The sequence below is a fragment of the Holdemania sp. genome (assembly GCF_986127675.1).
Map to the genome: position 1 here is coordinate 1 of NZ_CFQZWI010000001.1, position 56967 is coordinate 56967.

General features: G+C 51.4%; 55 protein-coding genes (1 of these 55 only partly in view). 20 read left to right on the forward strand and 35 right to left on the reverse strand.

Translation table 11 applies throughout. The features are described 5' to 3' along the window. A partial coding sequence (locus tag AC5OW4_RS00005) for a PTS sugar transporter subunit IIB (protein ID WP_493676486.1) occupies window positions 1-316 on the reverse strand: 316 nt, incomplete at its 3' end. Window positions 317-525: 209 nt separating this feature from the next. Here AC5OW4_RS00005 and AC5OW4_RS00010 point away from each other — a divergent pair. Next, window positions 526-2034, forward strand: a complete 1509-nt coding sequence (locus AC5OW4_RS00010) for a helix-turn-helix domain-containing protein (protein ID WP_072683159.1) — start codon at window positions 526-528, stop codon at window positions 2032-2034. A gap of 90 nt (window positions 2035-2124) precedes the next feature. Here the strand turns inward: AC5OW4_RS00010 and AC5OW4_RS00015 are convergent, their stop codons facing one another. From AC5OW4_RS00015 to AC5OW4_RS00025, 3 genes are all read right to left on the reverse strand, one after another. Further along, window positions 2125-3339: a hypothetical protein gene (locus AC5OW4_RS00015; RefSeq protein WP_195548020.1), complete on the reverse strand. Its 1215-nt coding sequence runs from the start codon at window positions 3337-3339 to the stop codon at window positions 2125-2127. 178 nt (window positions 3340-3517) lie between these two features. Beyond that, the gene (gene murA / locus AC5OW4_RS00020; RefSeq protein WP_072683157.1) at window positions 3518-4780 is read right to left on the reverse strand and encodes a UDP-N-acetylglucosamine 1-carboxyvinyltransferase; all 1263 of its coding nucleotides are present in this window, start codon (window positions 4778-4780) and stop codon (window positions 3518-3520) included. 85 nt (window positions 4781-4865) lie between these two features. Then, the gene (locus AC5OW4_RS00025; RefSeq protein ID WP_195395686.1) at window positions 4866-5312 is read right to left on the reverse strand and encodes a DUF3284 domain-containing protein; all 447 of its coding nucleotides are present in this window, start codon (window positions 5310-5312) and stop codon (window positions 4866-4868) included. A 384-nt stretch (window positions 5313-5696) separates the two neighbouring features. Between AC5OW4_RS00025 and AC5OW4_RS00030 the strand changes: the two genes are divergently transcribed. Beyond that, entirely contained in the window at window positions 5697-7094 is a 1398-nt protein-coding gene (locus AC5OW4_RS00030; RefSeq protein ID WP_493676487.1) for a sensor histidine kinase, read from the forward strand. 98 nt (window positions 7095-7192) lie between these two features. Here AC5OW4_RS00030 and AC5OW4_RS00035 read toward each other — a convergent pair whose 3' ends face one another. Together AC5OW4_RS00035 and fba are read right to left on the reverse strand one after the other, a co-directional pair. Beyond that, complete coding sequence (locus AC5OW4_RS00035) at window positions 7193-8047, reverse strand: YitT family protein (RefSeq protein ID WP_493676488.1); 855 nt, start codon at window positions 8045-8047, stop codon at window positions 7193-7195. A gap of 115 nt (window positions 8048-8162) precedes the next feature. Beyond that, window positions 8163-9029, reverse strand: a complete 867-nt coding sequence (fba, locus tag AC5OW4_RS00040) for a class II fructose-1,6-bisphosphate aldolase (protein WP_072683152.1) — start codon at window positions 9027-9029, stop codon at window positions 8163-8165. A 437-nt stretch (window positions 9030-9466) separates the two neighbouring features. Between fba and AC5OW4_RS00045 the strand changes: the two genes are divergently transcribed. The 5 genes from AC5OW4_RS00045 (at window position 9467) to AC5OW4_RS00065 (ending at window position 15044) form a co-directional block, all read left to right on the forward strand. After that, window positions 9467-9751 carry a hypothetical protein gene (locus AC5OW4_RS00045; protein WP_493676489.1) on the forward strand — a complete coding sequence of 95 codons (285 nt, stop codon included), beginning with the start codon at window positions 9467-9469 and terminating at the stop codon, window positions 9749-9751. Window positions 9752-10088: 337 nt separating this feature from the next. After that, on the forward strand, window positions 10089-11708 hold the full coding sequence (locus AC5OW4_RS00050; protein WP_072683150.1) for a DUF885 family protein: 1620 nt from the start codon (window positions 10089-10091) through the stop codon (window positions 11706-11708). A gap of 29 nt (window positions 11709-11737) precedes the next feature. Then, window positions 11738-12556, forward strand: a complete 819-nt coding sequence (locus tag AC5OW4_RS00055; RefSeq protein ID WP_072683149.1) for an HAD hydrolase family protein — start codon at window positions 11738-11740, stop codon at window positions 12554-12556. 600 nt (window positions 12557-13156) lie between these two features. Continuing rightward, complete coding sequence (locus tag AC5OW4_RS00060) at window positions 13157-13366, forward strand: cold-shock protein (RefSeq protein ID WP_072683148.1); 210 nt, start codon at window positions 13157-13159, stop codon at window positions 13364-13366. Between the two features lie 193 nt (window positions 13367-13559). Beyond that, entirely contained in the window at window positions 13560-15044 is a 1485-nt protein-coding gene (locus AC5OW4_RS00065; RefSeq protein WP_072683147.1) for a DUF1846 domain-containing protein, read from the forward strand. Between the two features lie 143 nt (window positions 15045-15187). On the opposite strand, the gene AC5OW4_RS00070 is transcribed toward AC5OW4_RS00065, so the two are convergent. From AC5OW4_RS00070 to AC5OW4_RS00085, 4 genes are all read right to left on the reverse strand, one after another. Beyond that, the gene (locus AC5OW4_RS00070) at window positions 15188-15841 is read right to left on the reverse strand and encodes an HAD family hydrolase (protein ID WP_072683146.1); all 654 of its coding nucleotides are present in this window, start codon (window positions 15839-15841) and stop codon (window positions 15188-15190) included. A 132-nt stretch (window positions 15842-15973) separates the two neighbouring features. After that, a complete protein-coding gene (rpoE, locus tag AC5OW4_RS00075; protein WP_072683145.1) occupies window positions 15974-16318 on the reverse strand; it encodes a DNA-directed RNA polymerase subunit delta in 345 nt (114 codons plus the stop codon). Window positions 16319-16350: 32 nt separating this feature from the next. Then, on the reverse strand, window positions 16351-17997 hold the full coding sequence (gene argS / locus AC5OW4_RS00080) for an arginine--tRNA ligase (RefSeq protein ID WP_072683144.1): 1647 nt from the start codon (window positions 17995-17997) through the stop codon (window positions 16351-16353). Beyond that, complete coding sequence (locus AC5OW4_RS00085; protein WP_072683143.1) at window positions 17994-18386, reverse strand: YwiB family protein; 393 nt, start codon at window positions 18384-18386, stop codon at window positions 17994-17996. The genes argS and AC5OW4_RS00085 overlap by 4 nt, the downstream gene beginning before the upstream one ends. 118 nt (window positions 18387-18504) lie before the next feature. Here AC5OW4_RS00085 and AC5OW4_RS00090 point away from each other — a divergent pair, with 118 nt between their 5' ends. Next, the gene (locus tag AC5OW4_RS00090) at window positions 18505-20391 is read left to right on the forward strand and encodes a transglycosylase domain-containing protein (protein ID WP_072683142.1); all 1887 of its coding nucleotides are present in this window, start codon (window positions 18505-18507) and stop codon (window positions 20389-20391) included. Window positions 20392-20510: 119 nt separating this feature from the next. After that, window positions 20511-20675 (forward strand): hypothetical protein, encoded by a 165-nt coding sequence (locus tag AC5OW4_RS00095; protein WP_159432745.1) that lies wholly within the window; start codon window positions 20511-20513, stop codon window positions 20673-20675. Here the strand turns inward: AC5OW4_RS00095 and AC5OW4_RS00100 are convergent. Beyond that, window positions 20658-21440, reverse strand: a complete 783-nt coding sequence (locus tag AC5OW4_RS00100) for a hypothetical protein (protein ID WP_072683141.1) — start codon at window positions 21438-21440, stop codon at window positions 20658-20660. The two genes, AC5OW4_RS00095 and AC5OW4_RS00100, sit on opposite strands and share 18 nt — an antisense overlap. A gap of 228 nt (window positions 21441-21668) precedes the next feature. Continuing rightward, complete coding sequence (locus tag AC5OW4_RS00105; RefSeq protein WP_072683140.1) at window positions 21669-22907, reverse strand: HD domain-containing protein; 1239 nt, start codon at window positions 22905-22907, stop codon at window positions 21669-21671. Window positions 22908-23053: 146 nt separating this feature from the next. Between AC5OW4_RS00105 and proC the strand changes: the two genes are divergently transcribed. After that, the gene (gene proC / locus AC5OW4_RS00110; RefSeq protein ID WP_072683139.1) at window positions 23054-23839 is read left to right on the forward strand and encodes a pyrroline-5-carboxylate reductase; all 786 of its coding nucleotides are present in this window, start codon (window positions 23054-23056) and stop codon (window positions 23837-23839) included. 87 nt (window positions 23840-23926) lie between these two features. Further along, on the forward strand, window positions 23927-24409 hold the full coding sequence (locus AC5OW4_RS00115; RefSeq protein ID WP_072683138.1) for a type II secretion system protein: 483 nt from the start codon (window positions 23927-23929) through the stop codon (window positions 24407-24409). Between the two features lie 44 nt (window positions 24410-24453). Here the strand turns inward: AC5OW4_RS00115 and AC5OW4_RS00120 are convergent, their stop codons facing one another. The 3 genes from AC5OW4_RS00120 to AC5OW4_RS00130 form a co-directional block, all read right to left on the reverse strand. Further along, window positions 24454-24915 (reverse strand): YbaK/EbsC family protein, encoded by a 462-nt coding sequence (locus tag AC5OW4_RS00120; protein ID WP_072683137.1) that lies wholly within the window; start codon window positions 24913-24915, stop codon window positions 24454-24456. A gap of 318 nt (window positions 24916-25233) precedes the next feature. Continuing rightward, a complete protein-coding gene (locus AC5OW4_RS00125) occupies window positions 25234-26700 on the reverse strand; it encodes a sensor histidine kinase (RefSeq protein WP_493676490.1) in 1467 nt (488 codons plus the stop codon). Then, on the reverse strand, window positions 26681-27385 hold the full coding sequence (locus AC5OW4_RS00130; RefSeq protein ID WP_072683135.1) for a response regulator transcription factor: 705 nt from the start codon (window positions 27383-27385) through the stop codon (window positions 26681-26683). The genes AC5OW4_RS00125 and AC5OW4_RS00130 overlap by 20 nt, the downstream gene beginning before the upstream one ends. A gap of 122 nt (window positions 27386-27507) precedes the next feature. Here AC5OW4_RS00130 and AC5OW4_RS00135 point away from each other — a divergent pair, with 122 nt between their 5' ends. Next, the gene (locus tag AC5OW4_RS00135) at window positions 27508-29343 is read left to right on the forward strand and encodes an FAD-dependent oxidoreductase (protein ID WP_072683134.1); all 1836 of its coding nucleotides are present in this window, start codon (window positions 27508-27510) and stop codon (window positions 29341-29343) included. A gap of 299 nt (window positions 29344-29642) precedes the next feature. On the opposite strand, the gene AC5OW4_RS00140 is transcribed toward AC5OW4_RS00135, so the two are convergent. Beyond that, window positions 29643-30407: a hypothetical protein gene (locus tag AC5OW4_RS00140; protein ID WP_072683133.1), complete on the reverse strand. Its 765-nt coding sequence runs from the start codon at window positions 30405-30407 to the stop codon at window positions 29643-29645. Next, a complete protein-coding gene (locus tag AC5OW4_RS00145) occupies window positions 30404-31138 on the reverse strand; it encodes a hypothetical protein (protein WP_072683132.1) in 735 nt (244 codons plus the stop codon). The genes AC5OW4_RS00140 and AC5OW4_RS00145 overlap by 4 nt, the downstream gene beginning before the upstream one ends. Before the next feature lie 227 nt (window positions 31139-31365). Between AC5OW4_RS00145 and AC5OW4_RS00150 the strand changes: the two genes are divergently transcribed. The 5 genes from AC5OW4_RS00150 (at window position 31366) to pepF (ending at window position 38071) form a co-directional block, all read left to right on the forward strand. Beyond that, window positions 31366-31611: a FeoA family protein gene (locus AC5OW4_RS00150; protein WP_006058412.1), complete on the forward strand. Its 246-nt coding sequence runs from the start codon at window positions 31366-31368 to the stop codon at window positions 31609-31611. A 2-nt stretch (window positions 31612-31613) separates the two neighbouring features. Further along, window positions 31614-33734 carry a ferrous iron transport protein B gene (gene feoB, locus AC5OW4_RS00155; RefSeq protein WP_493676491.1) on the forward strand — a complete coding sequence of 707 codons (2121 nt, stop codon included), beginning with the start codon at window positions 31614-31616 and terminating at the stop codon, window positions 33732-33734. Between the two features lie 254 nt (window positions 33735-33988). Continuing rightward, a complete protein-coding gene (locus AC5OW4_RS00160) occupies window positions 33989-34660 on the forward strand; it encodes a lysoplasmalogenase family protein (RefSeq protein ID WP_308559705.1) in 672 nt (223 codons plus the stop codon). Between the two features lie 649 nt (window positions 34661-35309). Beyond that, on the forward strand, window positions 35310-36068 hold the full coding sequence (locus AC5OW4_RS00165) for an SDR family NAD(P)-dependent oxidoreductase (protein WP_072683129.1): 759 nt from the start codon (window positions 35310-35312) through the stop codon (window positions 36066-36068). A 236-nt stretch (window positions 36069-36304) separates the two neighbouring features. Next, a complete protein-coding gene (pepF, locus tag AC5OW4_RS00170) occupies window positions 36305-38071 on the forward strand; it encodes an oligoendopeptidase F (protein ID WP_308559706.1) in 1767 nt (588 codons plus the stop codon). Window positions 38072-38157: 86 nt separating this feature from the next. Here pepF and AC5OW4_RS00175 read toward each other — a convergent pair whose 3' ends face one another. After that, window positions 38158-39096, reverse strand: coding sequence for a LysR family transcriptional regulator (locus AC5OW4_RS00175; RefSeq protein WP_072683127.1), 939 nt, complete (start codon window positions 39094-39096; stop codon window positions 38158-38160). A 133-nt stretch (window positions 39097-39229) separates the two neighbouring features. Between AC5OW4_RS00175 and AC5OW4_RS00180 the strand changes: the two genes are divergently transcribed. After that, entirely contained in the window at window positions 39230-40099 is an 870-nt protein-coding gene (locus AC5OW4_RS00180; protein WP_308559707.1) for a hypothetical protein, read from the forward strand. A 122-nt stretch (window positions 40100-40221) separates the two neighbouring features. Here the strand turns inward: AC5OW4_RS00180 and AC5OW4_RS00185 are convergent, their stop codons facing one another. The 15 genes from AC5OW4_RS00185 to AC5OW4_RS00255 form a co-directional block, all read right to left on the reverse strand. Next, window positions 40222-40392, reverse strand: a complete 171-nt coding sequence (locus tag AC5OW4_RS00185; protein WP_493676492.1) for a metallophosphoesterase — start codon at window positions 40390-40392, stop codon at window positions 40222-40224. A 163-nt stretch (window positions 40393-40555) separates the two neighbouring features. Then, a complete protein-coding gene (locus tag AC5OW4_RS00190; protein WP_493676493.1) occupies window positions 40556-41419 on the reverse strand; it encodes an aldose epimerase family protein in 864 nt (287 codons plus the stop codon). Then, window positions 41412-41867, reverse strand: coding sequence for a PTS sugar transporter subunit IIA (locus AC5OW4_RS00195; RefSeq protein ID WP_072683123.1), 456 nt, complete (start codon window positions 41865-41867; stop codon window positions 41412-41414). Before AC5OW4_RS00195 ends, AC5OW4_RS00190 begins: the two co-directional genes overlap by 8 nt. A 29-nt stretch (window positions 41868-41896) precedes the next feature. Next, window positions 41897-43855 (reverse strand): BglG family transcription antiterminator, encoded by a 1959-nt coding sequence (locus AC5OW4_RS00200; RefSeq protein WP_072683122.1) that lies wholly within the window; start codon window positions 43853-43855, stop codon window positions 41897-41899. A gap of 86 nt (window positions 43856-43941) precedes the next feature. Beyond that, window positions 43942-44802 carry a ketose-bisphosphate aldolase gene (locus tag AC5OW4_RS00205; protein ID WP_493676494.1) on the reverse strand — a complete coding sequence of 287 codons (861 nt, stop codon included), beginning with the start codon at window positions 44800-44802 and terminating at the stop codon, window positions 43942-43944. Window positions 44803-44807: 5 nt separating this feature from the next. Further along, window positions 44808-45899: a PTS fructose transporter subunit IIC gene (locus AC5OW4_RS00210; RefSeq protein WP_308559710.1), complete on the reverse strand. Its 1092-nt coding sequence runs from the start codon at window positions 45897-45899 to the stop codon at window positions 44808-44810. After that, on the reverse strand, window positions 45883-46224 hold the full coding sequence (locus AC5OW4_RS00215) for a PTS fructose transporter subunit IIB (protein WP_493676495.1): 342 nt from the start codon (window positions 46222-46224) through the stop codon (window positions 45883-45885). The genes AC5OW4_RS00210 and AC5OW4_RS00215 overlap by 17 nt, the downstream gene beginning before the upstream one ends. Further along, the gene (locus AC5OW4_RS00220; RefSeq protein ID WP_308559711.1) at window positions 46221-47318 is read right to left on the reverse strand and encodes a hypothetical protein; all 1098 of its coding nucleotides are present in this window, start codon (window positions 47316-47318) and stop codon (window positions 46221-46223) included. The genes AC5OW4_RS00215 and AC5OW4_RS00220 overlap by 4 nt, the downstream gene beginning before the upstream one ends. A 92-nt stretch (window positions 47319-47410) precedes the next feature. After that, window positions 47411-48859 (reverse strand): lactate racemase domain-containing protein, encoded by a 1449-nt coding sequence (locus AC5OW4_RS00225; RefSeq protein WP_308559712.1) that lies wholly within the window; start codon window positions 48857-48859, stop codon window positions 47411-47413. Then, window positions 48856-49680, reverse strand: a complete 825-nt coding sequence (locus AC5OW4_RS00230) for a triose-phosphate isomerase (RefSeq protein WP_195395715.1) — start codon at window positions 49678-49680, stop codon at window positions 48856-48858. Before AC5OW4_RS00230 ends, AC5OW4_RS00225 begins: the two co-directional genes overlap by 4 nt. Before the next feature lie 3 nt (window positions 49681-49683). Next, on the reverse strand, window positions 49684-50604 hold the full coding sequence (locus AC5OW4_RS00235; RefSeq protein ID WP_072683116.1) for a transketolase family protein: 921 nt from the start codon (window positions 50602-50604) through the stop codon (window positions 49684-49686). Next, window positions 50601-51437, reverse strand: coding sequence for a transketolase (locus AC5OW4_RS00240; RefSeq protein ID WP_072683115.1), 837 nt, complete (start codon window positions 51435-51437; stop codon window positions 50601-50603). Before AC5OW4_RS00240 ends, AC5OW4_RS00235 begins: the two co-directional genes overlap by 4 nt. A gap of 518 nt (window positions 51438-51955) precedes the next feature. Further along, on the reverse strand, window positions 51956-52819 hold the full coding sequence (locus tag AC5OW4_RS00245; RefSeq protein ID WP_072683114.1) for a DUF4438 domain-containing protein: 864 nt from the start codon (window positions 52817-52819) through the stop codon (window positions 51956-51958). 104 nt (window positions 52820-52923) lie between these two features. Further along, complete coding sequence (locus tag AC5OW4_RS00250) at window positions 52924-53397, reverse strand: hypothetical protein (protein ID WP_072683113.1); 474 nt, start codon at window positions 53395-53397, stop codon at window positions 52924-52926. Between the two features lie 3 nt (window positions 53398-53400). Then, window positions 53401-53877 (reverse strand): hypothetical protein, encoded by a 477-nt coding sequence (locus AC5OW4_RS00255; protein WP_072683112.1) that lies wholly within the window; start codon window positions 53875-53877, stop codon window positions 53401-53403. Window positions 53878-54246: 369 nt separating this feature from the next. Between AC5OW4_RS00255 and AC5OW4_RS00260 the strand changes: the two genes are divergently transcribed. Continuing rightward, window positions 54247-55017, forward strand: coding sequence for a ZIP family metal transporter (locus AC5OW4_RS00260; RefSeq protein WP_072683111.1), 771 nt, complete (start codon window positions 54247-54249; stop codon window positions 55015-55017). A 72-nt stretch (window positions 55018-55089) separates the two neighbouring features. On the opposite strand, the gene AC5OW4_RS00265 is transcribed toward AC5OW4_RS00260, so the two are convergent. Then, a complete protein-coding gene (locus AC5OW4_RS00265; protein WP_072683110.1) occupies window positions 55090-55989 on the reverse strand; it encodes a hypothetical protein in 900 nt (299 codons plus the stop codon). Between the two features lie 128 nt (window positions 55990-56117). On the opposite strand from AC5OW4_RS00265, the gene AC5OW4_RS00270 reads away from it, so the two are divergent. Beyond that, the gene (locus tag AC5OW4_RS00270) at window positions 56118-56738 is read left to right on the forward strand and encodes a TetR/AcrR family transcriptional regulator (protein ID WP_072683109.1); all 621 of its coding nucleotides are present in this window, start codon (window positions 56118-56120) and stop codon (window positions 56736-56738) included. Between the two features lie 57 nt (window positions 56739-56795). Here AC5OW4_RS00270 and gluQRS read toward each other — a convergent pair whose 3' ends face one another. Continuing rightward, window positions 56796-56967, reverse strand: partial view of a tRNA glutamyl-Q(34) synthetase GluQRS gene (gene gluQRS / locus AC5OW4_RS00275; protein WP_072683108.1) — the end only. Its footprint extends 755 nt past the window's final position; 172 of the gene's 927 nt are visible here — the last part of the coding sequence; its start codon lies off the right edge, out of view — the gene reads right to left on this strand; its stop codon occupies window positions 56796-56798.

The window sequence follows — 56967 nt, forward strand, 5'->3', positions numbered from 1 at the left end:
ATGCAATATTTAAATCTTTATTCAATTCAGGAATTCTTTGAATTAATTCGACCATGGGTACCGGAGTCTTCATTAAAATTAATGTCTTCACGGCATTGTTCAGCGCTTCTTTTACTTTATCGACGCCTTCGTTTAAAGTATAGACCGCGGCCTTCATGGTTTTCGGGACAGCCATCGTAAAAATTCTTTTTAACAGTGCATTTTCGGCAGTGGCATCGTCGATAACGATAATCTCCTGTATATCGTAGGTCTTGACGATTTGAGTCATACATTGTCCGTGGATCAGCCGTTCATCGCTGCGAATGAGTTGAATCATAGAGAGTCCTCCTGTTTGTTTTCAGCAAATTTTGTAAGCGCTCGCTTTGCTTAATTCCAGTTTATATTTCAATCAGGACCACCGTCAAGATCATTCCGGAAAGGGATTTTTTAAATTGTAATATTTATCAATTTAATTTATACTTCTAATATAATCGTGCATTCAAAATCAAAATTATCCATATTTTATCATCTGAAGGAAGAATAGCTATGATTAACGTTATATTAGCCGGTAAGTTTGCGATTGATTCTCCGGCATTGCCGGCAGGCTCGTTTAATATCATCGCAAGGGTATCAAATTTCATCGACGCAAAAGAAAAGGTTCAGGAATACATTCCGGATTATTTAATCGCGGAACTGGATCTGGTCAACGGCACTGCCTGGGATTTGTTATATCTGATTCAAAAGCAATCGTTGCCGACACGTTTTGTTCTGATTCATAATGATTTAACCTATCCCACTGTTCGTCGGGCTTTCCGCAGCGGGGTGTGGGATTACCTGCCGGATTGGGATCCTGCTCTTTTGAATCTGCCCGCGATTCCCATGATTGGCCGGGAATCCGATCCGCGTTTAGGTTTGCAGCAGTTATTGGGTTTGATCAAAGATGGGCAGCTACGGCCTTCTGCGGCCGCTGACGCACAAATTTCAGCCGCTCTTGCCAGTTATCCCGCTGCCTATCACATGATTTATTTCCGAATTGACAACATTCATCAAGCCTATGCCAAAATCATCAAAAACCGACGGCAATTCCGCAATTCTTTGCAAAATCTAATTGCGCAGACGCTTACGATGAAACATCAGCTTTTATTTATTAAGAATCACTCCGGCCTTTTCCTGGTTTCTGATCAGGATATAGACGGGCTGCCCGAACAACTGACAGCTTTGCAGAAAAAACTTGCAGAAACAACGTCCCTGACGCTTTCTTTCACTATGTCTGAAGTCTGCACCAGCTTAAATGGCTTCGCTCAGAAGATGATTCAACTCATCGACAATCATGAAACATGTTTTTTTAAGCAGCCCGGAATCTTTTTGAAGCCTTCTGAAATTATTGCTTTTCGGTCGCTCCAGCAATTCAATCCTGTCTATCAGAAGGAACGTTTCCAGCAAATTCAGGAAATAACATTGGAAAATCTTACAGATGTCAAAGAATCAGCGATCCGCTATTTTATAAAGCATCATATTTATCCACATGATATTCAGGAATTTTTTATTACTTTATTTACCAAGATTCGTTATCTAGGCTTGCAGAGAGGATTTCGTGATTTCCGTGATTTCTCACAGTTAATCCTGACGATCCAGTTTTGCGAATATCTTGAAGATCTGAAGGTCATTTTAGATGAAGCTGTACGTACAATTTTCCGATGGATTCAGGAAAATGGAAATTATCAATACTCAAAAATTGTAAGAGAAACTTTAATTTTTCTGCAAACTCATTATACGCAGTCTCTGACCTTGACCCAGCTGGCGGACTTTCAAAGTGTAAGCGAAGCTCATTTAGCCCGAACCTTTCAAAAAGAAGTCGGGATATCTGTTATGGCCATGCTAAGAAAAATTCGTTTGGAACATGCCGTTTATCTATTGGAAAACACACAGGAAAAAATAAAAACAATCGCCGTTCAGTGCGGCTATACAGATAGCTTATATTTCAGCCGGATTTTTCATCAAGCAACCGGACTTTCGCCAATTCAGTACCGGAAACAGAATCGAACAGACAAATAAAAAAGATCTGGATATTTTCCAGATCTGATCATTGAAAGGGGTATTTGCATTTTTATTCCATAACAAGTATTCTGAAGCCATTTTATCTATCTAATTTTCTTTCATTCTTGCCGTCAAATGATCGTAAAGGCGGGACGGATAAATCACATTTTCCAATCCTGTCACCCGGTATTCCTTATCGGGTCTTAATGTGATCGTCGAATCGGCGACAATCTCGACAAATTCATCCAGCGTTAAGCTCGGATCCATCTGCAGGGCCAGCGCGTAAAAACCAGCCAGGGTGGATATCGTACCATAGTTTACATCCAAACGGCTCGGATAGTAAACATAGTTTTCTTCTCCCGGAAAAGCCAGGACCCGGTTGGCATAAGGAAGATACAACACATGATCTGGAGTTTCCCCGGCCTTATCGAAATAGTAGGAATTCACATCATCCAGCGGGGCATACGGAATTTTAGCCAGCGTGGTGAAGTAATGACCATTAAAGTAGGGCATTCTGGTCAACACTTCGATCCCCGCTTGTTTCAATTCCTCGACTTTCGTCTGATATGCATCATAAGCGCTGTCCTGATTGTTCATATCCGAGAAAATAAGAATCATCCGGATCGGATCTTTTTTCAGGGTTTTGTTATATTCCAACAAGGAATCCAGATTTTCAAGGATGGAGGAAAGGTCTTGCTTCCCCTTTTCATCATATCCCGAATTGACGATATAAGCGATTGAAGCCTCCGGGGCATACCCCAGCGACTTTCCCGCCAGATTGGACAACATTGCGCCGCTTCCAAGCGTACTGATCAAATTTTGAGATAAGGGATCTTCGTTCCCATAAAAGAGTTTCAAATTATCTTTGTATTCAGGATGATCAACGTAAAGCTGTGGTCCGATGATCGCGATTCCCACGCCTTTTCCAGTGATTCCATTTTCATGGAAAAGCGCTGCGCCTAACGGTTTGCCCCAGGCTTGTTTCCAAAATTGCTCAATGTCCAGGTTCGTCAACGTATCCGGCCATTTTGTACTTGCGGTAAACATCGTTTCATTCGCAAGCTCGGATAACGTCAGCGAAGATAAATCCAGCGTTGAAAGATCTTTCGCTGTAAAATTATAAAAATAAAAATTTTGGGATGTCTTAATCTGATAATCGGATAGACTTGGGTTTGACAGGTTCTTATCCGGCCTGGATTCCAGAAATTTTTCCATTTCCTTTCCCGCTGAGGTCCCATGAATTCCCGGTTTCAGACGACCTTCGCTAAAACAGCCGCTCAAACACACTATCAATAACAGACCCATGATCAAAACTTTCTTCATTTCCGATCCCTCCTTATCCATTTCTATCTCAATCATACTCCAAATTTCAAACAATCGGAAACAAGGATTATCAATTTAATTCAATGACAGTTTTTCAAGCCTCCAAACTTGCGGTCTAAAATAAAAAAGACCTGCGCAGACACGCTGTCCGCTCAGATCTTCTGATTTCATAATGGCGCTATTCGATCGTTTCCCGCCAGATGTTTGCGCCCAAGGCCCGCAGCTTGCCATCCAGATCATCGTAGCCTCGTTCGATGTGATAAATTTCATGAATCTCCGTCACGCCTTCCGCTAGCAAGCCCGCCACTACCAGACTGGCGCCGCAGCGCAGATCCGTTGCAGTAACCCGATCGCCATAGAGCGGCGTGATTCCTTCGATCGTACAGCTGCCCTGACCGACGCTGATATCCGCGCCCATCCGCTGCAGTTCGATACAATGTTTAAACCGTTCCGGATATATCGTTTCCTTGATCGTCGACTTGCCTTCCGCCTGCGTCAGCAACGCCGATAACGGCTGCTGCAAATCTGTCGCAAACCCAGGATATGGCAGCGTTTTGATATCCACGCCCTGCAGCTTCCCGCCGCCGCGGATCGTCACGCTGTCCACGTCGACTTCCATATCCACGCCCATTTCCTGCAGCTTTGACAATAACGATTCCAAATGCTGCGGAATAATGTTGGTAATCTTCATTTCCTTAGCCGCCGCGGCCGCCATGATAATAAACGTGCCCGCTTCAATCCGGTCCGGGATGATCTCATGGAAGCAGCCGGATAAATAATCCACGCCGTCAATCGTGATCACATTCGTCCCCGCGCCGCGGATATGCGCGCCCATCTTGTTTAAAAGCGTCGCAACGTCAATGATTTCCGGCTCCTTCGCCGCGTTTTCAATCGTCGTGCGGCCCTTTGCATACACCGCCGCCATCATGATGTTGATCGTCGCGCCGACCGAAGAAATATCCAGGAAGATCTTTGTTCCGATCAATTCTTCCGCTTCGATCGTATAACACCCTTTCTGGTAGTCGACCTTCGCCCCCAGCGCTTCAAAGCCCTTGAGATGCAGATCAATCGGCCGCGGCCCCAGATAACAGCCGCCCGACATTTTAATTTTCACATGCTTGTATTTGCCTAACAAGGCTCCCATGAAATAATAGGAAGCCCGCAGCTTCGTAACCGCCGGATGTTCCAGCGGGCAGTTGATCATCTCCGTCGGATCGATGATCAGATGCCCCCGATCCTTATGCACCACCGCGACGTTCAATTCCTCTAACAAGGTCGATAACGACTCCACGTCCGCGATATCCGGAACGCCGCAGATCGTCACCGGGCCGTTAGCCAGAATGGAGGCCGGGATTAAAGCCACCGTCGCGTTCTTCGCCCCGCTGATTCTGACCTCTCCGTTCAGCTGATGACCGCCTTCAATCTTAAATACTTCTTCCATCGGTTGGGCTCCTTTCATTGCACTATCATACTATTAAGTTTGGCTGAAAACGTGATTGTTCCCTGATTCAATGAACGCGGAAACCTTACTCGCAATACAGCTGACGAATCTCTGCTTCCCATTGATCCATCAGTTTCTGCAGCTTCTTTTTGTTATTCTTTCTGCCCATCCAGGAAAAGCTGGCGATGGCCAGTTTTTTCTCCATGCTGGACGGCAGGAATTCCTCGCTGTACGTCACCTGACAACGATCCTCGCCCAGCGCGGCGCATCGGGTGTCAATCACCTGCGTACCGTCAAACATATCGACCCGCAGCTGGACATGACCCGGCTTGTCGTATACCGCGACCTGCGCCTTGCCGACCCGCTGCTTCCTTTCTGAAACCAGAACCTTCTTATCATATTTCATGCCCTCATGAATCTGGGCGATTGTCAATTTCTTATCGGTTTCGATCTGAATATCCTGCGCAATCCGCCGTGCCATGAAATTGAAAAACTGCACGGCAGAACAGGGAAACTCGTGCTGTATCTGCATAAACCTCATCCTTACCTTATCCGTACCTATTATACCGTGAACTCCCCGGCATTGCCACAATTTCCAAGTCCTTACCGGCAGTTTTCGCTTTCCTGAACTTTCCTTTCCCGCGCCGTTTATCCCAAAACTTCCGGCAGGCGCTTTGATCAACATAAATAAGGATCGCTTTTTTTTCGATCAAACTGACGTTGGAAAACCGAACGGAATGTTCCGCTCTCCCACTGTGCTTCCACTCTGTTTCATTTCTTCCGGTACTTCATGCTATAATAGAGATAACAATCCACCGCAAGGCAAAGAATAATGTAGGACAGACAAAGCCATCGCCGCTTTTCCAGCCGAAACGAAATCACAATTCTGATTAAGACTTCCGGGAGAAAATGAACCATGGATAAACGCAGACACCGAAAAACTCACACTCTGGCGCAATTTTTACGGCGCTATTTTCTGACGACCGCTTTGGGTGTACTCGCGCTTTTGGGGAGTGCTGTGCTCCTGTTTCTGCTGGGACTTCAGGCTGGATGGTACACGCGGCTCAATCACAATGAGAAACAGGCCCAGGAACTGATCGGTAAAATTCAGCGGCAGGATTTCTTTGATCCGGCTGAGGTTGGCGATGGTCTTGATTATGTGCTGTTCAGTCATGAACAGCTGGCAGATACTTCGTTGTCCCCGGACAGCGCGCTGACTGATTTTTCTCTCTATACCGGCAGCTACACCGGCAAGATCGGCACGCAAACCTGGTTCCGCACCGACCTGCGGGCGGAAGTCGTCATCCTCTTATTCCGCTATGAAATCCGCCCCGCCCTCCCGGCACTCGCCGCGCTGATCCCCAACTTGCAGGGGCCGTTGATCGGCGCACTCGGCTTGTCGCTCTTTCTGTACCTGTTGACGACGGCCAATCACTACGGGCGGAAACTTGTACAGGCTTTGAACACGTTGGAAGAATCCGCAACGCAGATCGCTTCCGGCAATCTTGATTTTGAAATTCAGGATACCGCGTTCACCGAGTTCAATCAGGCGTTGAATTCCGTTGATACGATGCGCTCCGCACTGAAGGATTCCCAGATCCAGCAATGGGATATGCAAAATCAGCGGGAGATCCAGATCACCGTGCTGGCGCACGATTTAAAGACGCCGCTGGCTAAAATCCAAACCGACGCCGAACTTTTGCAAAAGGAAGCCCGGTCAGCAAGGCATCGTCTGGAAGCCATCAATCGCCATGTCGGTCAGCTTCGTCAGGTTGTATTTCAGCTGCAGCAGGCAGCGTGCAGCCAGAATCAGGCGGAACAGCCCCGCGTCACCGCTATCGACGCGCTGGTCCGGCGCTGCATGAAGGAAGTATCCGGATTGTGCCGCAATAAAGCGATCACATTGACGGTATTCTGTCCGCCTTTCCAGGCCCGAATCCATGCGGAAACGCTGCGCCGGGCGCTGATCAATCTGCTTGATAACGCAATCCGCTACTGCCCCTCAGGCAAGACGGTTCAGCTGATGGGCCAGATTACGGAAACCTGCTGGATCCTGAAAGTCAGCGACGAAGGTCCCGGTTTTCACGCGGAAAGCCTGAATCATATCGGCGAGCCATTCTACCGTTATGAATCAGCCCGCAGCAGTCATGGCCATGCGGGTCTGGGCTTATATACCGTTTCGCAGGCAATGCAGATTGAAGGTGGCCGCATGATTCCCGGCAACGTTCCGGATGGCAGCGGCGCTCAGGTAATTCTGCAATTTCCATTATCGACGCTGGCTGATGAAAATGAAGCGGCCGCAAATTCAGATTAAACGTCAAATTGAAACTGGAATTCGCAGAGAAAGACAATATCATTTTAGATGTCCTTTACCAAAGACGAATTGGATTCACCCTGGCTTGCCGGCTGCTATTAAACCTTGAACTCAAAGCTGAAGCCGAAGCCTTTGACCTCATGCGTATCGTTGGCAATCACAAACGCTTCCTTGTCGATCGCCGTCACCATTTCCATCAATGCCGGATACTGATTTTTCGTGATGACGACCAGGATGATCTTCCGCTTTTCACAGGTAAAGCCGCCCTGCGCTTCGATCAGCGTTGTGCCGCGTTCCAGTTCGGAATGAATTCGTTCAATGATCTGTTCATATTGATCGGAGATGATCTGAATCGCTTTGGCCTGCTGGCCGCCGAACATCAGCACCTTATCAATCGCCACGGAAGAAGCCCAGACGGAAACAAAGCCGACCAGCACCGCTTCCAGGCCATAGGTAAATGCGCCCAGCAGCACGGTCAGCGCATCGGTGATCAGCACCAGCTTGGCAATTTCAATGTGCGTCAGCTTATGGACGATCAGCGGCGGAATATCCATGCCGCCGGTACTCGCCCCGGTTCGTAACGCCATCCCCACGCCGGTACCGCCTAAGAGTCCGCCATACAGAGAAGCCAGGATTGGATCAAGATCCAGCACCGGCACCCGGCCGCTGAAAAACGTCAGAAACACCGGATAGATCAACGAACTCAAAATGGTCTTCATCGCGAAGTCTTTTCCCAGAAAACAGGCTCCGACGATAAACAACCCGACGACCAGCAGATTGACCATCAGCGTAACTGGCAGCGGAATCAACGGCTGCAGCGCAACCGCCACGCCGGCGACGCCGCCTGACAAGATATCATAGGGCAGGATGAACATACTGACGGCCAGCGCCAGCACAACATTGCCCGCCACAACCCAGACAATATCCTTCCCCTTTTGTTTTAACGATTTCATAAGCGACCTCCTCGTTGACAATTCATCCTTCTTATTATAAGCTTTCCCCCGGCATAAAAAAAAGAAAACCCGCAGATTTCTCCGCCGGTTTTCGAGGATCTCAGTTTTTAAACGATTACGCCTTGTTTGCGGAACCGAACTGGTTCATCATTTCGATGACCTTCTTGGTGATCGCTTCTGCGCCTGGTTTCAGCAATTTACGCGGATCATAGCCCTTGCCGGCCAGATCTTTGCCTTCTTCAATGTACTTCCGGGTTGCGGCTGCGAAAACCAGCTGCAGTTCGGTGTTGACGTTGATCTTGGAAACGCCCAGGGAGATTGCCTTGGCAACCTGATCCGCCGGGATGCCGCTGCCGCCGTGCAGAACTAACGGTTTTCCATTGGTGGAAGCCTGGATTTCAGCCAGACGGTCAAAGTTCAGACCCTGCCAGTCAGCCGGATATTTGCCATGAATGTTGCCGATGCCCGCAGCCAGGAAATCAACGCCCAGCGCCGCGATGTTCGCGCATTCCTGCGGATCTGCCAATTCGCCCATGCTGGCAACGCCGTCTTCTTCGCCGCCGATGCCGCCGACTTCACATTCAACGGAAATGCCCTTCGAATGAGCCAGTTCCAGAATTTCTTTCGACTTCGCAACATTTTCTTCGAAATCGTAATGCGAACCGTCAAACATGACAGAAGTGAATCCCGCTTCAATGCAGGCCTTGGCTCCTTCAAATGAACCATGATCCAGATGCAGAGCAACTGGAACGGTGATGCCCATGGAGTCATGAATTTCTCTGACCATGGCGACAACATTCTTGAATCCAGCCATATACTTGCCAGCGCCTTCCGAAACGCCTAACATGACTGGTGACTTGGCTTCTTCAGCTGCAGCCAGGATGGATTTAATCCATTCCATGTTATTGATGTTGAATGCGCCTACTGCATAATGACCTTCATGCGCTTTTTCGATCATTTCTTTTGCGGAAACTAATGCCATAAATGTATCCTCCTATTTTCTACGCCCTTATTCTACTCCATTTTTCATAATTTGAGAAGTCTGCAACCGCGCTTTTGCATTAAAAAGAACACATCCCGAACAATCCTCAGATTTCAGTCAAAAATGCTGATCTGCCACTTTGTGAGAAAATTTGAAGAAAGCACAGATTTTAAATCTCCGATGCCAAGATTCGCTCTCAAAACAAAATACTTTGAAAAAAAAGAGGATAATTTTACCCATTTTTGGTTAACTTATGAAGAATTATTAACTTTTTTGTGTATAATACTATTGTCAGGGTGTAATATAAAGAGGGTTTACAAGTAAGGATTACCGATTTCGTTTTATCACCTGCTTTAGTGATTTTTTTACTTAACTTCACTAAAAAAATGATTGTCATAGTAGAAATTGTTGGATATAATTCCAACCGGAGGAATAGTATGAATAAAAGTTCAGAAATTTACGACATCGCTTGGGATCTCGCTTCGATCGTAGACAACCTGGATGATTCCGTCCTTAACGTAATTCGAAAAGGGACGCAAGGGATAGATCCGAATGCTTCCGCATCGCTGGATCTGGCCTGCACAATGCTGAATAAGAACATCGAACAGCTGAAAAGCTTAGTTGCATCCCTGGAAGAAATTACTTTCAGTCTGGAAGAAGAACTGGAAAAAAGAGGACCGAACGAGAAAGAGAACTCCTCAGCACCGGCAAATTTATCGTAAACTAAGAGAACTGTCAGAGCATTCAAGCTTTGCGACGGTTCTTTTTATTTTAGGTAAAAGAGGGAACGTGCAGATCCGCAGATTTTCAATAGGGAAGATAACGATGTTTGAACAGGACTCTTTTTCGATCTTCCGCTGAACCGTTTTTTGTGCAGGGGGGGAGCGGCATTGACTTCACTGTCATCTTCATGAAGAGCACGGTTGTTTTTTCAGTGAAGGAACTGAAAATAGTTTGATCAGCTTCTTTGCCGCTGCGGACTCAGGATTCAGCCTGGGTACTTGCCAATCGGACTGAATTTCATTATAGTTATAGCCAAGTTAACAGGAGGATTTCATCATGCAATCACCGCAGGAGATTATGATCATCCGTCAGTTGGACCGCGATTTGGCGCTGGCCGGCGACCGGCTGCACAGCCGCCAGATTTACCAACGCACCCTTTGGATACCGGATGAAGAACATCGTCAGGCTCTGGCCGAGACCTTAGACCAGCTGCGCTATCGTGTCGATCAGCTGACAGACGACAATGAAGCCTCGCATTTTTTTATCCACCATTTCCATGACGTTCTTGATTTTCTGACTTGGGAAGCGGAAGATTTCTGGACGCATCCGCAGGTTCAGCTGGGTGAAATCCAGCATGCGTTAAAGCAGCTGTGGTCCGTGGATCAGCGGCGACGCAGTCTGCGCATCGCTATTTTAGGCGATCAATGGGCTGCGCTGCCCGCTTGCCTGCAGGCTCTGGAACGCCGGTTCCCCGATTTTGACGAAAAGGATCTGCCGGTCATCTTATCCCGCAGCGCTGCGCTCAAACGCCAGGCCGAACAGATTATCCCTCAGCTGGACGCCCAGGAAGTGGAAGTCAAGCATCGTCTGAGCGAAGGCGTCCAGGCGCTGTCCCGCTGGATTGACCTGCTGCGCGAGGCCGGCGTCAATGAAGGTCAGGAAATCAAAGACGAGGATCAACGCCTGAACACGGATCCGGAAAGTTACCGGCGCACGCTGGCCATGAAGCTGGGTGTCGATCTGGAAGATCTGCTTTCCTGGTATAAAGATGAAATTGAAGCGACGCGGGCCAACGTCTTCGCGATTGCCAACCGGTTAAGCGATACGCCGGTGACGACGATGACTCAGGTTCGAGCACTGCTGGACGAAAAGGCCGGGGCTTGCGAAAGCGCTGAGGAAATGTTCCGCCGCGGTCATGAATATCTGGCCCGCGTCAAAGCGGTCAGCAAGCAGAAACTGTGGCATCCGATTGATGAAATTTGCGATCTGACCGGAGTGCCGGAGGAACTCAGAGAATCCTTCCCGTGGGGTGGTTACATGGACGGCTGTCCGTACGAACGTCCGCTGCACGGCCGGATGTTCTTAAATGAAACCAACTACACCGCCGTCAGCGACGGCTGGATTAAGGTCAATACGATTCATGAAGCCTATTTCGGCCATCACATCCAGTTTTTGCGGGTCAACAGCGATCCGCTGCCGGAAACGATGCGCCGCGGGCCAAAGGCTGACCCGCTGATCGAAGGCACAGCGCACCGCAGCGAGCACGTTTACGAATCAATCTTTGCGGAAGATCCTTACTTTCCGCTGTTCACAGCTTACCGCCGGCACCATACGTCAGTGCGGATTCAGGCTGATCTGATGCTGCGGTGGGAAAACCGCACGATCGGTGAAGTCGTTGAATTATACCGGCGGGAACTGGGCTTTGATGCGAAGACCGCACGCGGTCAGGTTCTGGCTCAGGAAGACATGTTCGGTTATTTCACCTGTTACTGCTATGGTCTGAAAAAGATCGAACAGCTGGAAAAGGAACTGGGGCTGCCGGCGGATGAGATGACCCGGCGGTTATTTGAAGCGGGACAGATCAGTATGGAAAGCTTGCGCCTGTTGTTAACCTGCAGCGAGCAAGCCCGCTGGTCAATTCTGCACGACTATCCAAGCCTTTACCGGTTTGCGTAGGATCATCATTAAGAGGCGAGGAATCCGCAATGATAAAAGCACTGTTTTTTGATCTGGACGGCACGTTGTTAACCTCTGAGAAAACATTGGCGCGTTCCACATGGGAAGCGCTGCAGGCTTGCCGCAAGAAAGGTATTTCCCTGTTCATCGCCACGGCCCGGGCGCCGCTGCTGGAAACAATGCTCGGCTGGACGGAAATCGAACTGAACTTATTTGACGGCGGAATTTATTGCAACGGCGCCTGCGAAAAGCTGCATGGGCAGACACGATACACGTTTCTGCCCGCCGCAATCGTCGCCAGCTGCGTGAAAGCCGTTCAAGCAGTCCCTGAACTGCATCTTGCGCTGCAGCTGAAGGATGAATTCCACGCCTTCAATGAACCGTTAGCCGACTTTGCCTATCCGTTATGGGGCATTGATCCGCGCCTCTGCGTTTTGCTGGGGCCGGAAGTGGTTAGACAAACGGTGAAAATTCTGATTTACTTTGAAAATCTTGTTGATTCCGTCACTGCTCTGTCCTTGTCGCTGACAGATCGCTGCCGCGCGATGAGCGTGAATCAGGCGAACGTCTATCTGACCGATCAGGGCAAGGTGCTGCAAATCACAAATCGCCAGGCAAGCAAATTCAAAAGTATTGATCACCTGCGCTGCCTGCTGAATCTGAAACCGGAAGAAATCGCGGTGTTCGGCGATGATTGGAATGATCTGGAAATGTTGACCCGCTTTCCTAACAGCGTCGGCATGGGGAATGCCGATCCGAAATTGCTCAGTCAGGTCCGTTATCAAACGCAAAGCAACGATAAAGATGGAATTGCCTACGCCATGCATACGCTCCTGGGGTTGATCTGAATCGGTATCCATGAAAGAAAATCAGTTAGTTCTATCCTGTTTTTAAGAGAACGGCACGGAAGCTCCTGCCGAGCAGGTTACAACAACTCAGCGAAGCCGCAAAGACGTCAGGAATCATAAATATTGAAATCAACAATTTGTGGCAATGAATGAAGCTGGGATGTCGCTATTCATTTAGGCGGAAGAAAAAAGAGATCCTGATCCGCTTTGAATGTCCGATAGATTCAGAGTCCGGGATGTTCTCGCAGATTTAGAAAACACCCTGTTCTTATTGATCACTCCCTGAAGCACGCTGAGCATCAACCTGTTCCGCTTTCTCATTTTCAACCCTTCCCTTGGACCCGAGGCCCTTTTGCCTATCTTACGGATTCCTGTCTGTCTTTCTGCTTCCTCCTTAAGAAATGGGAACCCGGGGAAAAAATATTTTTTTATTTGTTTGACATCGGGCTAAAACCTGTTATACTGAAGAAGTAATATTAAGCAATAGCTATGATCGCGTAACGGGATTGTAATTATCACTCAATGTACAAAAATCCCTGAAGTTATGCGATTTTTTATACCTTGAGTAGCTTCTTATTCCCACTAAAGGAGGTACTTAAAATGAGTACAGGAAAAGTAAAATGGTTTAACGGCGACAAGGGCTACGGATTCATCACGGATGATCAGGGCCAGGGCGATATCTTCGTTCATTTCTCAGGCATCAACGGCAGCGGCTACAAGTCACTGGAAGAAGGCCAGAAGGTTTCCTTCGAGATTGAAAACGATGCTCGCAGCAACAAGTCCCGCGCTGTTAACGTCACAGTTCTCTAAAAAACTGAAAAACCCGAAAGGGTTTTTTTCTATGTTCTCACTGACAGTTTCGTCAGTTTTCCAGTCCTGCCTGCCCCTCAGATCGTCCTGTTTTAAACGCTTCGCAGAACCTTCCTATTTTACCATTTCTTCAATGGCATTCTCGATCTCTTTCTGATATAATATGAAATTGAGTTTTTAAGGGGTATAGACTATGAAAAGACTGGCTTTCGATAACGAAAAATATGTGCAGATGCAGTCTGCCAAAATTAAAGAACGCATCAAACAATTTGATAACAAGCTTTATCTGGAGTTCGGCGGCAAGCTCTTTGACGATTACCATGCCTCCCGCGTACTCCCGGGATTTCAGCCGGACAGTAAAATAAAAATGTTGATGGAGCTTCGGGAATCTGTCGAGATCGTCATCGTCATCAATGCGACGGACATTGAGAAAAACAAAGTCCGCAGCGACTTGGGGATTACCTACGATCTGGATGTCTTACGTTTGATCGACGCCTTCCGCAGCATTGACCTGTATGTCGGCAGCGTCGTCATCGCACAGTACGCCGGCCAGATCACCGCAAATCTGTTTAAGAAGAAACTGGAAAATCTCGGTATCAACGTCGTTCTGCATTATCCGATCCCCGGCTATCCAAGCAATGTTTCCTACATTGTTTCCGACGAAGGCTATGGCAAGAATGAATACATCGAAACCACCCGTGAACTGATCGTCGTCACCGCCCCGGGACCCGGCAGCGGCAAAATGGCAACCTGCCTGTCGCAGTTGTATCATGATTACAAGCGAGGCATCAAAGCCGGCTATGCCAAATTTGAAACTTTCCCGATCTGGAATCTGCCGTTAAAGCACCCGGTCAATCTGGCCTATGAAGCGGCGACGGCGGATCTCAACGACGTCAACATGATCGACCCGTTCCACCTTGAAGCGTATGGCGAAACTGCGGTGAACTACAACCGCGATGTGGAGGTATTCCCGGTCTTGAATACTTTATTTGAAAAGATTGCGGGCGTATCCCCGTACAAATCGCCGACCGATATGGGCGTCAATATGGTCGGCAACTGCATCATCGACGATGAAGCGGCGCGCCGGGCCAGCGAAGATGAAATTCTGCGGCGCTACTATCAAGCGCTGTGCGATTACCGCCGCGATCTGGCAACGGAAGAATCCGTTCAGAAAATCGAACTGATCATGAACCAGGCCGGGATTGTAAAGGAAGACCGCAAGGTGGTTACCGCCGCCTTAAATAAAGCCGCGGAAACCGAAGCGCCGGCCGTGGCCATCGAACTGAACGATGGACGGATCATCACTGGAAAAACTTCCAATTTGTTAGGCGCCTCCAGCGCCGCACTGCTGAATGCGTTAAAGGAAATCGGCGGCATCAACGACAATATCCCGCTGATCTCCCCGAATGTCATCGAACCGATTCAGAAGCTGAAAGTCGAGCATCTCGGCAATCATAACCCGCGCCTGCATACCGATGAGATCCTGATCGCCCTGGCGATTGCCGCGACGAATAATCCGGTATCCCATCTGGCGATGCAGCAGCTGAAAAAGCTGAAGGACTGCGAAGTTCATTCCACCGTGCTGCTTTCGGAAGTCGATTCGTCGACATTCAAAAAGCTGGGCATGAATCTGACATGCGAGCCGGTGTATCAGAAGAAAAGATTGTATAATCGTTAACAAAAGCTGCGACACAAAGATTCATCCGAGTCTTCTGTGCCGCAGCTTTTCATTTGCATTTTTATTTTAACTGGAAACTTTATTCATCCTCTGCTCATTCTCCAACAAGCACCCGCCGGGTGCTTTCTTCCACGGCAAAAAGGTTATCCAGCACTTATTGAAGCGGAAATCAACGCGACCGCTTCCAAAATATTGGACACGACCGGCTTGCCGGAAGTGACAAGAAGCCTGCGGCTTTGGTGGCCGCGGTCGATCAGAATGCAATCCCAGCCTAACGCTTCCGCAACCTCCGCGTCATGCAGGGAATCCCCGATCATGATCATTTCCCGATCCGGCTGCGGATTTTTCTTCAGCCACGCCTGGGCGGCGCTCAGCTTCTCCCGGGCATAGATATCGGAAATTCCGATCAGATCGCTGAACCAGTCCGTACATCCGCATTGTTCTGTCTGCATGCGCAGATGATCCTGCCGGGAAGCGGAAAGAATCAGCGACGGTACCCCCTGTTCCCGCAGCTGCCGGATCCCCGGCTCCGCATCCGCAAACAAGCCGCAGCGCACGGCCCGTTCGTGATATCCGCGCATGTATTCCGTTGACAAAGCCTCAAAGCTTTCCCGTTCCAGATCAAAACCAACCTGCCGGTAGTAATTGATCACCGGGAACGTAAACACATTCTGGTATTGATCCACGCTTTCCAGCTGCGGCAGATGCCGCCGGCGAAGCATCGCGTTGACCGTTTCGATGCAGACCTCCACATCGTCCAATAACGTCCCATTCCAATCCCAGACTACCATTTTCATCCTTTTTCACCTCACTCGCTATGATTCTTGCCTGAAACGCCATTGATAAACACGCTTGCGCAAAGCGCAAAACGTTTTCTTTGCGCATCACTTTTTCCAAACGAAAAGGCAGACTGCGCTGCCCTTTCCCCATCAGAAACTTTCGTCGTTTGATTCTTCAAACGGAACTTTTTCGACTTCCGCGTCTTCCTCGAAGCTGTCCAGTTCGTCCAGCTCGTCGATATTGTCGTCCTCCAGGACGATCGCACTGGTATCAAAGTGCGTTTCGTTATACGTATGCCGTGACCGCAGATCCCACTTGTTGTTGCCCAGGGACGTAAAACGGTTGTCCAGCATCATCGACGTGTAGAACGAGGCGATTTTCCGTTCAGCCACATTTTCGGAATAACCCATGATTTGAGAAACCTCATCCCACAGCTTGTTGAAGGTGACGCTGTTTTTCTTTTTGCTTAACAGTTGATAAGCAACATCAGTCATTGAACGATTTGACACTTTGAAACAGTCCTTTCTTACATTTTTTCCGGTGCGCTGACGCCGATCAAGGTCAGTGCGTTGCGCAGAGTTATTTCAGAAGCCTTCACCAACGCCAGACGTTGGGCGCTTAATTCCAGGTTCGTCCGATCCAGAACTTTGCAATCGGCATAGAACGTGTGGAACAGCTGCGCCAAACGGGTGATATAATTGCACATTTTGTGCGGCTGGCGGGTTTTGGCGGCATCCGCGACCGTGGATGCGAACTCGTTGATGTGCTTAAGCAGATCGAGTTCCTTTTCGTGCGTGATCAGTTCGTAATGATCCGCAAGCGCGATGTCCGCTCCCGAACGCAGAATCGAACACATCCGCGCGTGAGCGTATTGAGCATAGTAGACCGGGTTTTCGTTGGTCTGCTTCTTCGCCATGTCGATATCGAAATCCATGTGCGTATCCGCAGCCCGGGAAACGAAGAAGTACCGGACGGCATCGACGCCCGCTTCCTCCACCAGATCTTTTAAAGCAACGGCTTTGCCGGTCCGCTTGGACATCTTAAACTCTTCGCCGTCTTTCACCATCCGGGCCATCTGGATGATGTCCACTTCCAGATCGTCTTTATTTTTGCCCAGCGACTGCACCGCCGCCTTCAGCCGGGCAATGTAGCCATGATGATCGGCACCGAAGAAATCGATCAGCTTATCATAGCCACGGTCAAACTTGTCGACATGGTACGCGATATCCGGCGTCAGATACGTATAGCTGCCGTCGCTCTTGACGAGCACGCGGTCCTTATCGTCGCCGAAATCGGTTGTGCGCAGCCACAGAGCGCCTTCGCTTTCATACGTCATGCCCTGAGCTTTCAGCGTGTTCAGCGCTTTGTCCACCATACCGCGGTCATAAATGCTCTGTTCACTGGTCCAGACGTCAAACTCAACGCCGAAGGCCGCCAGATCGGCTTTCAGCTTCGCCAGCTCGGCCTGCAGTCCGTATTGGCGGAAAAAGGAATAAGTTTCTGCTTTATCCTTATGCGCCAGCTCTTCGCCGTATTCCTGTTTGAGATCCTGCGCGATTTTAATCAGGTCCGGGCCGTGGTAACCGTCTTCCGGCACCTCCGCCTCCATCCCGCACGCCTGCAGATAACGTGCCTGCAGCGACAGCGCCATGTTGCGGATCTGATTGCCCGCGTCATTCACATAGTATTCACGCGTCACGTCATAGCCCGCAAATTTCATCAGCCGCGTGACGGAATCGCCCATCGCCGCGCCCCGGGCATGGCCCGGATGCAGATCACCGGTCGGATTGGCCGAAACATATTCGACGTCCACCTTCAGTCCCTGGCCCGCGTCGGAACGTCCGTAGTTTTCATTTTCCTGCAGCACGACGCCGATCACCGACGCCAGACTTGCGCTCTCCATAAAGAAATTGATGAAGCCCGGACCCGCGATTTCACATTTGGCAATCGAGCCCTGCTTCAGATCCAGATGATCGATCAGCTGCTGCGCGATCATCCGCGGATTCTGCCGCAGCTGCTTTGTCAGCCGCATCGCCGCATTCGTCGAGTAATCGCCGTGGATCTTTTCCTTCGGGATTTCGATGACGACGTCGCCGCTCTCCCAATCCAGATCAAAAGCCTGTTTCACCGCGTTTATGATGCAGGTTTTGAGGTTTGTTTCAATTTGATTCACGCTTCTGCCTCCTTAAAAAACCATTCGATCTGGAAGCGGTCGGACGGCTGTCCCGCTTCGCCGATTTCATACGCGACGCGCCAACAGTCCTCCGTTTGTTCCAGAAGGGTCGTAAGATTGCCGATTTCAAAAACACCGAACTCCGTTTGAATACGGGATACGGACCGTTGATGAAGCACCAGAAACATCGTGGATACGGCTTCACCCTTGCGTTGGATCGTTATGCTTTGACTTTGTATTTCAACCCGGACCGGACAGCCCGAAGGTTCTTCGGTGTAGAAAAGCTGATTCCCGCCGACGACCTCGCAGGCACATTCGCACAGGCATTCCGCCCGGCCAGTGTTCAGATCTGTTCGTACGACTCGAACTTGTTTAGGTTTTGAAATCATGTTTCTTTTTCCTTTATTCCCTATGATTATAACGGTTGTTGAATAGTTGTCAATAGTCAATTTCAATAAGTTTAAAATTCTTTCTACGGGCCACAATAAACCTGCGAGGTGATGGACGATGAAAAAACTGATCACAGCCGGATGCGTCCTGACGTTATGCGGATTACTGGCACTTTTGGGCTTCTACGGCTACGCTTATTTATCGTATGTCCCGCTGCTGGGACAGGACAGCCGGATCCGTCTTTATAATAACCAGGGCGGTTTAATTTATGAATCGACCTACCAGAAAAACAGCGAATGGATAAATTTGGAGGACGTCCCGCAGACGATGATCGACGCGGTGATCTCGATTGAGGACCGGCGTTTTTATCACCATTACGGGTTGGATCCGATCCGAATCGCCAAAGCGGTGCTGGTCAACGCTGAAAACGGCGATATCGTGGAAGGTGGTTCGACGATCACCCAGCAGCTGGCGCGCAACCTGTTTCTGACGCTCGATCAAACCTGGTCGCGAAAGTTTCAGGAAGCGGTGTATGCCGCGAAGCTGGAGATGCATTTCTCCAAGGATCAGATTCTCGAAACCTATCTGAACACCATCTATTACGGGCATGGCGTCTACGGCATCCAGAAGGCCGCCGCGTTTTTCTTCGGCAAAGAGCTGGACGACTGCACCTTAGGCGAAATGGCGATGCTGGCGGGAATTCCCAACGGGCCTTCCTTATTCTCCCCTTTTATTTCGATGGACAACGCCCGTTCACGGCAGGCCGTCGTCTTGCAGGCGATGGTTGACAACGACAAGCTTTCCCAAAGCGAAGCCGACAGCGCAAAAGCGCAGCCGGTGCTGCTGGCGGACTTTTCCACCCAGAAAATCATGGGCTCCAGCGGGTATTATAAGGACGCCGTGCTGACGCAGCTGAAAGAGATGGGCTTCCTCGATCAGGAAACGCTGGAAAAGGGGCTGAACGTCTATACCTATCTGGATCCGCAGATGCAGACGATTTTACAGGACGCCGTCGACGATCACATGCCCGATACCGATCAACAGATCGCCGGATTAATTCTGGAGCCGTTTACCTTCAACGTTCTGGCGATGGTCGGCGGCCGGGACTACACGACCTCCCAATACAACCGCGCGCTATATTCCACCCGGCAGGTCGGCTCGACGATCAAGCCGCTGCTTTACTACATCGCCCTGCAGCAGGGGTTGTCTCCCTCCTCGACCTTTCTTTCCACCGCGACCCAGTTTCAGATCTCCCAAAGTGTGTTTTATGCCCCGACCAATTACCGCAATGTCTATCCGGAAAAGGAAATCTCGATGATCAATGCGATCGGCGTGTCGGATAATATCTACGCCGTGAAAACGCATTTGTTTCTGGGCATGGATCTGTTGGCGGACGGTCTGGCCGCCTTCGGCATCGAATCTGAGGAAGCCACGGCCGCGATGGCTTTGGGCGCGACGCATTTCCCGCTGATCGACCTGGCGAAGATTTACAACACGTTCGCTTCCGAGGGATTGGTGGACGAGCCGTCGATGATCCGGTTAGTCACCGATAACGCCGGCAACATCCTCTACCAACGCCAGGAAAATCCAAAACAGCTGCTGCACCGCGATGAAACGCTGATGCTTTCCCAGCTGCTGCGGGCGCCGTTCGATATCAAAAATCTGCAGGTGATGACGCCTTCCCTGTTGGGCTACGAGCCCTATACAACGACGGCCGCAAAGTCCGGATCCAGCGACTGGGACAGCCTGATCGCCGGGTATAATCCGCAGATGACCGTCGTGCTGTGGAGCGGTTATGATGAAAATGAGAAACTGGAAACCAACGAGGAACGGCGGGTGCCGAAACAGATCTGGAAGCAGATCTTCAACACCGTTTATCCCCAGGATTCCCCCGGCCCCTGGTACACGCTCAGCCCCGCGCTGGAGGAACGGCGCGTGGATCCGATCAGCGGACAGTCCAGCTCTGCCGGTTCGCTCTACTGGTTCCGCCGCACTGATCCGTAAGCGGAACGCCGTCTTTCCTGGACGGGTTATTTCTGAAATGATTGTTAACGAAAAAAAGGAAGGCGATTTCTGGAACCTTCCGTTTTTCTGCAACATAGTCTGGGGCAGGAGGAATTGCGATGATCCGAGGGTTATGTACCGGCCTGGCCGGCATTCTGACACTTTTTGGACTTTGGGCAGCGATGAACTGGCCCGCGTTGTTGTGGGCGAATCACAGCGCGGGCATGGCATGTTTAACCTGTCAGATGGCGCTGCTCGCCTTTCTGTTATACCGGCATGAATAAACGGCGGCGGCAGGGAATCCACTCGACTTCCGGGTCCGGCCGCAAGACCTTTCCCCACTGCGTCAGCTGCTTTGCCAGCTGATCGCGCAGGTATTCGTAATCCGCGCAATATGCGCTAGGGAGTTGGGCGCTGATCCAGGCTTCCTCGCCGATCCAGACAAACCGCAGGCCGCCGGCGTCGATCGGAGTCCCGGCCTTGTTCGCCAGCTGATTCCAATGATGAATCTGGGCGATGGCTTCTCCACGCCGGGCTACTTCGGCTTGCTTATAAGTCAGAATCCGAACTTCGAGCCGATGGATCTGAAGCTGGGGATCGATCTGACACCGCAGCACGCCCACGCCCGTTCTTTCCTCATCCTTCTCCCATTCGATCCGGCATGCGCCCTCCCTGCATCGGCCGGACTTTTTCCTTTTTCCAACAGGATTGCCTTCCTGAAAAAAGCCGCCGTCAGAGACAGCCAGCCCTGAAAGTGATCCGCAAGGAACCCCGATCCAGCCGCTGTGAAAGCCCCACAGCCACATCAGGCGATGATGAAAACGAAGGCTCAGCCGCAGTGCATCGGGATTTTCATCGAGAATGCCGCCCACGATCAGCTGTTTTTCGACCTTGCTGATAACGCCGATGACGTCCAGATTTCCTTCTTTTACCTGAAAGCACCGGCGAAATGAAGCGGGAAACGTTGGATCCAGAAAACGGGGATCGTTCACCCGCCGCTGCCCGGCCTCGCTCCGGTATTCTTTTTCCGTCAACCATTTCCACCGCATTAAAAACTCCCCCTTTTTTCACATCTGTCAATTAAATCAGACATTTTATGACAGCGAAAAAACGAAAGGAAAAGCCCTGTTTCCAGAAAATTTCCGGACTTACGGGGCTGTCAGGGAAAGTCTACTTTTTGTGTTTGATCCGCAGGAATGGAAAACCGCGCGGATCGTCAGCCGTATTATATCATGATTTCCAGCTTTTGGAATCTTTCCGCAGAGAATTTTACAGGCTTACCGGCCCGGAGGGTCACTCTCCATTTCCCGCGGATAGTACATCCGCAGATCATTCTTGGATTCCCCATGCACCAGTGCCGCCGCGATGACCGAGGCATCGGATAATTCCTCAATCGTGCCGTCCTGCATCAAAACCCAGACCATCGAATTTTCATTTCCCTGATAAGGCTGATACGGCCGTTGGCGGACTTCGTCTACGGTCAGGTAATACGTCGGATCCCAGCCGTTTTCCACCAACCGTGCACGCATCGCTTCCAGCTGATCGTGCGTATGGATTTCGCAGGACTGAAACAGATCGCGGTCCAAAAGCCGCCGCGCCAGATCCGCCGCGATCGGATCTGCGCATTGCCGCAGCAGCGTAAACCCGTAGTTGCAGGCGGATTCATCCATCAGAAAATGATCCTCGACGCTGACGCCGCGTCCTGAGAGGAATGCGTTGAAAATTGGAATTTGTTCCAGAATCGGACTGTCCTGATCCCGCAGCTGTTTTAACCGCGAAAACATCAGCGCGAGCATCGACTCAAAGCTGCGCGATACCGGATGAAAATAAACCTGCCAGTACATGTGATAGCGGGCCATAATGTAATCCTCGACGGAATGCATGCCGCTTTCCTTGACGACCATTTTATGATCGCGCACGCGAATGGTCCGCAGGATTCGTTCCAGATCAAATTCCCCGTATTTCGTCCCGGTGAAGTACGCATCCCGAAGCAGGTAATCCATCCGGTCGGCGTCCAGCTGACCGCTGATCATCTGAACAAGAATTTTATTGGGATGGGTGTGGTCGATCACCGCCGCCACCTTTTCCGGCAGCGATGGGCTGCAGCGGACTAACGCGCGATGGACTTCCGTGTCTTCCAAAATAATCCGGCGCGTCATTTCCTCATGCCTGGCGATCGTCACCGATTCAAACGCATGGGAGAACGGACCATGCCCCAGATCATGAAGCAGACCGGCGGCCATGACCGTAATCTTTTCCTCCTCGCTCAGCGTTTCCCGCAGATCGCGGACTTCCTCGACCATCCGCCGGGCGATCTCATACACCCCTAAAGAGTGCGCGAACCGGGAATGCTCCGCGGTATGATAAACCTGAAACGCCCCGCCCAGCTGCCGGATCCGCTTCAGCCGCTGGACCTCGCGGCTGTTGATGCAGTCCCAGATCACTTTCAGATCAACGTGAATATAGCCATGAATTGGATCGCGAAGCACCTTGACTTCGTTGAGTTTCTCAAACATTGTTTTCCACCTGGCCTTTCTGCTTTTATTTTAAAGGTTTCCCCGGATAATTACAATTCACGAGCGGTCGAAGTTGACGGTTTGTTGTATAATGAAACCAAATCGAAGAAAACCGGCAGGACCGGCTAAAAAAAGGAGGACTTTTTATGACGACAATCGGCTGGATCGGCACAGGCAATATGGCATCGGCGATCATTCACGGCATTACTCAGAAAACGCAGGCTTATGCGATGGCGGCGTATTCGCCGCATTTAGCGGAAAAGACGGATTTCCCGGCACAGAAGCTGAATTCCTCAGCCGAAGTGGCAAAGGTCAGCGACGTTTTATTTCTGGCGGTCAAACCGGTTAAAATGGCGGAGGTGCTCGCCGAGATCAAACCGGCGCTGCGGCCGGAAACGCTCGTCGTGACGATCGCCGTTTCTTTGACGTTGGACTGGTACGCCCGGCGCCTGGGTGAAAACGTCCATCTGGTCCGCTCCCTGCCCAACACCTGCGCGGCTGTCGGGGAAGGGTTTACCGCGCTGACGTTTAACGCCCAGGTCACGGAATCGGAAAAGCAGCTGGCGCTTTCCTTATTGGCCATGACCGGGAAAACCGCGGTGATCGAGGAAGCGCAGATGAACGCGGTATCCGCCCTGACCGGCAGTACCCCGGCTTTGATTTATATGATAATTGAAGCGATGGCCGACGCCGCGGTCAAACACGGAATTCCGCGCGCTCAGGCGTATGCGATGGCAGCCCAGGCCGTGAAAGGCGCCGGGGCGATGGTGAGCGAAACCGGACTGCATCCGGGAATTTTGAAGGATCAGGTCTGTTCCCCAGCCGGCAGCACGATCGTCGGCGTGGAAAAAGCCGAAGCCCTGGGCTTACGTTCAGCCATGCTGGAAGCGGTCGACGCGATCATTGAAAAAACAAACCAGATTTCCGGCTGATCCCTTTTTACACAATCAGAAAGTTTTATACTGTAATTGAATATAACTAACCGCAGTCAAATTGATATACTTAATGCGGTGATAAGGATGAAAGAGAAAAAAAAGAAAAATGGTTTTACTTTGATTGAATGCATTGTCGTTGTTGCGATTCTGGTGGCCTTGTTAATCATGCTGGTCCCCAAGCTGACCGGTTTCACAGAAACGGCAGCGGATACCGCCGCATTGAATAATCTGAAACAAATTGATAAAGCGTTTACCGCCGCCGACATCAAGGCCCGCGTTCAGGAAGGCTATCTCCTTAATCAGAACAGCGAAGTTCTCCTTCCTTTTAACTCTGCCATGCCGGGAGGCAATCAGGAATATGAAATCAGAGTTACCGAATTAATCGAAGAAATGATCGGAGAGGAACTCGCAAAACGATATTCAATTCTTTACGGGCAAACGACGTATCTTATTCAATATTATACAAGTGAGAAATTTAAATCCGATTATTATACCTATGAAAACGGTACCTATTTAAAGTGTGAGGCTGCCGGTTCATGCAAACCGTTATCCTTTCGTGAAGAATAACGAAAACATTCCGGTCAACGGGAAACGTGGATCGGAATGTTTTTTTATTTGCACACGTTAATCCACGCTTGTGCCTGCGCGATTTCATACAACCGGTCCGGCGTCAGCTCGATCGCGCTGTTGCCGCTGCCGCAGGCCGGAAACACCGTTTCAAACCGTTGAAGCGATTCATCCAAATAAACAGGAATTCCCGGACGGATGCCGAACGGACAGACGCCGCCGACCGGATGACCGATTACCGGTTCCACTTCCTCATAGCTTAACATTTTCGCTTTCACATGGAAAAACGCCTTATATTTCGCATTGTCGATCTTCTGATCCCCGGCCGTCACGACCAGCACCGGCTGATCCTGCACCCAAAACGACAAGGTTTTCGCGATCCGCGCTTCCTCCGTACCCAGCGCTTTGGCCGCTAACGCCACCGTTGCGCTGGAATGCTCCAGCTCAATGATCTGATCGGCGCAGCCCCATGCTTTTAAATATTCCCGGGCTTGTTCAATCGCCATAACATCACTCCCAATCTGTTTTTAATCCTACCTCACTTTGAAGGAAGACGCAAGAATTGACGAAATACGATATCAGGTTACATTGAAACATCACGCTTCTGCAATTAAAAATCTCAGCCATTTTACATGTACAGATATTTAATAATTAAGAATTCCGTCCCCGCTTTCGCTGCGGGCGTTCTGTCCGTGGTATCGTTTGATGCATCGGTTGGGTGGGCAGGAATTTTTTTTTATGCTTTTTTAATTATCAGTTAAGGAACTACGGAAATAAACTCTCATGCTAAGAAATTCTTCAATCAGTGGTTACATTATCGTCTGTTATTTCTCAACATGCATTTTATCTATTGGAAAAACAAGCGTAAACGTCGTGCCTGCGCCCACTGCACTTTCAACCTGAATCTCAATCTGATGCCGGACGGCGATTTCTTTTGCGATTGCCAGCCCCATTCCGGAGCTGCCGCGCTCAATTCCTTTTCCCTGCCGGTAAAAGCGTTTAAAGATATTGGAAAGAGCTTCCTGATCCATGCCTGCGCCTTCGTCCTGAATCACAATTTCTCCGCGGTCGGTCTGATAATAATAAATAGATTTTCCTGATTCTGTGTATTTAACCGCGTTATCCAGAATCAACATCAACAACTTGCGGATCAGCTCATAATCGCCCAGGATGACGAAATCATTCTCCGGCGGCTGCGTGACAAACTGAATTTTCTTTTTCATCGCCATGCCGCGGGCGCTCATCGCCGTATCGGACATCACCTCGGAAAGATGAACCGGCTCCTGTTTAATTTTAAATTCCTTGGTTTTCAAGGTTGAGATCATCAACAGGTCCTGAATCAGTTTCTGCAGGTACTGACTTTCCGCCAACATCTGCCGATAGTAGGCGGCGACATCCTGAGGATTCTTGATCACCCCGTCCGCCAGCGATTCCAGCGACCCGCGAATCACGGTCACCGGTGTTTTTAATTCATGCGAGATATCCGCCAGGAAATTATCGTGCATTTTCGCTTCGTTTCTCTGAATTTCCTTGCTTTTGCGCAACTCAATCGCCAGCTGATCCATCGAATAGGCCAGCTGTCCGATTTCATCCTTCTGATGGATATTCGTTTGAATCGACAGATTGCCATGCGCCAGCTCGTTGGCAATCTGCGTGATTTTCCGGATCGGCGCGGTAAAATGAAAGGACATGAACACGCTGACTAACAGAAGCAGCAGTAAAACGACCAGTGTCAGCCCGAAAAGAAAACGGTTGATCTTCGACTGCATCGCCGCGGAATCGCCGGCCTGATGCAGGATCAGAAGAACACCGACAGTTTCTCCCTGATTATTATGAATCGGCGCGGCCCCGGCGATGATATGCCCTTCTTCCGTCGGAAACTCAAGACAGGAGCTTTCTCCCGCCAGCGCTGAATCCCGGACGGTTTCCGCTTCCGGGATCAAAGTGATATCGTTTTTCTGAATCAGCTGATCTTCGTTTAAGTACAGATATTCGCCATTTTGATCGCACAGGGAATAGCTGTAATCGCTGATATCGGAAAGCAGGGCCAGACTGTATTCCGCATTTCCCGTATCCCGAACCGCCTGGATAAAGTTATCCGGCCGCGTGTCTTCCGGAAGCATGCGTTCAAAGGTTTCCGCCGCGTTTTCCGCGCCGCGGAAAATAATATCGACGTGATGTGAATTCAGAACGTCGGCAGTGAAGTGCGAAAAATTATACACCAGAATCACCGCATAGCTCAGAATCACGGCGCTGAACATAACGACCAGCTTACTTGTCAGCTTGCTCATGCTTTTTTTCCTCATAGGCAAAACTGTACCCTACGCCCCAGATCGTTTTGATGGAGAAGCAGGGGTGCGGATATTCGTCCAGCTTGGCGCGCAGCCGCTTCACGCAGGAATCCACCGCCCGGTCATAGCTTTCCCCACTGTATCCCCAAACCAGATCGAGAAGAATCTCGCGGGAATACACCCGGCCGGGATGAGAAGCGAGCAGCACCAGCAGCTCCATTTCTTTCTTTGTCAAATTGATCGGCTTGCCGTCCAGACTGACTAAATTCCGGCTTTCCTGAATCATTAAATTGCCATAAACGAAATCGGCCTGTTCCGGATTGTCCTCTGTTCTGCGCAAAACCGCGCGGATCCGTGCCATCACCTCCTGACAGGAAAACGGCTTGAGAATATAATCGTCAGCCCCGATATCCAATCCCATCACGCGGTCCTGATCGGCTGTCTTGGCGGTAATCATCAGGATCGGCACCCGGGATACTTTGCGGATACACTGGCAGACCTCAAAGCCGTCGATATCCGGAAGCATCACGTCTAGAAGGATGACATCCGGCTTGTAATTGGTAAAATAGGTAAGTCCTTCCTGACCAGTATGCGCGATTACCATCGTGTAGCCGGCTTCTTTACCATAATGATATAAGATGTTGCAGATCGATTCGTTATCATCCACTATTAAAATCGTTTTCATGTTTGTTCTCCCGTTTTTATTATAACAAACAACAGAATTGCGTCAAAACTGTGTCAAAAACAAAATATTTTCAACACATTGTTAAATTATTATCTTGTTGCATTGTAAGAGGAGGAAAGACAATGAAAAAGCTTCTTAAACTGGCTTTATGTCTGGTGCTCGCTGCTTCAGCCGCCGGCTGCGGCAACAACGGCGACGCCGGCACGCCAACCCCGGATACCTCAGCCGCCGCGCTGACGCCGGGAACCTATACTGCGACCGTCACCGGCCACAACGCGCCGATCACGATTGAAGTGACGGTCAGCGATCAGGCGATCGAATCAATCAACGTCGTTGAATCGTCGGAGACGGCCGGAATCGGCACCAATGCAATGGAAAAGCTGACCGATGAGATCATCGCCAACCAAACCGTCAATCTGGATACGATTACCGGAGCGACGATCACCAGCGCCACCTTTATTTCCGCGGTCAAAGACGCGCTGACTCAGGCTGGCGCAGATCTGAATACCCGTTTCAACACCGAAGTCGCGGCGGAAGCACTCAACGACAGCTATGACTGCGACGTGCTGGTCATCGGCGGAGGCGGATCCGGCATTACGGCCGCCGTACGGGCCGCTCAGACCGGAGCGAATGTCATCTGTCTGGAAAAGAACGGCTTCATCGGCGGCGATACGGTCTTAAATGCCGGCACGATGGTTGCCACCAATTCCCGGATTCAAAAAGAAGTCCTGAATGAAACGCAGGATTCTTCCGATTTGTTGTATGAAGATATCATGAAGGTCGGATTGGAAAAGAACGACCCGGTGCTGGTCAGACTGCTTGCGGACAACATCGGCGAGTGCATCGACTGGCTGACCGACGATTTAAAAATTGCTTATGACGCGGCCGCAACGCAGTATCCGGATCATTCCGCTTCCCGGCAGATCGGCGTTGTCGGACGTTCCGTTTCCTTCCTGGATCAGATGCAGACGCTGCTGGCACAAAATCATGGTCAGCTGTTCACCGATGTGCGGGCATCCAAGCTTCTCACGGATGACAACGGCGCGGTGATCGGCGCTGTGGGCACGGATGCGGCAGGCAAGGAAGTCACCTTCAACGCGAAATCCGTCGTCCTGGCGACCGGCAGCTTCGGCGCGAACCAGGAGCTGCTTCCAAAATCGCTGGATGGATATCTGTTCTATGGCCGCGACAGCGACACCGGCGATGGCTTGGTCATGGGTGAAGAAGTCGGCGCGGCGACGATCAATCTGGATTTAGTCAAGGTTTACGCGCAGGGTGTTGAAAAGCTCCCGACCAAGGGGTTAGCCGCCACCGCCAGTTCGACGGCAGCGACCAACGGCCACGGTGCGATTTATGTCAACTCCAAGGGTGAACGCGTAGTCAGCGAAGTCGGCACATTAAGCGACATCACTAATGCTACCGTGGCTCAGGAAGATAAAATTCTTTATCTGGTCATGGATGAAGACGCCTATGCCGCCTATCTTGCCAAATCTGTGGAAGATAAGTTAATCCCTTCGGAAGCTTCGATCGAGGACTGGTATTCAGTTTCCAACAATGGCAAGCCGATTATCGTCAAAGGTGAAGATTTGAGCGCGCTGGCAGGCCAGATGGGCATCGACGCAGAAGGCTTAGCCGCGACGGTCGCTAACTACAACGAGATGTGCGCCGCCGGAAAAGACACACAGTTTGACAAACCGGATCCGGTAGCTTTAAAAGAAGGAACCTATGTCATCGTCGAACAGAAGCCGCGTTTCGCAACGACGCTGGGCGGCTTAAAAGCAAACGAAAATCTCCAGATTGTGGATGCGGAAGGCAATCCGATCGCTAATCTCTATGGCGCAGGCTGCGTTGTCGGCGGCGCGAACGGCGCGGATTCCATGACGGCGATGATGCAGGGATGGGCCAATTTCTCCGGTTATACCGCAGGCACAAACGCTGCGAAAAACGCGGGTAAATAAAGGAAGTCCCCACGCTGTTTCATTTCTGTTATTTCCAGATCAAAACGACAAAACCAGACTGCCGCAGTCATCGCACTGTGCCGGTCTGGTTTTTTAATTGTCAGCTTGTGGACGTCAGATTATGTTTTACAAAGTTTTGCGCAAACCGATTCTTTTGTGAAATCCAGCGATCCTTGAAAAATCGCAATTCATTTTTCATCAGTACCTCCAATAATCGCAGTTCGTTGAATGCCCTATCCAAAAATCGCAATAGAGAAGAATGATCGTTTTAGAAAGAGGCGTTTTCACCTTTTTCTCGTCTACAAACGGCCGAGCATCCATTCCATTTCATCGAACCGCATCGAAGCACCTTCGATCAGCGGCAACGGGGTCGCGTGATATTCCGGCCAGTCCTCGTCAGGCGGAAGGACAAGATCGCAAAAATCAGAACTGTAACCATAGTGATCATTCCAGTAAACCCAGCGGTTTTCTGCCTGATGGAGATTGTGGATCACTAAAACGAAGGTTTTCGTTTCTTCCGATTCCCCCAAATCCTCCCTCACCCAGGCGAACAGCTGAGCCGTATTGCCCAGCTCTGAATCAATAAAATATGCGTTTTCAATCGTCAATGTTCCTTCGGGATTCTGTTTATAGCGCAGGCTGGCAAAGCGAAACAGGATTTCCTCCAGCGCGGCCTGGACGTCCGGCGTCTGCGCTTCTTCCCGGGTCAATAAAGGGATTGATCCCTGTATCCGCGGTTCGTCGGTCAGCAGGATATTGCATGCCGGATACCAGTTATACCGGGGTGTCTGACAGCGGGACGCGGCCTGGACACGTTTGAGCTGATCGAGCCATTCCAGATCGCCTGCCTGCCGGGCATAGCGCAGATCGTCCTTTAGCAGCCGCGGATTCCATTCTCTTCGATTGGGCGTCGAGGGATATCCTGAATATACGGATGTATGATAATATTCCCACACTTCGCGGCTGATTGCCACTACCGGTTCCTGCATCACGCTGCGTCCAAGCAAAACCAGCGTTAACGCCGCAACAGCCAGAAGCACAAGGTTGATTCCTTTTTGTTTCATTCGCTCGCCAATCCCTTTCCATTCCCCCAGATCCAGGTCGAATCCGCAGCAGCCTGCCGCTCAAATTCCCGGACGTCAGCCAGGCGCAATTCTTTTTCTCCAAAATGGAAAACATCCTGCTCGTCAAAATAGGCGCCCGTGACCTCCACGGCATAAATCTGTTCAGTGTCCAGATCCTCAAAGATGATGATCATATTCACTTCGCCCTGCTCGTCTGTGCGCAAGGCATATGTAATCCAGTCGGGCTGTCCCGTAAAGTGCGGCGTCAGGATCCGCAGAATCTCCGCTTTCTGAGCCTCCAGCCGCGGATCCCGCTCTGTCAGCCCTTCAGACAGACCTTCCACTTGCAGCATCAGAGGCGAGGTGTCCGGCTTGACCTTCAGCAGTTCGGCATACACTGAATCATAAACCGGAATCACAAGCAGCGAATCACCGTTATGCAGCCGATTCAGCGCCGAGATCGGAACCAGCCCGGTTTCTGATTTTGCGAAGAATTCCATATTGGCGCAGAATTCCCCCTGCCGTGTAATATTATAAGAAGACTCGGCATTGGTAAATTCAACATGGCCGCTCCCATTTGCTCCGCTGAACTCAAAAACACCGCAGTGCCGGTAATCCGTCGGCGTTAACTGATGCCGGCGCGTGCTGACTATTCCAATAACATTGCCCAGAATCACAAGCAAAAGCAGCACGGTCAGCGTTTTGGATTCCAGTACCCTTGTTTTCTTCATGGCTTTTGAATTCCCCTTTCTTTATAAAATTATATCATCCCGTTTTTCGTTCTTTCAGCGAACAAAGAAATTGTAAGAATTCCTTCATCATTCAGCGCATCGAAGTCCGCTTTTTCCCCCTTTCTTTTTGCAGGCTGTTCCGTAAGCCTAGCAGCACGCTTTCCCTTCACATAAGTTGGTAGTGGGAAACAAGCTTTCCCATGACCAACTTAAAGGAGGAATTGACTATGAGTATCGTCCAATGTTCATTAAATCAGATCCCGTTGGGTAAGCGCTGCAAAGTCACCCAGCTCAACAGCACCGGTTCGATCCGCACCCGCCTGCAGGATATCGGGTTAGTTCAGGGCACCGAGCTGATTCCGCTGGTCAAAAGCTGCGCCGGCGATCCGGTGGCCTATCTGATCCGCGGTACGGTCATTGCCATTCGCGACAAAGATTCCCGTTCCATCCTTGTCGAGCATGACGAGGAATAGGTATGGGACTTACTGTTCAGTCGACCAGCGCGAAAGCCAGCCGCCGCTTCCAGTTCGGTGATTCCGAGACTCTGATCGCGCTGGCCGGCAATCCGAACGTCGGCAAGAGCACCGTGTTCAACGAGCTGACCGGCATGAACCAGCACACCGGCAACTGGCCGGGAAAAACCGTCGCGCTGGCCAAAGGCATCGCCCGGCATCAGGAAACGGACTACACGCTGGTTGATCTGCCGGGAACGTATTCCCTGATCGCCAACAGCGCTGAGGAAGCGATCGCCAGCGAATTCATCTGTTTCCAAAAGCCCGCCGTAACGATCGTGGTGTGCGACGCGACCGCCCTGCAAAGGAATCTCAACCTCGTCCTTCAAATTCTCCAGATGACCGCGAATGTCGTCGTCTGCGTTAATCTGATGGATGAAGCACGCAAAAAGAAAATTGAAATCGATCTGGAAAAGCTGAGTGAATTGCTTCAGCTCCCGGTCGTCGCCGCCAGCGCCCGCAGTCATCAGGGATTAGACGCATTGATGGACGCCGTCGCGCAACTATGCGAGCATCCCCGCACGCAGATCGCCTGCCTGAATTATCCGTTTGTCATTCAGAACGAATTGGACCGCCTGCGCGGACAGCTGCGGATGCTCGATCCGGCCTACGACATTCCCTGGATTGCCTTGCAGATTCTGAACAATCCGGACTCGACGCTGAAGTCGCTCTACGCATCGACAGCTTTAAATCAGGCGGATATTGAAACACTTCACAGTCTGGCCCTGCGCAGCCGCAAGGTGCTCGATCAGACGTATAAAAACGACAACTGGCCGGACCTGCTGATCCAGTGCCCAGTCCAGCAGGCGCAGCAGCTGGCGGAACAGACCGTGACGATGAACGAAGCCGAGGCGATGAAACGCGACCGGCAGATCGACCGGATTCTGTTCTCCCGCTGGGCCGGGATTCCCTTGATGATTCTGCTTCTGTGTCTGGTGTTATGGATCACGCTGGCCGGCGCGAATATTCCCTCGCAGATGCTGGCGGAATTTCTATTCTCTCTGGAAGCGCCGCTGGCGAAGTTTCTGACGGCGCTGCATCTGCCGGGTGTCATCGTCACGATGCTGAGCGAGGGGATGTACCGGGTATTAGCCTGGGTAGTCGCAGTTATGCTTCCGCCGATGGCGATCTTCTTCCCGCTGTTTACCTATCTTGAGGATCTCGGCTATCTGCCCCGCGTCGCGTTCAATCTGGACAAAACGTTCGCCAAGGCGCATGCCTGCGGCAAACAGGCGCTGACGACCTGCATGGGCTTCGGCTGCAACGCCGCCGGGGTGATCGGCTGCCGGATCATTGACTCTCCGCGGGAACGGCTGATCGCGATTCTGACCAATAATTTTGCCCCTTGTAATGGAAGATTTCCCACGCTGATCAGTATTCTGACCATGTTCTTTCTCGGCTCGGCCGCAGGGCTGACGCAGTCGCTGCAGTCGGCGCTGCTTTTAACCCTGACGATCCTGTTGGGACTGGGTATGACGTTTTTAGTCAGCCGGCTGTTGTCGGCCACGGTCTTAAACGGTGTGCCTTCCTCGTTCACGCTGGAGCTGCCGCCTTACCGCCGGCCGCAGCTGGGCAAGGTGCTGGTTCGCTCGGTATTTGACCGCACATTATTCGTTCTGGGACGGGCGATCACCGTGGCCGCGCCGGCCGGGATTCTGTTGTGGGTGATGGCCAACGTCGGCGTGCAGGGGCAGTCGCTGCTCGCCTGGGCGTCGGGGTTTCTCGATCCGTTAGGCCGCTTCATGGGACTGGACGGCGTGATCCTGATCGCCTTCATCCTTGGATTCCCGGCGAATGAAATCGTCATCCCGATCATCATCATGGCCTACATGGCCAACGGCTCGCTGATCGAAATGAGCAGCCTGAGCGCGATGAAGGACTTGTTTCTGGCGCAGGGCTGGACGTTGACAACGGCGGTATGCACCTTGATCTTCGTGCTGTTTCACTGGCCTTGTTCGACGACCTGCCTGACCATTTACAAGGAAACCAAGAGTGTCAAATGGACCGCCGCGGCGATCCTGATCCCGACGGTATGTGGTGTCGTCTGCTGCAGTCTGGCGGCGTTTATCCTGCGGTTGTTCTAAACAGGAATAAGAAAATCCGTTCATCCACAGCGGTAAACCTTCTCTTTCTGCACGATCATTCAGTTTTCTTTCCCCTGTGATCTTCACCTTTCTTCCCTCCCTGTTGGAGCGCTGCCGGCGCTCCTTTTTCTTTTTAACGGTCTATTTCAGACCGATTTCGGTCAGAACAGAAAAGACAGTTATCCTCGCAACAGGGCAAAGACCTGATAAGGCTGTGCGGAAAGGGGCAGGCTAAAATGCAGGAGGTGGCGCAGATGTTTCGACTTGCGGTCTTTTTCTGCGTTTTAATTCTGGGGATGGAGAATGGGGTTCTGCCGGGAGCTGCGGAGATTGAATATTGGAAGTGGATCGGGGTTGTCCTGTGTCTGGCAAGCGCGCTGATGTCAAAAGGGAAGGGGCAGCAGGCGGATCCTCTGTCGCTTCTGGTTCTGACCGGCTGTGCTCTGGCCGATTTGTTTCTGTTATTTACCCGGCAATGGGAAACCGGGATCGCCGGCTTTTGTCTTGTCCAGCTGTGTCTGAGCTTCAGCCTGATTTCCCGGGAACAAACACTCCAGCTGTGCCTGATCCTCGGCGGCTTGTTCTTTATCGCAGGGCTGCTTCTGAAACTGCCGGAAATGATCTGTCTGGTGATGTTCTACGCAATTCAAACCAGCTTTAACCTCATCGCGGCGCTGAGAATGCTTACGCATACTTTCCTTTTGAAATCCGCGGCTGACAAGCTTGGGAAGAATCCATCTGAGCTTCAGCCCCCTTCAGCCGATATCCGGTTTCGTTTCTGGACGGCGATGGGAACCGTGTTATTAGCTCTGTGCGACCTGAACGTCGTGCTCTTTCAGCTGGGCGGTCCGCTGGCGGCGGCCGGCGGCTGGATCTGGCCGTTCTATCTGCCAGCCCTGCTTTGCTTCGCTCATGCCGCACGGTGAGGTCATCCTGCTTTCCATGAAAGCAAAGCCTGAAGTTCTCCATTGGGAAGAACGCTGACGTGCGGTTTATTCTTTTGTCCGGTCAGGAATCTGCCGGCTTCGCGAAGTCTGTATGATTGCTTTTGCCAAATTGATCAGCGTGCGTAAGCGCAGAAATTTCTGGAGATATCCTTTTAAACGAACATAAGAAACAGTCTATTTTATAACGAATTGAGGCATTGTCCATGTCTGAAATCTTCTTTAGAACCTCAGTGGGAGTGCCGGCCCAACAGCGCAAACAAACCTGTCTCGCCTTGATCCAAAAATACGGCAGGCCGAGTTTGATTATCGCAATTCGGCCTCGCTCGGCGGATTGCCCCGGGACGTTTCATCACTTCCCCCATTCGAAGAAACTCAGCTTTTATGCTTGTCCCCAAGAGCGGCGAACGTCTTTTCCGGCAGTTTGTAGAAGCAGCGGAGCACAGCGGCGCAAGCGCTCCACCGCAAGGCTATCGCACAGCTGCAAGTTCCCTGAAATATTGATTTCTGAATTTCATAGTCTGCTGTCTTTGGTTTTTCCCTCGGAGCGCTTTGTGAAAGCAATACTTTGTTAAATTCTGCTCTTTCCTCACGAGTTAGTGCTATACTAAAATAAAGGAAGGTGAGATTTATGGGTAAACTCTCTGGTAAAATTGCCATCGTCACCGGGGCCAGCTCCGGGGTCGGCGCGGGGATCGCGAAGGTCTTAGCCGCGCATGGGGCTTCCGTCGTCCTCTGTGCCCGCCGTCAGGAAAAACTCGACGAGATTCGCCGCGAAATTGAAAATCGGGATAACGAAGGCGAAGTGATGACGGTCGCCTGCGACGTTGTCGACGACGCCCAGATCCACCGGGCCATCGAAGCAACAATCGCCCGCTTCCACACCATTCACATTCTTGTCAACTGCGCTCAGGGCGCGATGCTGTACCGGGCAATTCCCGATATTGACAGCGATTATGCCTTACTCGCTTACAAGACCGGACCGCTGGCCAGTCTGAAATTCATGCAGCTGTGCTATCCTTACATGAAGGAAAACCACTGGGGCCGGATCATCAACACCGCCTCGGCTGCCGGTGTTGACGGCAACGAGGGATTCGGTGCTTACGGCATGGCAAAGGAAGCCATCCGTGCGATCACCCGCACAGCCGCCCGGGAATGGGGGCAGTATGGGATTACCTCCAACGTCTTCCTGCCGATCATTTCGACCGAGACGTTCCGCACCACCCAACCGGCGGCTTTGAAGTCGCTGGAACGCCAGTCTCCGCTGCACCGCATCGGCACAACGGAAGAGGACTGCGGACCGATCATCGCCTTTTTGGCCTCTGACGATTCCGCTTATCTCAACGGTCAGAGCTTCATGCTGGACGGCGGTCTGCACATGCACTCTTAATCTGCCGGATAGCACAGCCTGCGCTCAGGGTTTCCTTTCCCTGAATTACCAAAAAAACCGTTCTCCCCACAAAGCGAAAAACAACACTGACTTTCCCATCCGCGTTTATGGATCAGCGAACATTTGAATCCGAGAAAAGTTCCGGAAGAAAACGGAATTTTTTTCTTTTTGTCGAAAGGAAGAAATGGGAAAATCAGGAATTAATGATACAATGGAAGGCAGAGGTGATATCCAACATGGAAAGAAAAGAAATTCGAATTGAAGATACCTGGGATCTGAGCGGATTGTTCGCCGATCAGGCCCAGTTTGACGCCGCTCTAAAACATGCGAAACAGCTGCTGAACCAGATCACGCAGGCACAGGGACACATCACGGAGTCCCGTGAAAGCTTCCGCAGCTTTATGGACAGACAGGAGGAACTGCAGCGGCAGTGCGAAAATCTGACGGTTTATGCCCAGATGCGCGCCGACGTGGAACCGGAAGATCCGCAGGTCCAGCAGAATCTGGCCAAGTCGGTCACTTTTGTCAATCAGGCCGCAGCGGCGACAACCTTTGTCGATCAGGAACTGATCGAGCATCGCAATGTGATCGAAACGTATCTGAACGCGGAAGACTGCGCAGATTACCGCTATCCGATGGAAGAAACGTTCCGCACCATCCCGCATCGTCCAGACGCTCAGACCGAGCAGCTGCTGGCGCAGATGAGCGATCTGTTTCAAAATCCGCAGAAAACGTTCAAAGCGTTCGTACCGGAATTTAAACCGGTGATGATCGACGGAAAAGAGGAATTCTTAAATCAGGCGATCATGAACCAGCTGCTTCACAATCCGGACAGAGAAATCCGCAGGCAGGCGTTTGAGCATTTCTATGAAGAATACCGCCGGCATCAGAACGTTTTCTGTTCGACCTTGATCGGCCACGCCCAGGGACAGGTGCTCCAGGCAAAGCTGCATCATTTCTCCAGCGCGCTGGAAGCAAGCCTGTTTGAGGACGGCGCGGATGTTCCGCTGTTTAATCAGGTACTGGACATGGCCAACACCAGATATCACAAAACTTTCTGGCGCTATAACGAATTAAAAAAGAAGATCATGGGACTGGATGACTGCACCAGTTATGATTTGAACGTCCCGTTAGTTCAGGCTGTCGATGCACATTATGATCTCGATCAGTGCTTTGAAATTCTGGATCAGGCGTTAGCGCCGTTAGGCGAAGAATATCAGGCTTTATTAAAACGGGCGCGGGCTGAGCGCTGGATCGACTATTATCCGCATCAGGGCAAGCGCGGGGGTGCGTATTCCTGGGGCACCTACGATTCCAATCCGTTTGTCCTGACCAACTTCACCGGCGGTTATGATTCCTTAAGCACGCTGGCGCATGAGCTGGGCCATTCGATGCATTCGTTCTTCTCCCACCGGGCCAATCGGCCGTTATTGGCGGATTACCGCATCTTTGTCGCGGAGGTTGCTTCCACGGTCAACGAAGTCTTGCTGAACCAGTACATGCTGCAAAACAGCGACGATCCGAAAATGAAGGCTTCACTGCTGTACAACATGCTGGAGCAGCTGGTCGGAACGCTGTACCGTCAGCCGATGTTCGCCCAGTTTGAAGCATGGCTGCACGAGCAGCTGGAAGCCGGGCAGGCTCTGTCTTCCTCCGATTTGACAGATTATTATTACAAACTGAATCAGGACTACTATGGTCCATCCGTCACCGTGCATGAACTGGAAAAATACAAATGCTATTCCGTTCCGCATTTCTATTACAACTTCTACGTTTATAAATACACGATCGGCATGTCCGTCGCCTTATCCTTCGCTTCCCGGATTCTCAGAGGAGAAACGGAAGCTTACCTGCGCTTTTTAACACGCGGAGGCAGCTGCGCTCCGATTGATCAGCTGGTTGAAGCCGGCGCGGATCCGCGCGGCGAACAGGTCTATGACGACGCGTTCCGCTATTTTGAAGAAACGCTGGATCAGTTTGAAAAGCTGATGCGGGAAATCTGAATTTCCCCACGTGCTTTCGGCACAACAAAAATCCTGCTTTTGCCCGGCAGACTCCGAGCGAAGCAGGATTTTTTAATCTTCTCTTTTTATTCCGCCTGAATCTGATCCTCGGATGCCGGGAAGCTGGCCGGCGCGATGGCAGAAGACAGCGGCAGTTTCTTATTTAACGGCAGCGCGGCTTTCTGCACGATCTGGAAAAACCGTTCGGCGATCCGGCTTTGCGGCCGCAGCGGAATCGCCACGCTGAGCTGCCATGGATTCTTGTTGCGCATCGGAATTTTGACGATCTTTTCGCTTTCGATCGGAAACTGAGGATTGCTGATCGCCAGCCCTCTGCCTTCCTCGACCAGCCGGCGGATTGCTTCCAGATCACAGCCGCAGTACACTATCCGCGGCGCGGCATTGGCCATCCGCATGTGGACGTTGTAACAATCGTAGATTTTATAACTTTCGTTTAAGGTTAAAAAAGGTTCGTTGACCAGATCGTGAAAGGTGACGAAGCTGTGCGAAGCGAGCCGATGTCCCCGCGGCACGCATAATTCGTTATACGCCTCAAACAGCCGGACGTTCTGCAGTTCGCTGGTGAAGATCGGGCCGGTGATGAAGGCGGCGTCGACTTCCTGCCGCAGCAGTTTTTCCTCAACGATTTTATCCGAGTACTCGCTGAGAATCACCCGAACTTCAGGCTCCGTGCGCTCAAATTGTTCCAGCAGTCCCTGCACCATCGCATAGGTATTGCTTGAGATTGCCACGCTCAGCGTCTTATCGGAATTCCGGCGGATATCGTCGTTGATCTGTTCCAGCTGCCGCACAAGATCCTTGATCTGCGTGTAATAGAGCCGTCCTTCCTCGGTCATTTCCGTTTTGCGCTGCTGAAAGATCAACAAGTCGACATCCAGCTCCTTCTGCAGCGATCGCAGGCTTTTATTCAGACCCTGCGGAGAGATATAGAATTTTTTGGCGCTTTGAGTCATATTGCCGGTTTCGCACACGTCGATAAAATATTTCAGCTGTTCCAGATTCATGGCAAAACCCTCCCGCGGCAGACATTCTGCGCTACCACTATTGTAACAAATAGTTGATGATCAGTTCAACGCTTTGTTTGCGTCATTCGTTCATTCTTTCACTATAATGAAGCATACAAGGAGGAAAGAAGAAATGAAGAAAGGATTGATGATGATCGCCGCTTGCATGACGGCGTTCTCTCTGGCCGCTTGCGCGACAACGAAAGCGCCGGAAACCACAACAACCCCGGAGCCGACTGTTCCGGCGGAAGAGGTGAAACAGCCAAAGGATGGCAGCTACACTTCGTACATGACGTATTACGATCACCCGGCTTACCTGGCCACAGCGACCGTGACGGTAAAAGAGGGTAAAGCGACCGGTTACACATTTGAGGAATGTCATCTGCCGGATCATTGGGCGACGTTCACCGAAGAAGAAATTGCCGGCATGGATGAAAGCAACTACATCCCCGGTGTAGCCGTCACGGGTGCAAAGGGGTATTATGCCAGACAAGTCCAATTAGGAACTGGGGATGAGGCCATCATCCTGACCGGCGAAGGGGACGGAACCGGCATGCCGATTTACAGCAATGATCAAATCAAGGATTTCAGCAAGGAGATCTTGAACGAAGATTTAGCGGCCTGGTATATGGAACAGCTGGCAGCCGGCAACTACTGGTGTCTGGATGAAGAGGGAAATCCGATCGAAGATTGCGCGACCTACACGCTGGATCGGAAAGACGGCGTACATCTGGATAAAACGCAGTCCCGGTTTAAGACGTTGATCGGACACTGGACCGCAGTCGGCACGGGCTATGGCATTGAAGGCGGCGAACTGGGCTGGAGCGGCAACCTGAAAAAGATCGGCGATTTCTGCATTGAATATCAGTTCCCGGAAGGAGAATTCGGCAGAAATGAAGATAATGTCGGACTGGTTGGCGACGTTGTTACCGGCGCCACGGCGACGGAATACGAGAACTATATCGGAATGTACTACGCTGCCTGGCAAAAGGCTTTTGAATAAGGTTTAACCGGTAACTTGCACTGCCGCTGCGGACTTTCCATTTTGTTGTTTCTTCCTGCAAGAACAACCTTCGAAGCAACCGCGCAGAGAAAAAATGAGCTGGAATCGGAAAGAATACTCTTTCATGGATTCCAGCTTTTTCTGATTTGGGAATGTCCGGCAAACGGAAGGAAATCTCTCCCGACATCCAAATCCCCTAACAAGACGAGCTTATTCGCTCCTTGAATCTGATCAAGGATCATCTTCAGCTTGTCAAAGTCCCCATGGATATCGCTGAGTACCGCTATTTTCATTCTTTGTTCCTCTTCTGTTCTAATTAAGTTAGAAATCTTTCTCTGATTTCAGTTTATCATTTTTAAAGAACGTTCGGAAATAAAATCATAAAAAAGCCGATGGGACTCTGCGTTGATCAGAGCATCATCCGGCTTTTGTTCCAACCTCATTGGGGTTCTGTTCTCATTTCGTGCCCTTGGGGCAATCCGCAGCGGTTTCCGGCTTCAATCGGCTCAACCGCAGCGACCAGGTCATCTTGGCGCTTGCCCGGGGCGCCAGATTCAGTCCGGCCTGCTTCTGATTGATGCCATCCAACGGTCCCGTCAGCGGTTCCAGCACCAGGAAACGATGCGCGTCGCCGGACCACACCATCAGATTCCGATATCCTTTTTCCAATCGCAGTTCCATCCGCTGATTCCGCAGGGGATCCTCCACCGCAATCATCGGACAATGGCTCAAAAAGCACCCCTGCGCCAAAACACTGGCTTTCTTCAGATGATCCAGCGGGATTCCCGTTGCAGCATCTTCCATTCTTTCAGGGTGAGCGACAAGCGTCAGCGCATCATAATCCTCAATCAGGAAAAACGGATGCATCCCCAAATCACAGGGCATGACTTCTGAGGAGTCATTGGTAATCTCCACTGTGGAAATCAAGCCCTCATCCGTCAGCGTAATCGTCATCCGGGCATGAAAAGCATACGGATAACGTCCGGCCAATTCTTCATCACTGTCCATTCGCAGTATTGCCTGATTCACTTTTAAATCCTCTACGGTCCAGGGAAATGAATGAAGAAAACCATGAAGTCCCGCCGGATATTCCCGGCCTTTTAATTTAAGGACACCGCCGCCGGGATTCCCATAATAAGGGAACATGACCGGAATTCCGCACCGCGGACGTTCGCTGGAAGCGATGTTCTCCGGCAAACGGTGCAGACACTCCCGTCCCGCCCACATCAGCGAGCTGATCAATGCGCCCCGTCCGGGGTGAATCATCGCTTCCATTGATCCCTGAGTCAGCCGGATTGCCTCCCTTTCCACCTCAGCCATGAAGCAGATATTCCCTGATCTGACGCGGACACCGGGCCTGCTTGATTTTATCCAGCAGCTCATCATCCGCCAGCTTGGCGGCAAGCCGGGAAAGCAGGATCATGTGATTGCGGGCAAAATTCTGATCGTTGCTGACGCAAAACAGGAAGATCGTTTCGATCGGTTTGCCATCCAGCGTTTCCCATTTGATCGGGTGTTCAAGGTTGGCGACGGCAACGCCGATCCGGGACACACTGTCGCTTTTGCCATGGGGGATCGCGACGCCGTTGCCAATCCCCGTGATCCCCTCTTTTTCCCGCTTGTAAATATCCGCGACAAACGCTTCGACATCCGCAATATAACCATTTTCCTTCAACTGCCGGGCCATCTGCTTCAGCGCGTCGTCTTTATCGGCGGCTTTCAGCGAAACCGTCATAATTTTTTCATCTAAAACATTCTCCAATTCCATGGTGTTCCTCCTGTTATCGAACTAAAAATTTATAGAGTTCTTCTTGGGAAAGAGAGTTCTTCTTGGGAAAGGCGGCAAAGTTCACTGACGTCCTGTTCGGTATCAATCATTTCCAAAAAACTCTTGTAAAACAACTGGGTCTTTTCCGATTCGTAACGGGTGTTGACCCGAAGTCCCAGCAGGAAAACCAGCCGCACCTGTTCTTCCTCATTCCATTGCATCGCATCTTTCAGCACAGCCACGACCACCCGCGACTGATTGACATAATTCGCATATCCATGCGGAATCGCGACGCCGTTGCCGATGCAGGTTGACACAGCGCCTTCCCGTTCCAGCACCGTGCCCAGATATTTCTCGCTGACTGCTCCGCACGCCAGCAGCCGGTCTGTCATCTTCCGCAGCAATTCCTTTTTATCCCGGGCTGCGGGATGGATCAAAATCAGCCGCGGATCAAACAGCGTATGGCAGGAGACATCGAAATGTGATTTCTGGTTAATTTTCGTCTTCTTTAAATATTCGATCTTCTCTTTCAATTCTTCAATGCCATGCCCGCTCAGCAGCGATTCGATATAAACGATCCGCTCGTCCTGCACCGGCAGCGCCGAAGTGGAAATGATCAGATCATAGCCCGCCAGCTCGCCGACGTCCAGATCGTGCAGGCTCAGGATTTTGATTTCCTTGATCTTCGGAATTGCCAGCTTGATCTTGTTGCAGAACATCTGATTCAGGCCCATGCCCAGCTCCGTGATCAGCAGAATCGTCAGCGGCGGTTCCAGCCGGTCCAGAGAAGCCTGAATATATAAAGTAATATAGCTCAGCTCCGTCGAAGAAATCTGGATTCCGTAATACTCCTCAAACAGGATGCTCAACGCCCACGACACGCGGTAGGTCTTGCGGTATTCCTCCTGGATAAAGCTGGTCAGATTGGCGGTGGAGTGCTTCTCAAATTTCATGCGGAAGACGGCGGGGCGAATGTGATTCAACAAGCCGTAATACAGCTCGTGATCCATTGTCAGATCGACGTTCATGATATTGGAAACGACTGAAATAATCCGCTGAACAAATTCTTTGATTTTCTTATCGTAATCCCGCACGCCGTATTCCAGATCGGCCGCACCGTTGTGGATCATCTGCGAACAGAGCAGCTGAATCGCAAAGTATTTCACTTCCTCGTCGTCGATCCGGATCATAAACTTTTCCTCAATCTGTTTAAACAACGATTGGGACAGCTCATATTCGTTATATTTGACGACGATGTCTTTTTCTTCCTGTTTCAGCTGAAGCAGTCCCATATCCGAACGGGTGACCGCCAGCGCCGCAAACAACAGAATACTGTTGTAGGATTCCTCGGTAAAACTGAAATTCCACGATTTTTCAACAGCGTCGATACATTCGGAAAGCAGCTCCAGATTGATGCCCTTGGCAAAATAGCGGATATTCGCTTCAATCGAATGGGCCTTGTCGTTGATCACCAGATGTTTGATCGCCAGCCGGCAGCTGACCTCCTGCCCTTCTAAATCTATCCCGTAATTGCGCCGCACGGACAGATCAATCGAAAACATTTTCAGCCATTGCGCGCAGGTTTCCAGGTTTTTCTTGCAGACGGGCAGGGAATCATAGGTCAGCTCGCTCAATTCAGCGACGGTCAGCCGATGGCCGAAGCGGGACAACAGGATCCGCAGATAGACATACAGCCGGTATTCGCCATTGACGATATCTTCCACCTCATAGGAACCATACAGACTGGAAAGGGCCTTGCGTTGTTCGCTGTCAGCTTTCAACAGACTGCCCTTCCCCGGCACCTTGATGATTTCACCGAGATTCTTCTGCCGGAGCACATCGTTCAGTTCGTCGATCTTGCCGCGGACGTTCTTTTCCGAGAGGTTTAACAAACGGGCGATGGAGGAGGCTGAAAACCATTCGTTTTCCAGCAGAATCTGCAGGATCTGATGCTTGATCCGGTTTTTTTTATTCGCCTTCATCCTCATCGCGTCACCTCTTTGTCGTTTTCTTTCTCATCGTGTTCCTGCATCCTCCTCTTTGTCAAGCGGTGTGCCCTGGCTATGTATCTGATTTAATAGAAGGACGCTTTGCCCAGCGAACCGAAAAGTTCCATTTTTGCGTGGACGGTGCTGCGGGTTTGGGCGATTGCCGGGCCATACATCTTCGGCGGCAGAAAACCATGGGTTTCATCCAGCGTTGCCTGCAGGGTGCGGAAGAAGGTCTGCTTAATATCGCTGGAAATGTTGACTTTCTGAATTCCGATCGCGCAGGCCTGACGGATTTCTTCATCCGGATTGTCGCTGCCGCCGTGCAAAACCAGCGGAACCGGTGCGACTTGATGAATTTGCTTCAGCAGCTCAAGCTGCAGCTTCGGGACAAAGCCTTTGGGATATAAACCATGAGCTGTACCGATCGCGATAGCCAGAGCGTCCACGCCTGTGCCTTCAACAAACTTCACTACATCTTCCGGATTGGTATAGGTGATGTTTTCCACGCCGCCCTCGTCCGAGGTGCTCATCGCGCCGATCGTTCCGATTTCGCCTTCCACGGATACGCCGCAGGCATGAGCCAGTTCAGCAACCTGCCGGGTCAGCCGCATATTTTCTTCAAATGGAAGCTGGGAACCGTCGATCATCACCGAAGTAAATCCGGCCTGGATCGCCCGCAGGCAATCCTCCGCCGTCTTGCCATGGTCCAGATGCAAAGCAAAGGGAACGTCACTGTTGCGCATCCGCAGGGTTACATAGGCAAAGAATTCCGGCGTGGCGAAGTTAAACTCTCCCGGCGCAAATTGCAGAATCGCCGGCGACTGCGTCGCTTCAGCTTCCTCGATCACAGCCCGAACCAGATTCAGATCGGTCGTATTAAAGGCTCCAACAGCAAACTGTTCTTCTCTGGCTTTCGCCAGCATTTCTTTCAATGAGATCAACATGGCGATTACTCCACGTTGACGAAGGAGATTTCATCCAGTTCGTCTTCAGAAATTTCATGCCCCAGATCCTCGCCGGTTTCATCCGCCGCGCTGACCGGACGCTTTAAGAAGGAAAGCACAACGCCGGTAATCACGCTGCCGATCGCCAGACAGATCAACCCTTTCATCGGATCGCTGAAGAATGGGAATGCGATGAAGCCGCCGTTGAGCAGTTCGGAAGAAACGCCCCACATCATCGACAAGCCGCCGGCGACCGCCGAACCGACAACGCAGGAAACGACAACTCGAACCAGATCCCGCGCGGCAATCGGAATGACGCCTTCAGTGATCATGACGCAGCCCATCGGCACTGCGGATTTCAGGGTTTCTTTTTCATTGCGGGTATATTTTTTCGGGGTTAACAGACAGGAGATCGCGATCCCAAACGGCGGAATCATCGAAGCGATGATCTGCACGGTCTTCGCGTCGCGGATCCCGTCGGTATACAACGCGTTGGCAAACGCTGTCGCGACCTTGTTGACCGGACCGCCGAAGTCAAACGTCGCCATACTGCCCAGCGCCGCGCCGTAAATAAACCGCGAGCCTTCCGACAGCGAGGTCAGGAATGTGGTTAACAGATTGGTCAACCAGGTAATCGGACCGACGAGCACGCCGTACATCAGCAGCCCGGCAACCGCTGTGGATAAAAACGGTATGATAATGACCGGCATGATGCCTTCCAGCGATTTCGGCAGCTTGATATACTTTTTGATCAGGACGACCAGATAACCGACCAACAGGCCGCCGATCATACCGCCGATAAATCCAGCTTTGATATTATTCGCGACATAACCGATGATGAAGCCCGGCGCTAACGCCGGACGGCCGGCGACGCTGAAGGCGATGTACGCGCACAGCATCGGGACCATCAGCTGCATGCCCAGATTGCCGGTCTGATACAGCCAATAGCCGATCCCGCTTTCACCGAGGTTGGCGACGCTCTGGCCTGCGATCAGACGGCCGATCGCCATCGTTAAACCGGCGGCGACAACTAACGGAATAAAATAACTGATGCCGGTAAGAATGTGCTGTTTCATTTCTCTAAACGTTTTTTTCATGCGAAGTTCCCTCTTTCTCTATGGCTTTTTCTACTTTCTGGATCAAGGCGATCGGGTTTTTGATCAAGGTCGACGTATCGACTTTAACGACTTTCTTCCCCTTGAAGCGTTCCATTCCGGTAATTGCCACGTCGATCGCCAGAATCACGACATCCGCAGCTTTGATGTCCTCGGGCGTCAGCTCATGCTCAACGCCGATTGTTCCCTGCGTTTCGCAATGGATTTGGTGTCCGCGGAGCTGCGCGCTTTTCATCAGCTTTTCACGGGCGATGTAGGTGTGGGCGATCCCCGCCGTACAGGCGGCCACGCCAACGATCTTCATCATTTTGATTCCTCCTTTATCACGGCCGGAAGTCCGATCAGGACCCGCGCCGTTTCTGCCTGCAATGTAACCGAGGAGCATTCCGCCGGGATCAGGGCGCCCCAGCCCTGAGTGAGGGTGACGCTTTCCTGCGGCGTTGTCAGTTTGACGTCGCCGTCAATCGGCACGCACAGCCGGTGTTCGCCGGTATTGGCCAGCGTATATTCCCCATGAACCTCGACGATCTGCATCCCGAAGGCGTCGGTATCGGTCTCATCAATCATCATGACCGATCGGCTTGCGCCCTGGAGGACTTCCGCCTTCGGATGCATAATCACCCGCCGGCGGATTTCGTCTTCCGTATAGGTCGTCATATCAAACAGTCCGAGGCCATGTTCGCCATCCAGACCGTTGAACATTTCCTCATCTGTTAACGTCACGCCGTTGACCTGCCGTTCCACGCGGATTGTGATATCGCTGCATTCGTGGATTTCCAGAAACAGACAGCCCGGCCCCACGGCATGCGGCATCCCCGCCGGGATCAGAATGACGTCGCCCTGCTTCACTTCAATTTTGTGCAGGCAATCCACCATCGCCGCGACGTCCTGCTTTTCAAACAGAGATTTCCACAGGGCGGCGGTAACTCCCGGCAAAAAGCCGGCATATATGCAGCTGGGCTGCCCGTTCACGGTCTGCGTGCGGGCGATGTACCAGGCTTCGGTCTTGCCGCAGGGGCTGTGAAAATAACGCGCGGCGTCTTCCTTGCGCGGATGGCATTGAAGCACCAGCCGGACGATCGTATCGCCGGCGCGCGCCAGCACGCCGAGCTGATTGGGCAGCCGTTTCTGACTGCGCGGGCCAAGCACGCCGGAAGGATCTTCCGCGATGATTGCGTCCAGCCGTTTGCCGCCCTGCGCCGCGATTGTGCGGCTGATCGCATAACCCTCGCCATGTCCCGATGAGATTGCGCCGATCGAGGTGACCAGCAATTCTTCACATTGATGATTGTTTTCAGCGGGTTCCATTCTCCGCCATTGATTTAACAGCGTGCCGCCGATATACGGACGGGTGATTCGATCATGATCAAAAATCCAGATTCTTGAGGAAGCTTCACTCATAATTTTCCTTCTTTCTTTCAACCTTTCGTCACTCTGCCGGAGGCAGACGTCATTTATTTTTCTGATGGCTGCGGATGGGGAGGTACCGCTGGTTAATCAAGGTGCTGATCCTTCATCATCAGATGGACGGCGCTGGTCTTAAAGGTCAGCGGCAGCGCCAGAATGTTGGGATGCCCGCCGACATATTTCTGTTGGGCATCGGCCAGCGCTTCCTCCACAGTAGCGCGGGTTTTCATGCCCATCGCACGGGCGTAGCCGGGTTCCATCGCTCCGGTGATATAAATTGCCGCGGTGTTCATCTCGGCGATATGCGCGCATGAGATCATACTGAACCCATGGAAGGGATGGAAGGCGTTGGCAAACCGATAACGCCGGATGTATTCCGCGTTTGTCGCAAAATATTCCCCAACCCGGTTCATGTCCGGCAGCGTATTCATCTGATCGTGCTGGAACATCTCAAACATCTCGCGCGTATACGGCCACAGCTCATCGTGGAAATACCCGTTGCACAGACTCTGGCAGATGATCACGCAGCGGTCGCTCATGATGCGTTTCAGCCGGATCACCTGCGCGGAGATCGCCTGCATCAACATGATCGGGTTCGTGCCCATTCCCTCGCCATAGTGGAAAAACTGCGGCGCACCGAAAATCAGCACATCGTATTTCTTTTCCGCCCACGGCACATAGGTTCGCCGATCAGCGACCTTCCAGCTTAACGGCATCATTTCTTTCGCATAGCCGGAAAAGATCGCGATCTGCCGGGACTGCGTGTCCAGCACGGCGTCGCAGCAGAAGAATTTCTTCCCCATCCGCTCTTCCATCGTCATGCTGATCTGATTGAATTTATCACGCATCAGGCTGTGGCCGCTGACCGGCGTGAAATCAGCCCGGTGCATGACGGATGGGACATGATGCGAAGCGATCGAACGCCAGTGCGTGATCCCGGTGGCCGAGTGTTTGTAACCGCCGGAATAACCGCCGTAGGGGTTGCCCTGGACATGGCCGATCAGAATTGCGACATCCGCGTCGTAAACATATTTGTTCATGATGACCGGATCGCCCTGTTCGGTTTTCCCCAGATCGACCAGATGTTCATAATCTTCCGAGTCGTGATTCAGAATCTGCCCCGTCCCCCAGAATTCTCCAAACAGTTCCGGGCCGAGGATCCCGCGCAGCTCCGGCTCGGTATTCTTGCGGTGCAGACCATTGGAACAGATCAACAAGATATCCTGATGCCGAACCCCTGCCGCGATCAGTTCGTCGACGATCAGCCGGATCGCCACCTTGCGATGACTTGTCGGCTGCTGCCCGCCTTTCACCCGATCGGGAAAAACGATGACGCAGCGGCTGCCGGGATGAGCCAGCTCGCTTAACGGCGGCATGCCGATCGGATGAAGCAGACTGTCCTGCGTCGCCTGTACCAGCTGGTCTTCCGGAATATGGGGCGGATCCGGCACCGTCACGCCCGGGATAAAGATATCGGTCGTGTCCGGCAGTTCGGCCCAGATGGTTCCCGGGCCGTATTCCAATTCTACTTTCATTTTCGCGCCTCCTGATAGTCCTGCATGATTTCCAGAAATTCATCGGGATAAAACCCGATCTCGCCTTCAAAACGGGTCAGAGCGATCAGCCCGCCGTCGATCTGGGCAATCCGCGCGATCGCTGCCGCGTTGGTTTTCTTCAAACCGCCCCCATAGACGACCGGAACGGGAATCACCTGTTTAATTTTTACGGCCGCTTCCCGAATCTCATCCGGCGAGGCCGGGATTTTCCCCGGTCCGATGCTCCACAGCGGCTCATAGGCGATCACGACTTTTTTCAGATCCGCGCCCGCCAGGCCGATTTCCAGCTGGGTTTGCAGCACGCTTTGCCACTTCGGACGCTGCGCGGCGCTCTCGCCGATGCAAAACAGCACGTCCAGTCCCGCTTTCTGCGCGGCCAGAACTTCCTTATTCAATGTCCGGGAAATCGCGTCTTCCGCTTCCACGCCGGCCGCTTCCAACAATGCGCGGTCTTTTGCCCGTTGTTCGCCATGACCGATCATCACCGCCCGGCAGCCCAATTCCACAGCGGCGTTCGCGGTCAGACTCGTCGTAAACGCTCCGAAATTTCCGCCGGCCTCCGTATCAAGACCCAACACGCCCTGCGCGCCGACATGGATTTTCTTCGCCGCTGCCACTGCCGGAATTAAATGAGCTTCCGGGAAGAAAAACGTCACGTCGGTTTGGGAAGTGAACGTGAATCCTGATTCTACCTGACGGATGATCGTCGCTGCCCATTGATCCATCGGCGCCAGACGATTGACGCCGCCTCTGCGGGGCGAAATATCAAAACGTTTTAAATTCACATAAAGATGATCCATGGTTTACCTCCAATCCCGGATCGCCTGAGCGATCGTTTCCGCATCCAGACCATAGCGTTTCTTCAAATCATCGCGCTTGCCTGAAGTTCCGAAGCGATCCTGGACTCCGATCCGGCGGACCTGCCCCTGTCCCAATTCGGCGACGACTTCGCTGACCGCACTGCCCAATCCGCCGATAACATTATGATCTTCAGCGGTCAGGATCTTCCCGGTCCTGGCGGCGTAATGACAGATGAGTCCGCGATCAACCGGCTTGACTGTGCTCATATCGACAACCGCAGCCGCAATGCCTTCTCTTTCCAGAATCTGCGCTGCCTGCAAAGCTTCATACACCAGATCACCGATGGCCAGAATCGCAGCGTCGGTTCCATCCTTGACGACAAGACCTTTTCCGATTTCAAACTTGACGTCCGGGCGATGCACCGCGGGGGAAGAAGTCCGCCCAAACCGCAGGTAGACAGGACCCTCGTGGAGAATCGCCGCCTCCACTGCCGATTTCACCGTAAATTCATCGCAGGGAACGATCACGGTCATTCCCGGGATCGCCCGCATCAGCGCCAGATCCTCAATGCACTGGTGGGAGGCGCCGTCCTCGCCGATCAGCACGCCGCCATGGGTCGCACCGATTTTTACATTCAGATGAGAATAAGCGATCGCGTTGCGGATTTGTTCGTAAGCCCGGCCCGCCGCAAACATCGCGAACGTGGAAGCGAAGACGGTTTTGCCGCAGCTGGCCATGCCGGCCGCTGTGCCCATCAGATCTTGTTCGGCGATGCCCATATCAAAGAAGCGTTCCGGATATTTCCGGGCAAACAGACAGGTCTGTGTTGCCTTGGACAAATCGCCGTCCAAAACGAGAAAATCATAAGTTTCCCCCAGTTCCGCCAGCGCTTCGCCATACGCTGTCCGCGTGGCTTTCGTCATGCTTGTTCCTCCTTGTGAAGCCGCGCTTCCAATTCTTTGCGGGCTTGTTCACTTTGTTTTAAATCCGGCGGTGTTCCATGCCAGCCGACGATATTTTCCATAAAGGAAACACCCTTGCCTTTCACCGTATTGAGAATGATGGCGGAGGGTTTCCCGGATGCGGCTTTGGCACGCTTGATCGCCTGGTCGATGGCGGCGACGTCGTGGCCGTCGATCGTCTGCACAAACCACCCGAAAGCAGCCAGCTTCTTTTCCAGGGGTTCGATATTCATTACCTGCGCAGTTGGACCGTCGATCTGTAAGCCGTTGCGGTCGACGAACAGCGTTAACTGATCGAGCTTATAATGAGCGGCCGTCATCAGCGCTTCCCAGATCTGTCCTTCCTGCATTTCCCCATCCCCGCAGATGCAATACACGCGGTAGGTTTTATGGTCGACCCGGCCGGCTAACGCCATGCCATTGGCGCATGACAATCCCTGGCCTAACGAACCGGATGACATATCCACCCCCGGCGTTTTCGTCATGCTGGGATGTCCCTGCAGGATTCCGTCAATCGACCGGAATTTTTTCAGCTCCGCCCGGTCAAAATACCCATGCGCCGCCTGCGCCGCATACAGTGCGGAGGATGCGTGGCCTTTCGATAATACCAGCCGGTCGCGGTCCGGCCATGCCGGTTCCTCGGGCCGGATCTTCATGTGTTCTCCATAAAGTACCGCAAGCAGTTCGCAGATCGACAACGCTCCGCCGATGTGCCCGCTTTGCGCCGTGGTGATTTCATCAAGGATATCCAACCGCATCTGATCCGCGGCGATTTGTAATTGTCGAACATTCATGACACTCGCCTCCTTGCCTTAATCATAAAAGCAGAAATGCCATGAATACTGAACGATCAGGTCCAGAAAGTTCCGGTAAATTTGACGTTATTCCTTACAAAACGATACAGATCCGCCTTTATGCCACTTCGCCCCTGTGTCAGACATGCCTGCGGATCGGGTCAGCTGCCTGAATCTTGCGTGAGGAAAAATGGCTGGGGAATCAAAGAAAGTCTGGTTCAATCGGACATTTTCGAAATACGCAAACCAACGCAGAAAAACACCTCAGAACAACGTCAAGTCAGCGAACTCATCACACCCCTTGCCGATCTTTGCATGGGCATGGAGTTTGCCTTTGCCAAAACAAAGCGCCGGCTAAACTTCGTCCTCCTTTTTTGACTCAGGCCTTTTTTCGCTGAGCAAACGCAAAAAAAGATCCCACCTCCGGATCAGAAATGAGATCTACTTTATGGATAAAACGCCGGTTCTTCTGTCATTCCGACTTGTCGCTGCCGCTTTGTCCCGCTGAATTCTGACGTTTATTTCTTGAAATTCAGATAGTTTGCCAGATTGGCATTCGAATCCAGTCTGGCTTTGATCTTCGGTGTACGGCAGCTCATCAAAACGGTAACGCCCGGGCCATGCCCTGAAATGTAGCTGTCGCCATGGATGATGACGCCGATCGTCACGGCACCCTGGCAATAATCCGGGCCATGATCGTTGCAATGATCCTGAATCATTACGATATCGCCGAACCGCAGTTCCTGCAGCCTTAGCTCCGCAAACGATTTCGCGTCGCGCGTCATGATATCATAATCGCCGCTCAGCATCGTATCGCTGCCCAGGCCCGAACCCATTAACGCCGCCGGAATCACCTTCGTGACCGGCACGACCAGACAGCCGTCCTGTTCCTCTATCCCCATCTTATTCAACAGCTCCGGGTCCAGATTCATGACGGTGATTTCCGGATAATCCGTCAGCGTCATCCCCTGACCGCAGGCTTTGACTAAAAATTGATCGTCGACCGTCAGTTTTTCCAACACTTCCTGTTCAAAGGCAATCATGACGTGATCAATACCGCCGTGCTTTCCCGTAACGTAGCCTATTGCACCTTTTGCTTCGCCGGTGATGACCTTAGCCTGATTGCCGATGCAGGTCAAGGTGTTGTACGCCATATCCATAGCCGGATCGGGATTCTTCGTACTGACGCCCGGTTCGACATGATCGCCGGCCAGCCCCATACAGCCGTCGCCAATCTGGAAATTATACGTGATCCCGCCGGTCGCCGGCAGAATCCATGGCCGTCCGTCGCTGCCGACGCGATACTGGCGTTTCATTACCGGCGGATGAACCTTGCCCTGAACGGATTGCATGACTAAATGTTCTTTGTTGAATTTGATCATTGAAATTCCTCGCTTTCTCATTGAGCCTATTATACCATTTAATTTTCATTGCATAAAAGCGAGGATTGTCCCCGCTGTTAATATTTGTGTCTTACGCCTTTGGATCACCGTCGGCGCAGGGATGTGATTCGCCAGCCGTCTTCCGTTTCTTTAAAGTTCAGCAGCAGCTTCACCGTCTTCTTTTCGGTGGTATAGGTAACCGTGACATCATAATCCCCGCCGCTGAGTTTTGCCACATCACTGATCTGACGGCAGTCTTGAGTTTGCATTGCCTCCTCAAAGCCAAGAAACCGGTTAAAGTTTTCCGGCATTCGGTTGGCGACAAATGCCTCGATCGCCTCATCTGTCATCACTGGCGAAAGATAATCCTGGATCTGAGCGCCCCAATCTTCTGCCAGCGCCGTTCTCTCGTCCAGCGTTTTGGCATCATCGAAAAGATCCTGCGGCATGGCTGGGATCGTGTCTGTCAATTCCAGAAACTGTTCCGTTTGAGTCCGCAGAATTTCCTCGGTTGTAGGTTTTGTCTGGCAGCCAAACAGACACAGGGTGATGATAAGACAGAAGAATCCTTTTTTCATAATCTACTCCTCCTGATCAGGATAAGAAATCCTTACATAAGCCGTATCAATCAGCCATCGCGGCGAATCTGCTTCAGGGTTGGGAACAAATGAGAGAATCAGTTCACGTACCCACATATAGCCCGGATGCGTGATCTTGATCGCATAACTTACGCTTTCACCCTGCCAAACGATTCCCAATCGCTTTTTCTTATAGGTAATGTACTCTTTCCAGCTTAATCCGGTCAAGCCTTGCAGCGTATACGCCTGATCCTGAACTAACTGTTTCATCCCGGATTCGCTCATCATCGGACCCAAAACAGCCTCAGCCTGTCGGTCAAGATCTTCATCCTGACGATGAAAATTCAGGATAATTACTTCCCGCAAAAAACGCCGGACGATCGTTTCAATTTCTTTGTCCTCTTCCTGATGGGAACACCCAACTAAGCCAAATCCCAGCAGAATCCAGATCATCATCGTGATGAAACCTTTGTTTTTCATAATGTTCATCCTCAATTCAGAAGAGAAGTCTTCTAAAACATCATTTCATCTTCTTCTTTGTTCTAATTTGTCAATTTGTACTTCTCATTTCCGACAGTTTCTCATTCGGATGGTTGATTCACTATTTTTTATTTATTTTTAAACAGTATTCTTTAATTTCATTATAGCTGAAAATTGGAGAAAACAGTGATTTTTTTTATTTTCCCGCAATTTTTCATCTGTTTTACAGGATGAATTTTCTTTGCTTCATCCTCGAATTCCCCGCGAAGGGTCTATCACGGAGAGAAACGGGCAGAATAAAATTACGGGAAACAGATTGTTCTTGACACGTTTGATATAATTAAAGACGCTGAAAGGAAGGCGATCAACATGGTTATGGCGGTTTTATTGACATTTGTTGCGGGGGTACTGGGCACGCTTCTGGGAGGAGTTCTCGGTTTGCGGATCGACCCGAAGTCATCGCAATCTCTGAGCTGTCTGTTGGCGTTTTCCGCCGGCATGATGATCAGCATGATCTGTTTTGACCTCATGCCGGAAGCGCTGGAACAGGCGGGATTGGCGATTGCCGTCGCCGGCTGCGGTCTGGGCGTGCTGCTTCTGTTGAAATTTGACGGTCTGTTTCATCATCATGATGAACAGCCGGATGAACTGGATGATCTGCATCATCACCATCATGCGATGGAAGAAGTCAATACTAAAAAGTTAATGCAGCTGGGTCTGATGATGATCGGCTCAGTGGCGCTGCATAATTTCCCGGAAGGCATGGCGGTCGGCTCCAGCGCCTTGTACGAAGTAAAGACGGGAATGATGATGGCGCTGCTTCTGGCGCTGCATAATCTGCCGGAGGGCATGGGCATGATCGTACCGCTGCGCAGCGGCGGAGTGGGCAAAGGCAGGGCGCTGCTTCTGGTCGCGTTAAGCGGACTGCCGACCTTGATCGGCGGGGTTGCCGGCGTGCTGCTGGGTTCGATCAGTCCGGTGTTTATCGGATTCACGCTGGCGCTGGCAGCCGGATGTATGTTGTATGTCACTTATTATGAAATTTTGCCGCAGGTCACGCTGATGGAAAAAGGCCGGCGTCCGCTGGTATTCCAGCTGGCCGGGTTTCTGTTAGGCTTCGTGCTGATTTCGATCATGTAAAGAAAAGCTGAAATTGACGATCAGGATCGCGATGGGATCCTTGTTCAATCTCAGCTTTTTCTGTCTGCGCCGTTACTCTGCGGTAAACGGTGTTCCCTGACCTGATTCAATCTGATCATAAGCCTGCTTGATCAGATTGAAATAATTTGGCGCACCGGCTAACGTGGCGCCGGTCGTGACATCCGCAACGGTCCATTCGCCGGCATCATTTTTCGCAATGTCTGTCGATTCTGGGTATGTTCCATAATTGACGCCGTGATCGTAAACATAGTTTTTGATCAGCTCGATATTTCCCGGGAAGGTGATCGGACTTGGCCAGAAATCGACGCCATGATGAATCGACGCTTTTGTTCCAATCTGAATTTCGGCCGCCGGTTTTCCTTCGCTGTCCAGCAGCTGCGCAGGTTCCGTTATTCCTTCATGATACCAGGCGCCGCCTTCCTGCGTTGCAACATAGGCTATGAATTCAACGTCTTTGCCATGGACCGGCGCTGTATAAACAACCTGATCGTCCGCCGACGACGCTGTCCAGGTCAGTCCGTTCAGTTCAAAGGCTGCAGGATAACGCTTTTCGCCTGCCGTAATGACGGCGCCGCCTAAGGCTTCCGCTTTTTCATCGTCGAGAATAGCCCAGCCTTCTGCCCCGCCGGCCGAAACCGGAAGCAGAGCTTCTACAAAATCAATAAAGACGACTTCCTTGGTTTCATCATTGACATAAACTGTCGCTGCAATCGAACTGTCGACAGAATCGCCTTCCTGATTGTAAACGCCATAGACAGAAGCACAGGTCAGCTTCATGCCCTCTTTCGCTAACTGTTGGACGTCGATATCCCGGTAATCTACCGTCGTCGGTTCAGCGCTGGCTGTCGGTTCCGGCATTGTTTCCGGGGTTGCCGTTGGCGCAGGGGATGTGGAACAAGCCGCCATCATCAAACCCGCCGTCAGTAAAGCAAGACTGTGTTTATTCTTCATTTCTTTCCCTCCTAATTTTAGTACATTGTACTAATTTAGAGTTTAATCGTTTGTTACTTCTTTGTCAAGACCCAGGTTTGTTTGTCAGATTGCAGAGCACATGCTAGAATTAAACAAGGTGATCGCTGATGAAAAAAAATCTGAAAGAAGAAATTCTAAAAACAGCCCAGACCTTTTTTAATGAAAAGGGGTATCAGGAAACGACGATGCGCGATATCGCGTCAGCTCTGAGAATCAGTCTGGGCAATTTAACTTATCATTTTCATAAAAAAGAAGACCTGATGATCGCTCTGCTGAAATGGCCGGATTTTCTAAATCAACCGCCCGCTGCAACTTTTGAAGAGTTGTTCGAATTAATCCGGGCGATGATCGAAAGCTTGATCGTCAATCGCTTCTTCTATACCGAAGATGAACTGGGCCGGGCAACGCCGGAGTTTTACCGTCATAACGTCGATACGGTAAGCAGGATTGAAAATCATCTTGAGCAGTCTCTGCAGCAGCTCAGCGATCAAGGCTGGCTGATCCCCTGGACAAGCGAACAGGAAAGGCATGCGTTTACGCGGATGATCATGGACAGTCATATCGTATGGATTAAAAATTCTTTTTACCGGGAAGCGCAGGATCAGATTTCATACGCTGATTTTTTGGATATTCACTGGTATTTGCTACAAAGCCATGTTCAGAAAGAAAAATTGACTGAATACCTTAGTTGCCGAAAGACTTTTTTCATTTCAAAGGCCAGGATATAATTCTGTGATAACAAAATGAAGCAGCCGATTCTCATTCAGGCTGCTTTTTTCAACAAATTAGAAATCCGCGGGCACGACAATCGGCTCCCGTCGGACCTTCGACCAGGCAAATTCGCCGATCAGTTCCCGGGCCGTGATCGGTTCATAATGATCGCGCAGTCCCGTCAGCCAGGCCAGCTTCCCGATCAGCTCCGGCGCACTCCAACGTTGGCGCAGCTCGCCCAGATCC

Excerpts from the sequence above, each read along its gene's own strand:
- AC5OW4_RS00010 (WP_072683159.1), top strand. The coding sequence starts at position 526 with ATGATTAACGTTATATTAGCCGGTAAGTTTGCGATTGATTCTCCGGCA.
- AC5OW4_RS00015 (WP_195548020.1), bottom strand. The coding sequence starts at position 3,339 with ATGAAGAAAGTTTTGATCATGGGTCTGTTATTGATAGTGTGTTTGAGC.
- murA (WP_072683157.1), bottom strand. The coding sequence starts at position 4,780 with ATGGAAGAAGTATTTAAGATTGAAGGCGGTCATCAGCTGAACGGAGAG.
- AC5OW4_RS00025 (WP_195395686.1), bottom strand. The coding sequence starts at position 5,312 with ATGCAGATACAGCACGAGTTTCCCTGTTCTGCCGTGCAGTTTTTCAAT.
- AC5OW4_RS00030 (WP_493676487.1), top strand. The coding sequence starts at position 5,697 with ATGGATAAACGCAGACACCGAAAAACTCACACTCTGGCGCAATTTTTA.
- AC5OW4_RS00035 (WP_493676488.1), bottom strand. The coding sequence starts at position 8,047 with ATGAAATCGTTAAAACAAAAGGGGAAGGATATTGTCTGGGTTGTGGCG.
- fba (WP_072683152.1), bottom strand. The coding sequence starts at position 9,029 with ATGGCATTAGTTTCCGCAAAAGAAATGATCGAAAAAGCGCATGAAGGT.
- AC5OW4_RS00045 (WP_493676489.1), top strand. The coding sequence starts at position 9,467 with ATGAATAAAAGTTCAGAAATTTACGACATCGCTTGGGATCTCGCTTCG.
- AC5OW4_RS00050 (WP_072683150.1), top strand. The coding sequence starts at position 10,089 with ATGCAATCACCGCAGGAGATTATGATCATCCGTCAGTTGGACCGCGAT.
- AC5OW4_RS00055 (WP_072683149.1), top strand. The coding sequence starts at position 11,738 with ATGATAAAAGCACTGTTTTTTGATCTGGACGGCACGTTGTTAACCTCT.
- AC5OW4_RS00060 (WP_072683148.1), top strand. The coding sequence starts at position 13,157 with ATGAGTACAGGAAAAGTAAAATGGTTTAACGGCGACAAGGGCTACGGA.
- AC5OW4_RS00065 (WP_072683147.1), top strand. The coding sequence starts at position 13,560 with ATGAAAAGACTGGCTTTCGATAACGAAAAATATGTGCAGATGCAGTCT.
- AC5OW4_RS00070 (WP_072683146.1), bottom strand. The coding sequence starts at position 15,841 with ATGAAAATGGTAGTCTGGGATTGGAATGGGACGTTATTGGACGATGTG.
- rpoE (WP_072683145.1), bottom strand. The coding sequence starts at position 16,318 with ATGACTGATGTTGCTTATCAACTGTTAAGCAAAAAGAAAAACAGCGTC.
- AC5OW4_RS00085 (WP_072683143.1), bottom strand. The coding sequence starts at position 18,386 with ATGATTTCAAAACCTAAACAAGTTCGAGTCGTACGAACAGATCTGAAC.
- AC5OW4_RS00090 (WP_072683142.1), top strand. The coding sequence starts at position 18,505 with ATGAAAAAACTGATCACAGCCGGATGCGTCCTGACGTTATGCGGATTA.
- AC5OW4_RS00095 (WP_159432745.1), top strand. The coding sequence starts at position 20,511 with ATGATCCGAGGGTTATGTACCGGCCTGGCCGGCATTCTGACACTTTTT.
- AC5OW4_RS00100 (WP_072683141.1), bottom strand. The coding sequence starts at position 21,440 with ATGCGGTGGAAATGGTTGACGGAAAAAGAATACCGGAGCGAGGCCGGG.
- AC5OW4_RS00105 (WP_072683140.1), bottom strand. The coding sequence starts at position 22,907 with ATGTTTGAGAAACTCAACGAAGTCAAGGTGCTTCGCGATCCAATTCAT.
- proC (WP_072683139.1), top strand. The coding sequence starts at position 23,054 with ATGACGACAATCGGCTGGATCGGCACAGGCAATATGGCATCGGCGATC.
- AC5OW4_RS00115 (WP_072683138.1), top strand. The coding sequence starts at position 23,927 with ATGAAAGAGAAAAAAAAGAAAAATGGTTTTACTTTGATTGAATGCATT.
- AC5OW4_RS00120 (WP_072683137.1), bottom strand. The coding sequence starts at position 24,915 with ATGGCGATTGAACAAGCCCGGGAATATTTAAAAGCATGGGGCTGCGCC.
- AC5OW4_RS00125 (WP_493676490.1), bottom strand. The coding sequence starts at position 26,700 with ATGAGCAAGCTGACAAGTAAGCTGGTCGTTATGTTCAGCGCCGTGATT.
- AC5OW4_RS00130 (WP_072683135.1), bottom strand. The coding sequence starts at position 27,385 with ATGAAAACGATTTTAATAGTGGATGATAACGAATCGATCTGCAACATC.
- AC5OW4_RS00135 (WP_072683134.1), top strand. The coding sequence starts at position 27,508 with ATGAAAAAGCTTCTTAAACTGGCTTTATGTCTGGTGCTCGCTGCTTCA.
- AC5OW4_RS00140 (WP_072683133.1), bottom strand. The coding sequence starts at position 30,407 with ATGAAACAAAAAGGAATCAACCTTGTGCTTCTGGCTGTTGCGGCGTTA.
- AC5OW4_RS00145 (WP_072683132.1), bottom strand. The coding sequence starts at position 31,138 with ATGAAGAAAACAAGGGTACTGGAATCCAAAACGCTGACCGTGCTGCTT.
- AC5OW4_RS00150 (WP_006058412.1), top strand. The coding sequence starts at position 31,366 with ATGAGTATCGTCCAATGTTCATTAAATCAGATCCCGTTGGGTAAGCGC.
- feoB (WP_493676491.1), top strand. The coding sequence starts at position 31,614 with ATGGGACTTACTGTTCAGTCGACCAGCGCGAAAGCCAGCCGCCGCTTC.
- AC5OW4_RS00160 (WP_308559705.1), top strand. The coding sequence starts at position 33,989 with ATGTTTCGACTTGCGGTCTTTTTCTGCGTTTTAATTCTGGGGATGGAG.
- AC5OW4_RS00165 (WP_072683129.1), top strand. The coding sequence starts at position 35,310 with ATGGGTAAACTCTCTGGTAAAATTGCCATCGTCACCGGGGCCAGCTCC.
- pepF (WP_308559706.1), top strand. The coding sequence starts at position 36,305 with ATGGAAAGAAAAGAAATTCGAATTGAAGATACCTGGGATCTGAGCGGA.
- AC5OW4_RS00175 (WP_072683127.1), bottom strand. The coding sequence starts at position 39,096 with ATGAATCTGGAACAGCTGAAATATTTTATCGACGTGTGCGAAACCGGC.
- AC5OW4_RS00180 (WP_308559707.1), top strand. The coding sequence starts at position 39,230 with ATGAAGAAAGGATTGATGATGATCGCCGCTTGCATGACGGCGTTCTCT.
- AC5OW4_RS00185 (WP_493676492.1), bottom strand. The coding sequence starts at position 40,392 with ATGAAAATAGCGGTACTCAGCGATATCCATGGGGACTTTGACAAGCTG.
- AC5OW4_RS00190 (WP_493676493.1), bottom strand. The coding sequence starts at position 41,419 with ATGGCTGAGGTGGAAAGGGAGGCAATCCGGCTGACTCAGGGATCAATG.
- AC5OW4_RS00195 (WP_072683123.1), bottom strand. The coding sequence starts at position 41,867 with ATGGAATTGGAGAATGTTTTAGATGAAAAAATTATGACGGTTTCGCTG.
- AC5OW4_RS00200 (WP_072683122.1), bottom strand. The coding sequence starts at position 43,855 with ATGAGGATGAAGGCGAATAAAAAAAACCGGATCAAGCATCAGATCCTG.
- AC5OW4_RS00205 (WP_493676494.1), bottom strand. The coding sequence starts at position 44,802 with ATGTTGATCTCATTGAAAGAAATGCTGGCGAAAGCCAGAGAAGAACAG.
- AC5OW4_RS00210 (WP_308559710.1), bottom strand. The coding sequence starts at position 45,899 with ATGAAAAAAACGTTTAGAGAAATGAAACAGCACATTCTTACCGGCATC.
- AC5OW4_RS00215 (WP_493676495.1), bottom strand. The coding sequence starts at position 46,224 with ATGATGAAGATCGTTGGCGTGGCCGCCTGTACGGCGGGGATCGCCCAC.
- AC5OW4_RS00220 (WP_308559711.1), bottom strand. The coding sequence starts at position 47,318 with ATGAGTGAAGCTTCCTCAAGAATCTGGATTTTTGATCATGATCGAATC.
- AC5OW4_RS00225 (WP_308559712.1), bottom strand. The coding sequence starts at position 48,859 with ATGAAAGTAGAATTGGAATACGGCCCGGGAACCATCTGGGCCGAACTG.
- AC5OW4_RS00230 (WP_195395715.1), bottom strand. The coding sequence starts at position 49,680 with ATGGATCATCTTTATGTGAATTTAAAACGTTTTGATATTTCGCCCCGC.
- AC5OW4_RS00235 (WP_072683116.1), bottom strand. The coding sequence starts at position 50,604 with ATGACGAAAGCCACGCGGACAGCGTATGGCGAAGCGCTGGCGGAACTG.
- AC5OW4_RS00240 (WP_072683115.1), bottom strand. The coding sequence starts at position 51,437 with ATGAATGTTCGACAATTACAAATCGCCGCGGATCAGATGCGGTTGGAT.
- AC5OW4_RS00245 (WP_072683114.1), bottom strand. The coding sequence starts at position 52,819 with ATGATCAAATTCAACAAAGAACATTTAGTCATGCAATCCGTTCAGGGC.
- AC5OW4_RS00250 (WP_072683113.1), bottom strand. The coding sequence starts at position 53,397 with ATGAAAAAAGGATTCTTCTGTCTTATCATCACCCTGTGTCTGTTTGGC.
- AC5OW4_RS00255 (WP_072683112.1), bottom strand. The coding sequence starts at position 53,877 with ATGAAAAACAAAGGTTTCATCACGATGATGATCTGGATTCTGCTGGGA.
- AC5OW4_RS00260 (WP_072683111.1), top strand. The coding sequence starts at position 54,247 with ATGGTTATGGCGGTTTTATTGACATTTGTTGCGGGGGTACTGGGCACG.
- AC5OW4_RS00265 (WP_072683110.1), bottom strand. The coding sequence starts at position 55,989 with ATGAAGAATAAACACAGTCTTGCTTTACTGACGGCGGGTTTGATGATG.
- AC5OW4_RS00270 (WP_072683109.1), top strand. The coding sequence starts at position 56,118 with ATGAAAAAAAATCTGAAAGAAGAAATTCTAAAAACAGCCCAGACCTTT.